This is a genomic window from Bacillus marasmi, assembly GCF_902168435.1.
GTDB lineage: Bacteria > Bacillota > Bacilli > Bacillales > Cytobacillaceae > Bacillus_BU > Bacillus_BU marasmi.
In genome coordinates this window covers 57,672-115,342 of record NZ_LR656176.1, presented here as the reverse complement: position 1 = coordinate 115,342, position 57,671 = coordinate 57,672, and the positions used below count along the sequence as shown (strand labels likewise).

The following is a 57,671-nucleotide window of genomic DNA, read 5'->3' as shown; positions in this document are numbered from 1 at the left end:
AATTGCCGGTGTATTATTGTATAAATACGTTGGGGCTTGTTCAGAATCATTAATGTGATTATCATTCATAGCTGTATTAAGTTTAATATTTGTCATGGCTTCTGTGGATAGCCCCTCTTCGGCCAAAGGTGGTGTTTGACTATCTTCTAATATTTGGTTTATTTTATCATTTGCTTCGTTTGTAGATTGAACGTTTTTATTCATGTCCTCCATAGCAATCCCTCCTATTGATATCTTCACCAAATGAGCCTGAAAAATCCACTTTGTGATATTGAAAAAAATGAATAGCTTAGAGTTTGTCTAGGAAAAGCTAAGGCTGAGAGGAAGTGATAAATGATGGATAAGGACCAGCAATTTGTCGCAGCTGACCTATCACCAAATTTGGTGAGTGAGTTAAAATCAGTTGAAGAAAAATTAAGTAGACAAGCTGATAAGGAAGTTGTTGTCATTGCTTATGAAAAAGAAAAGTGAGGAAGAAAAAAAGGTGCGATGAAACTAAATCGCACCTTTTTTGTATGTAGGTAATTAAATTTTTACATCGAAAGGCTGACATGAGTAACCCTTTGTCAGCCTTTTATTTGTTTTTTTAGAAAAAATGAAAATAAGTTCTTATATTAATCATATATTTCTCCATCTGGATATAAAAATCATAGTACAAGTAGTATTACCTGTGTGGATATTGAAAGCAAATAATTGGAGGATGCAAGCATCCTAATTTAAGGAGGAATTGTATTGAAAAAGAAAAGGTCCATCTGGGCTATTGTAATGAGCATTTTATTGGTAACATTGGCAGCTTGTGGAACGGACAAGGTAGATGACAGTGATGAAAAAGATAAGAAAAATGGTAATGAAAAGAAACCTGAGTTTATTAGTATTGTTACGGGAGGAACTGGCGGTACTTACTATCCATTGGGGGGTTCTTTTGCCAAAATTATAACGGATGAAACAGGTATAAAAACGAATGCAGAGGTATCAGGAGCATCGGCTGAAAATATGAATCTATTAGCAAACGAGGAAGCCGAGCTTGCCTTTTCACAAACTGATATTGCTTCTTATGCCGTAGAAGGAAAGCTGATGTTTGAAACTGGAAAAATCAATAACGTCAAAGCAATCGGCACACTCTATCCTGAAACAATCCAAATTGTTACAACCTCAAAATCAGGTATCAAATCAATTGAGGATTTAAAGGATAAACGGGTTTCTGTCGGTGCACCTGGATCTGGAACTGTGGCAAACGCCGAACAAATTCTTGAAGTTCATGGATTGACCTTTGCAGACATTAAAAAGCAAGATTTATCCTTTGATGAATCAACAGCTGGTCTTCAGGATGGAACGATTGATGCAGCTTTCGTTACTGCAGGCACACCAACTGGAGCAGTTGAAAGTCTTGCTGCAACTGAAGATGTCGTCATCGTACCGATTAATAAGGATAAAGTAGAAGCATTGATTAAAAAATACCCATATTATACAACGGATGAGGTGCCTTCAGGTGTTTATGGGCTAGAAGAAAAAGTTCCGACTGTTGCTGTTCAAGCGATGCTAGTTGTTCGTGATGATTTATCTGAATCTCTAGTTTACGATATTACGAAAGCGATTTTTGAAAATACAGACAAGATAACACATGCTAAAGGGAAACTGATTAAGGCAGAAAAAGCATTAAATGGTGTTGGAATAGATGTTCACCCAGGAGCCCAGAAGTACTTTGATGAGAAAGGGATTAAAGCAAATTAAATAATAAGTGTATGTACGAAACAAATCAATGAAAGATAGACCAGATGCATCCGGTCTATCTTTTCCTGTTCTTTTTCTGGGTGGTGTGAGTTATGAAAGCTAAAATATTGCTTGGGCTACTAACGATGCTTGGAATATTGTTGGCAGTTCTCTTTATTCCTTATCAACAAGCACTTGTTTTTGAATTCGAAAATTCAGATAAACAATTGGCATTTGTCCCAATTAAACAAGATGTGAAGTTTAAAATCAAATATACTCATTCCATTCATTTAAGTGATGTTCAGGAAAGTTTTAGGTTAACTAATGAAGGAGTCATTCAGTTATACGAATTAGAGTACGAAGATTTTGCAGTCGGAATGCCATCAAATGCAGAAGATGGTGAAATGTTTATTGAGAGTGATGGAAAATATTTCATAAAAAATATGAATCGTCTTTTCCATTACATCGATTTGCGGATTGGGCAAGTTAGAGCCAATCACACAGTCATTTACAGAGAAAATCAATATCCTTTAACTAAGTTTATAAAACCCGGAACATGGGTCAGGTTGAAATCGAAGCATTTGAACCTAATTCAACAAATGAAGGGAGTGAACATCCTTGAATAATGATTACGAGACTTTAACTCGTGAACAGCAACAGGCACTGATGGAAAAGTATGATCCCGAGGCAGGAACGAGAAAGCTCGCTGGAATTATGGGTTGGATTGTCTTTATAGGTTTGCTTGGATTTTCGTTGTTTCAGCTTTATACTTCCATTTTTGGTGTACTAACAGCACAGCTCCAGCGGTCGATTCATTTAGGCTTTGCACTTGCCCTTATCTTTTTGCTTTTTCCGCTACGCAGAAAAAATCTATCAAGAAATCGAGTGAGCTGGTTAGATATAGTCTTAGCGATTCTAGCTGTTGCCGTGGGTGCTTATTGGCCTATTAAGATTGATGAATTAGTACTGCAGGCAGGCCAAATGACTTCGCTAGATTTTTATATTGGACTCGTCGCTCTTTTGTTAGTATTGGAAGCCACCAGGAGGACTGTGGGTCTCCCTATAACCATTATTGCGGGATTATTTTTAATCTACGCCTTGTATGGGCCTTACATGCCTGGCTTCATTGCTCATCGTGGTATATCTTTAGAAAGACTTGTTCAAACGATGTTTTTCACAACGGAAGGAATATTAGGAACGCCACTTGGTGTATCCTCCACCTTTATTTTCCTGTTTCTTTTGTTTGGTTCATTTTTGATTAAAACAGGGGTAGGAGAGTATTTTAATGATTTGGCTCTCATAGTTGCTGGTCGTCGGATTGGTGGACCAGCTAAGGTTGCAGTTTTTTCGAGTGCGCTTCAAGGAACTATTAGTGGTAGCTCAGTGGCCAATGTTGTTACTTCTGGCGCCTTTACGATACCGATGATGAAAAGATTAGGCTATAGCAAAGAGTTTGCTGGAGCGGTGGAGGCAAGTGCATCAACAGGTGGACAACTCATGCCACCGATTATGGGAGCAGCAGCTTTTTTGATGGTGGAGTTTATCGGAAATGGTATCTCATATTGGGATATAGCTAAAGCGGCAGCGATTCCAGCGGTTCTTTATTTTACAGGAATTTGGATAATGACCCACTTGGAAGCTAAACGAATCGGACTTAGAGGATTAACGAAGGATGAATTGCCAAATAAAAAAGAAGTGTTTAGTAAGCTGTATTTGTTAATTCCTATTGTAATAGTGGTTGTTTTGTTAATGTCTGGTATGAGTGTCATGCGTTCGGCAATTTGGTCAATTGTGGTCACAGTTGTCGTTAGTGCCATTCGTAAAGAAACGAGAATTAGCTGGAAGGGATTCATCGAAGCACTTGTAGATGGGGCACGAACTGCTTTAGGTGTGGCAGCTGCCACAGCTTGTGCAGGCATTATTGTCGGAGTAGTAACCAAAACAGGATTGGGATTAAAATTTGCTAATGGACTTCTGGATTTCGCAGGAGGTGCATTAATCCCAACATTAATCCTAACCATGATTGCCTCAATTATTTTAGGGATGGGATCGCCAACTACTGCTAATTATGTCATCACATCAACTATTGCTGCTCCCGCAATTATTTTATTAGGTGTTCCAGATTTATCTGCTCATCTATTTGTCTTCTATTTTGGAATTATTGCAGATATTACACCACCAGTTGCGTTGGCTGCATTTGCTGCGGCCGGTGTTTCAGGAGGGGAGCCAATAAAAACCGGCATTAATTCCTCAAAACTAGCGATTGCCGCTTTTATCATTCCCTATATGTTTGTATTGTCACCAGAGCTATTAATGATTAATACAACGATTCCGTATTTAATTTGGCTTATTTGTTCTGCCTTGTTCGGTATGATGATGATTGGCGCTGGGATTATTGGGTATTGGTATCGAAAGCTTTATTGGTGGGAACGGGTGATAGGGGGCGTTGGTGGACTATGTCTCATTTATCCTGGTACTGTGACAGACGTAATTGGAATCGTTAGCTTTATTGGTCTTTTAATCATTCAATGGTTAGTGAAAGAGAAAAAACAAAAAGCTGAAGTACCGCAATAGAAGACGATAGACATAGACAAAAACAAAAACAAAAAATGAGATAAAGAGGAAGACGTCTGTAATTAAAAAATGACGCCCTTTCTCTTTATCCTTCTCGGTTAGATTTCTTTCGACAAAGAAAAGTCGATCGCCTTGAAGTTTTTGCGTAAGACTGTCATATCTTGCGCTTACCCAGGAAATGATGAATGATTACCCACTTATTTCCGTTATCTTCTGGTCATATTGCCCATAGTAGGTTTTCCATAAATCCATTCTAGAGACTGATTGGATGCCTTCACCATTAAGTAGGTGCTCAATCACATCTAAACAGACATGCCACCCAGCTACATCTTTTGCGGTATGGTTGGTTATTTTGTTTATATTCTCGATAAGTGTAAGCTGATGATCTTTGTCCTTTTTAGTGATTTCAAATCGTACAGTATCCTCACCCCAAGTGAACTCAAGCATAGAAAAAATTTCTAAATCAAGGATAACCATTTCTTCGAATGAACCATCCCCCATATCAAACTTAATCCTTCCACCTTTTTGAAGTGTTTCTATTCTAAGCTCTGGAAACCATTGGGGAAGACGCTCATTCTCGGTTAACCAAGGCCAAATCTCTTCCGCGGAATGATTTAACATTCTTTCGAATCTGACAATGCAACCAGTGTCTTTTTTTATGATGTCTGCAAGCAATAATAGCCCTCCTTTTTTTAGTAATGATAAACTATTTCAGCCATCGCATTTATCTAGTGATGTACTGTAGTAGCATGACTAAAGTTTATCATGTAAGTTACGGTGAATAAAATTCACAATATTAATGATACTAATGTTGTGAATTTGCGATTGGAGTGATGATGATGGAAGAGTTCGTCCCTAGGAATGAGACAGAAGTGGCATTGTATGAGTATAAGCATGGTTTGGGTGTATTTACACAAAAGATGCCTCATTTAGCTGAGAGTTATAACGCATTTACTGAAGCTTGTTTCCAAGAAGGAAAACTATCACAAAAAGAAAAACAATTAATAGCACTCGGAATTAGTATTTTTTCCCAGGATGAGTATTGTATTATTTACCACACGAAAGGTTGTTTAGATCAAGGAGCTACTGAGGATGAAATACTTGAGGTTGTGGGTGTGGCAGCAGCGTTTGGTGGTGGTGCAAGTATGAGTCAAGCAGTCACACTTGTCCAAGATTCCATTACTGACCTTAATGAGATTCAACATTAAAAATTTTTATTTTAAAACAGGAAGATATATAGTTTGAAAATGAGCAGGGTTCAATAATTTGAACCCTGCTTGTTATCCTTTAATAAATAGTTTTTTTGGAAATCAAGTAATTTGCTCACAATTACCACTTTTAGTCTTTTTAAAATAGTCAAAAAAATCTTTATAAATAGGGTTGTCATTCTTGGATAAGCATAGTAATATTATCGTAATATATCAAATCTTGTCGAATATCATTTATTGGGACATCATGGAGGAGACAATAGCTATGGAAAATAGATTACCATTTTCAAAGTATTTTGTTGTTGGCGTTATGTTATTTGCATTATTTTTTGGAGCAGGAAACTTAATCTTCCCTGCCTCACTCGGTCAAAATGCTGGATCTAACGTGTGGATGGCGGTATTAGGATTTTTGATTACCGGGATTGGACTACCGTTTTTAGGGATTCTAGCAATGGGAATCTCGGGTAGTAAAAATTTACAAGAACTTGCAAGTCGCGTTCATCCAATATATGGGATAGGGTTTACGGCTTTACTTTACTTAACAATCGGACCATTTTTTGCAGCACCAAGAACAGGCGCTGTTGCATATGACATCGGAATTGCACCGTTTGTGGGTGAAGGCATGGGGCAAGTAGGATTATTGGTTTTTACTGTGTTATTCTTTGGGGTTACGCTTTGGTTCTCGTTGAATCCTGCGAAAATCGTTGATAATGTAGGGAAATTTCTTTCACCAGGCATCTTAATTCTTTTAACAGTTTTGTTAATTATGGTATTTGTGAAACCAATGGGTTCTATTCAAGCACCCCAAGATACTTATACTAGCGGCGCATTCGTAAAAGGATTTATGGAAGGCTATAATACGATGGATGCACTAGCATCTCTAGTATTTGGAATTATTGTTATTAATGCAATTCGTGGAATGGGTGTCACTTCCACTCGTGGCGTCTTAATGGCTTCTGCAAAATCAGGTGTGGTAGCAACAGGATTTCTTGGTCTAATTTACGTAGGAGTAGCGTATTTAGGTGCAACAAGCACTGAAGAATTCGGTATATTAGCGAGTGGTGGACAAGTTTTAGGGAAGACAGCAACTTATTATTTTGGTACTGCTGGTACCGTAATGTTATCAATCATTATTATACTTGCTTGTTTAACGACGAGCATTGGCTTAATTACTGCTTGTGGTGAGTATTTCAATACATTGTTCCCCAAAGTAAGCTATAAAGCATGGGTATATTTCTTTTCAATCTTATCATTTGTGATTGCTAACTTTGGTTTAGCCAACATTATTAATTATTCAATTCCGGTATTAATGTTCTTATATCCATTAGCAGTAGCGCTAATGCTATTAACCTTCGTTTCTAAGTTTTTTAATCATTCTCAAATCGTATATGTAACAGCAATTGGAGTTACTTTCTTAATCAGCATTATTGATGGATTTAAAACATTCTGTGCACTGTTCGGAATGGATAATTTCGGATGGATGGTTCCAATCATTTCGTTCTATGAAAAAGTATTACCGTTATACAGCCAAGGCTTAGGTTGGTTATTACCAGTTGTAATTGCGATTGTCATTAGCGGTGTGTTTGTTCGAATTCAAAAGCTTTTTGCACTTAATGTAAAAGATAAATCAGAAAACGTAGCATAACGTATAAAATGAGAAGCCTTTCCACAATGTGGAGAGGTTTTCTTTTTGTTAGGAAATAATGAAAACAAAAGGGTGCAAATCCAAATGAACATGCACCCTTCAATATGATTATTGTTGTTCTTTTAACTTCTCAATTTTTGGTTCTACACCAAACCATTCTTTATAAATTTTTGTGTAGGTTCCGTTGTCGATCACAGCTTTTAATGCCTCATCCAGATCAGTTTTTAACTTGCTGCCTTTTGGAAGTAAGAAACCGAAAAACTCTGGTGCAAATTCTTCCTCATCATTAATGACAATGAGCTTGTCCTTAGGATTGTTTGCTACATATTCTTCCACTACTGTATTATCTGCAACAACCGCATCTACGCCACCATTTTTCAATTCCATAATCGCAAGAGGAATGTTTTCAAACTTCTTCACGTTTTCGTTGTTTTTTCCTAAAATACCTTCAACGGCATCTTGACCAGTAGTACCATTTTGAACAGCCACTTTTTTATCTTTTAAATCTCCAGCAGTTTTAATAGAACTTCCTTCTTTTACCATAATCATATTTGTTGATAAAAAGTAAGGGGCCGAGAAATCGTAGGTTTGTTTACGGTCATCATTAATGGTAATTGCCGAAGCAGAAAGATCTGCGCGTTCTTCGCCTATTTCAACAAAAAGTGGATCCCAACCTACATTATCAACGCTGATGGTATACCCAGCTTCTTTAGCTACGGCATTGATTAAATCAATATCGAAACCTACGATTTCACCTTTATCCATATATTCAAATGGTGCATACTCAGCTGCTGTAACGACACGTAAGCTCTTACTACCATTATCCTCTTTATCAGTACCCTCTGATTTCTCTTTACCAGTTCCGCAAGCAGAAAGAATTGTGGCAAAGGATACTAACATAATAAAAAACAGACTCCATTTTTTTCTCATCATCAAAAAACCTCCTGAAATTATGATTTTTACTTAGTTGATAGATTTTGCATTATTTAATAATATTTTTCCAACAAAATTTATTATAATGCCAAATGGTTATTTATGCAACGAAATGAATAAATAATCTTATGGTATAATAACAAAAATAATAGTGAAGGAGGGGGGCTAATGAATGAAAACAAGGATGAACCACAAGGATTTGAAGAGCCATCGATTGACGAATTTTTAATTGAAGAGGAAGATCCAGACAAAGAGGGAAGAAAGAAAAGAAGAAGAAACATTATTCGTATTGGAGCTTCCTCGATAGCACTTGTGTTCTTCATTAGTAGCTTATCAGTATTCTCTGCTTTTATTAACCTCCCTGCACTGGAGTTTGTGAAGATATCCTTTCAACTATCACAGCGCGATGACATTCAGGAATATAAAAAAGCCGTTGTTGCTGTAGAGGGAAATAATATTAAAGGTACCGGATTTAATATTTCTGATGAGGGATACATCATAACGAATTATCATGTAATTGAGGAAATGCAGCAAATCCTTGTTCATTTTGCTGATGGAAAAGTGTTCAAGGCAAGAATTGATAGGGAATATCCTCAACTCGATTTAGCATTTTTAGAAATTCAAGGTGAAAATCTTCCTTCTTTGAAACTTGCCGAGGAGTTGAATGGGAATGAAGGTGATAAACTGTTTGTGATTGGTAACCCGTTAGCTTTTTATCAAATTGCTAATAAAGGTGAAATGATTGGGTTAAGAGCAGTTAACGGTGTGGAGGTCCCAGTACTTGCAATCACTGCTCCTGTATATCGAGGAAATAGTGGAAGCCCAGTAATCAACGAAGCTGGGGAGGTAGTTGGAGTGGTGTTTGCTTCAACAATTCCAAAAGTGAATAATGATGAAGAGATGGAAGGGCTTGCGATTCCAATTGAAGAAGTGAGTCAGCGTTTACCGAAGGGATTAAAAGAATGAAGGCAAATGTGACCCCCTGTGGCCAATAATTATATTGAGTTGATGGCCACACGGAGCGATCTATCGAAATAGCTTTAAATGCCTCTCGCTATTCATTTTCCAGATTTCTCATCATTATCCGTTATGGCCTGCTCTTCTTTTATTTTCGACCAAGTTTTAACATCATCATTACAAATATTTTGGAGACGATCCTTAAAGCGCGCTAGTGTCCTAACAGACATTTGCTCCTCAGGTTCACCCGCTATAAAAAACTCCAAATCACGCTTCAGTTCTCTCAAGCTTGTTAGTGTTTTTACATCTTTTACCCATAGGCTTCGATGATTGTAAAAACCCTCGATACCGTTAAATATCGTAATAAAAGCGGATAGCATTAACGCAATATCTGAAATTAGGTTGTTTTGTAGACTTTTTAAACCTAATAATACCGTGACAAGTGCTGAGCCAATAATTGAGGATAGTTTAAGGATTATTGCTTTATTTTTATGGCGGTCACGTCTTTTTTCAAACAGTTGAATCGTTTCATCGATGTCCTTCATTAAAACATCCAACTTCATTTGGGTTTGCATAGTATTTGTCCCCTTCAAGCTTGGGTTTATGGAATTTTTCTTTTGATAAATACTATGCAAAAAGTTAATGGTACTCTACAGCTTTTGAGGGCAGATTTATTTACTAATAAAATGTAAAATAGCATTAAGGAAATCACTTCAATGGTCCTGCAGATTCATTTCCTAATCTAAATGAAAGAAGTGTAGATAGGAATATGAAGAAACAAAAAATGATATCTTATTTTACAGGTGCGTTTCTGGCATTTATTGGATTGGGTGGAGTCGTATGTGGTTTGATGCTAATGCTTCAGCCTAATGGAGAATTGATAAAATTATCACTTGATCTCATTACAAATTCACCTTTCGATACTTATTTTTTTCCAGGCTTAGCTTTGTTTACAATTAATGGAGTAGCCAGTTTAATCGGTGCATGGTTAGTCATTAAAACTCATTGTTTTGCAGGATGGATGACGATGGGGCTTGGTGTAGCGATGATTATTTGGATTCTTGCTGAAATTTATTGGGTAAGTGAGTATAGTTTCTTGCAGCCGACAATGTTCGCTGTAGGTGTTGTAGAAATTATTTTAGGGTCAATAATCAAATCACAACATAAAAGACGTTATCTATTCTAAAGTGTGTTTATGATTAAATCGGATTGGCACGTAATGAATAGGAGTCCATCAATCATATCATATAGAAGATAAAAAAGGACACGAGGGCTACTTCCCTTATGTCCTTTAGTGCTGCTTAATGAGTTTCGAAAAACCCCAATGCATATTTAATTGCTTCTTCAACACTTTCGGTTTCATAGCCAACCAAGTCTTCATCAGAAATTTCCAACGTTGTTCGGGTCAATGAATATCCACTGTCTAAATTGATATCAAGCAAAGCCTCATAGCCTGAAGCTGTTTTGGTAATTTCTATGATATCGTAGTCTCGGATAGGCGTTCCTGTTTCGTATTCCAATGGCTCTAATTCCGACATTTCAACACCTCCATAAAATAATCCTGTTTTAGGTTGTTCCAAACAACGCATTAATAAACGTTGTAAAGGAAATAGATTATTTTATTTCGGTTTCACCAATTAACATAACCCGTAATTGCTCTTTTGGAAGGTTAAGTCTTGTCCACTCCCTACATAAGCGCTCTAATGCCTCTGGTCCCGTATCATCTGCTAATCGATACGCACCGTAATGCATCGGGACAAATTCAGTTGCTCCGAGTTCAAGAAATGCTCGAATACTGTCCTCAGGATTAATATGTGATTCTGCCATAAACCATTCTGGTTCATATGCACCAATCGGCATCAATACGGTATCAATGCTGAATTTTTCGCCAATCAGCTTAAATCCTTCAAAATAGCCTGTGTCACCGACAAAATAAAAGGTCTTTTCCTGTGATTGAATCATCCAGCCACCCCAATGGGATGAATTCATATCAGTGAGAGTTCTTCTTGTCCAATGCTGCGCTGGTACAAAATGAAGCGTGAGGTTCCCATGAATGACTTTGTCCCACCAGCATAGCTCTGTAACTTTATCATATCCTTTTCTGTTAAAAAGGGCTTTCATTCCGACGGGAACAAAATAATGAGGATCGCCAGATAATTTTTTTAGCGTTGAGAAATCCAAATGGTCATAATGGCCGTGAGAAATGACGACAATATCAATTTCAGGCATATCAGAAAGAGGAATGCCTGGTTGTGTTAACCGTTTCTGCATACCCATTCGTTTTGCCCAAACTGGATCAGTTAAAATATTTAATCCTTCTATTTGGAGTAAAAAGGTTGAATGACCAATCCATGTATAAGTGATCTTACTGCGATTATTTTGTAGCGCTTCAATCATTTTGTTAGGAAACTGTTCAATTTGAATCGATAAATCCTTCACCTTAGACTTTCTTTCCTTTTGCCACCGTCGTAGATCTTTATAGGTTTTTTGATTATTTTTTCCATTTAGATTTGAGTAATTCTTCCTCATATTTCACCTATTTTATTTGTCTTTTTCACCAAATTATAACATATATAATTTATCTCATTACAACTTATCTACTTCGTTAATAGATTAAGATTTTCGGAATAAAATAGGAAGTAAAAACCACTGGAGGTGATGGGGTGGCTATATTTCCATATAAATATTTTGATGGAGTCGGCTTGGCACAATTAATAAGCGGTCGTGAAATAACAGTTGAAGAAGTTCTTGAGGCAGCAATAAAAGAAATTGAAATGAAAAATCCTGAACTAAATGCTGTCATCAATAAAACATACGAAGGCGCAAGAGCCGCCATAAAGGAAAAAACTCAGCGTGGTGACTTTACTGGTATCCCTATTTTACTTAAAGATATTGCTCAAGACATCAGGGGAGAACCCATCACTCGAGGTTCTAAAGCATTTAGAGATGTACGAGCTATTAAGGATTCAACATTTGTAGAAAGAATTAAACAAACCGGTATGATGATTGTGGGTCAAACCAACGTACCCGAACTTGGCTTAATGGGAATTACTGAGCCTATATACTATGGACCTACAAGAAATCCGTGGAATCTGAATCATTCACCTGGAGGTTCAAGTGGTGGATCAGCAGCTGCTGTAGCATCAGGGATGGTTCCGATTGCAGGGGCAAGTGATGGGGGTGGCTCAATTAGAATTCCTGCAGCATTTTGCGGACTTTTTGGAATAAAACCAACAAGGGGTAGAACACCAGTCGGTAAAGGAGAAGGTAGACATTGGCATGGAGCGGCAGTTAATCACGTATTAACTAGAACCGTACGAGACAGCGCACTCATGTTAGATTATGTGAAAGGCTATGAAAAAGGGGCTGCTTTCCATTGTAGTCCATATGATACAAGCTATTCTAAAATATTGAAGGTAGAGTTTCAGAGATCATTAAGAATTGCTTTTTCGACTAAATCACCAATAGGAAAAGAAGTAGATCCAGAATGTAAACAAGCCGTATTAAAAACTGCGAAACTATTAGAATCAATGGGGCATATCGTCGAAGAAGTCGAGGCACCGGTTGATGGTAAGAAAATAGCAAACAGCTATATGACATTGTATTTTGGGGAAGTAGCAGCACAATTTCATGATATTGAAAAGGAGCTTGGGAGAAAGGTAACTTACAAAGATGTTGAACCTGCTACTTATATTTTGGGGCTTATCGGAAAGGTCATCACTGCTGATGAATTCGTTCTTAGTATTAGAGAATGGGATAAAGCAGCGTTTGCTATGGAACAATTTCATGAAACATACGACTTTTTTATGACTCCAACGACGGCATTCCCACCAACTAAGATAGGGGAGCTCGATCCAACAAATACGGAGAAACGATTGATTAACTTAATAGGTAAACTGAAACTCCAAGGAGTTGTGAGAAAGATGGGATTAATAGATGAGATGATAGAAAACAGTTTAAAGCGCACTCCATTTACACAGCTGGCTAATTTGACAGGTCAGCCTGCAATGAGTGTTCCACTTCATATAAATGAACAGGGATTACCAGTTGGAGTCCAATTCATGACGGCAAATGGAAGAGAGGATTTACTTTTTCAAATGGCAAACTTGCTTGAGCAAACCGACGAATGGATAGATATAACAAAAAATAGTAATTATTAAATGTTACTTAAAAAACTTTTTGGGTAGTAACGAAGTGGTTCGTTATCCCGAGAAATTAGTGCGGGTACAAATAATAAAAAATCGATTAAATAAAAGGAACAGGCTGCCACGTAATTGTGGTAGCCTGTTTAGCTATTATGTTGAAATTGATTATACGAGGGACACCTAACTATTACCATTAAAATGGAAATTAATATACATTTATCCAATTAACAAAGGGAATGCTCTTATTGTAATGAACTACTATAGGAGATGTATTTTGATGAAAATAGCTATTATGGGAGCAGGTCTTTCGGGCTTAGCGTGTGCAATAACCCTCGAGAAGTACGGGATTACTCCAGAGATTTATGAAAAAAGAAGCAAAGTAGGGGACAGGTTTGTAAATGGCGAAACACTGATGTCGATATTCACACGACCAACCCATGATTGCATTGCAACTCTTTCCGAAAAATATGGAATTTATTTAAAACCGACATCACATATTCAAAAAATAAAACTTTTTTCTAAACATGAAATGGCAGAGATTGAAACGCCAATGGGTTTTACCAATCTCCGTGGTAGAGTGGAAGCATCATTTGAAGCTCAATTAGTTCAGCAGCTTCAAACAACTGTAAATTACAACTCACAAAAAACGTATGAACAATTGCTCCAGGAATATACGCACGTTGTGATGGCCACAGGAGATGGAGAATATGCGAAGCAAATGCATAACTTCCGGGAGGATTTAAGCGTATCGATTCATGGTGCAACAATAGAAGGGGATTTTGATCGGTATACAGTGATGGCATGGATAGATTATGATTTAGCTCCATATGGATATGGCTTTTGTATTCCATTTTCTGAAAAAGAGGCGTCCATTAGTATTGCAATTCCAGATTTACCAAAAAATCAATCTGTAAATATAAATGCTCTATATGAGCAGTTCATTCAAAAGCTTAGATTCGATTGGAAACAGCAATTAAAAATTACCGATCAGTTCCAGATTACTGGCTATCCCATCGGAATATGCCAAACCGCAAGAATCGGAAACACATTCTTTATCGGGAATTGTTTTGGAACGATGATGCCATTCATGGGCTTTGGGCAATATTGCTCTCTATTAAGCGGAGTTTTTGCAGCCTATGATTTATGTGGAAAGGGGAAATACGAAGAACTAATGGAACCTATCAGAGAGAGCTATGAAAACTCACTTGTCTTGCGAAGGGGGATCGAACAATTGTCGAATGATGGAATTGATCGAATTGTAGGCGGCATGAAGGGATATTGGGGTAAAAAGCTATTTCAAACAAAAGTTTACGATCCGCTAAAAGTGGCAAGTTTCTTACTACGTCCTTATGTGAAGGTAATGAAAGGAGTAAACCTACCATGAAAAATCAAAATAATATTGCATTAACATCGTCTGAACTTGGCTATCTTTGGACGGGTTATTCAATAAATGAGATGTCTGTTTGGTATTTAACAATATTTAGTGAACATGCAAATGACAATGACATTAAAGAGCTCTTTAACTTTGCGATAGGAATTGCGAGGAAATTGTTGGCTAAAAGAGGAGAGATACTTTCCCAAGAGGGGTACCCATTACCGAAGGGTTTTTCTGAAACTGATATCAATCCGACTGCGCCCCTTATATTCACAGATCGCTTTCTTCTTTCATACTTACTGATAGGAGCGCGTCTAGGTTTGGAATTTCATGTACGCTCACTTGCATATGCAACAAGGGAGGATGTACGTAAATATCATTCTGGTTGCGTCGATGATGCGATTCAATTAAATGATCGAGTAGTGGAACTAATGCTAAATAAAGGGGTTTATTGGCGGCAACCAACATTGCCAGCCCCAACAGCTCATGAAAAAATTCAAAAGACTAGCTATCTTGATGGATGGATAGGAGATACACGACCATTAAACAGTTTGGAAATTGCCAACCTCTACAGTATTCTTGAGTTGTTGTTGATGATAGAAACGATATGCACAGGTTTTGCACAAACTACCTCAACAACTGACATTGAGGAGGTTTTTTTAAAAGGTGGTAATCTGGCAAAAAATCAGTACCATGCCTTATACGACCTTTTATCAAACGACAATTTACCAATCCCTCCAAGCCATACAGCTGAATTAACAGACAGTAAAGTGAGGATATTCTCTGACAGGATTATGGTTTGTCATTTGGCAGGATTATTTGGTTCGTTGCTTTCTCAGTATGGATTTGCACTCGGCTCTGTAATGAAGCATGATTTGCTCACTACATATACTGCATTGATTAGTAAGGCAGGTTCCTTTGCGGAAAAAATAACAAGATTGCTCATCAATAAAGAATGGCTTGAAAAAGTACCTGGTGCCATTTCTAGAGAATAAACTGAAGATTCAGTATTGACAAAATGATTATTTCAATTTAATATTACTTTTAATTAAATAATAACAAGCAAAGATTGGAAATAGTAGAAGGTGAAGTAAACTTTTCAGAGAACCGATGGTTGGTGTGAATCGGTAGTTATTCCCTTTGAACTCGTCCAAGAGCTACTCTCTGAACTTATCAGTAGGGGATGTCGGTTTTCTACCGTTACATGGATAGGTGGTGATAGCCACTGAAAAATGAGTGGATTAATCATAAAAGGATTAATCAATTAGAGTGGTACCGCGAGCAATGCCTCGTCTCTATAAATTTTTATAGAGGCGAGGCTTTTTTATTTTTCTATAAAAAAAAATAAAGGAGTGTTTCTGATTTGACGAGGAAAATTTGGGTATTTGATACGACTTTAAGAGATGGAGAGCAGGTTCCAGGTGCAAAGCTAAATCTTTATGAAAAACTCGAAGTAGCACAGCAATTAAAAAAATTGCAAGTGGATATTATTGAAGCTGGTTTTCCTGCGTCATCAACCGGAGATTTCAACGCGGTGAAAGAAATAGCCAAGAAAGTTGGAAACACTGATGACATCATCATAACTGCGTTAGCGAGGGCAGTGAAGTCCGATATTGATTCTGTTTTTAATAGTATAAAATATGCTGAAAAGCCGTTAATTCATATGGTTCTAGGTACATCAGATATACATGTTGAAAAGAAATTTGGAAAATCAAAAAGTCAAATTTTAGATATTGGTGTTGAAGCAGTGAAATATGCTAAAACATTATTGCCGGATGTACAATATTCCACAGAAGATGCGTCCCGTTCAGACTTTGAATATCTATGGTCAACGATAGAAGCGGTTGTAAAAGCAGGGGCCACCATCATTAATGTCCCTGATACAGTCGGATATGCCGAACCTGAAGAGTTTGGCCACCTCATTTATAAATTGAATGATCGTTTGAAAAATCTTAATGATAAAGTGTTACTAAGTGTGCATTGTCATAATGACCTTGGTATGGCAACAGCCAATACATTAGCTGCAATCAAAAATGGCGCGGATAAAGTGGAGTGTACAATAAATGGAATTGGAGAACGGGCTGGTAATGCAGCCTTAGAAGAAGTAGTAATGTCGATGAATACCCGCTCGGCAATCTATCAAGCGTACACCAATGTTAATACGAAGGAAATAATGAATACCTCAAGGCTTGTTAGTAGTTTAATGGGTCTAGATGTTCAAGTAAATAAGGCAATTACAGGAGATAACGCATTTGCACATTCCTCTGGTATTCACCAGGATGGCTTATTGAAATCAAGAGATGCCTATGAAATTATTAGCCCAACAGAAGTCGGTCTAGAGGATATGGAACTAGTATTAACAGCTAGGTCTGGTCGACACGCAGTAAGAAATGCGCTTGAAAAGTTAGGGTTCAACCATTTAACTGAAACACAATTTGAAGGGATATTTACAGCGTTTCTTGAATTAGCGGATGCAAAAAAAGAAGTCTATAATCATGATTTGTATGTGATTGTAGAAAATTATTTCTCAAAACACGATAGTACTAACCAAGACTTAACCAACTATAGTGAACATTTTTATGAATTGATTGATTTGCAAGTGATTAGTAATCCAATCTTTCCATCAGCAAGTGTGAAAATGAAAAAAGGTAATATCATATTAAAAAGTAGTTCGGTCGGCTCTGGACCAATTGACGCTTTATACTCCGCTATTTCAGAAATTTGTGACTTAGACATTAAACTGATTGAATACAACATTAACAGTGTATCAAGAGGAAAAGAAGCATTAGGTAAAGTGAAAATCCAAGTGGAGTATAAAGGAGAGAAATATACAGCAAAAGCAACAGACACGGATATTATGAAAGCAAGTGCATTAGCTTATATCAATGCAATTAATAGTATAGTAGTTGAACATTTGCTTCCGGTAAAATAGTTTTTAATTTAACAAATAGGCTGCCATCCCAAAGGGGATTAGCAGCCTAATCATTTATGAATTCAAGACTTCATTATTTTTGATTTGTAATACTTGTTCTAGGTTTTTCGTTTCGTCACTAGTTAAAGGAATTAACGGTAAGCGTACCCCACCAACAGACACGCCTGTGAGGTTTAAAGCTGCTTTAACCGGTGTGGGATTAGGAGCAGTAAACATCGCTTTCATAATTGGCAGGAGTTTGCGATGTGTTGCAGCTGCCACGCGTAAGTGACCATTTTTAAAGTTATTAATCATATCCTGCATTTCATTACCAATAATGTGAGCTGAAACAGATACAATACCTACTCCACCAATTGATAATACTGGTAATGTTAAACTGTCATCACCGCTATATAACACAAAATCATCTGCTGTTCTATCAATGATTTCTGCCATAGCATCAAGATTCCCACTCGCTTCTTTAATAGCAACAATATTACTAATCTTAGATAAACGAACTACTGTATCCACAGATAAATTGACAACACTTCGTCCAGGAATATTATAGAGCATTACAGGTAAAGAAGTTGCTTCGGCAATCGCTTTAAAATGCTGATACATTCCCTCTTGTGATGGCTTATTGTAGTAAGGAGTAACGAGCATAATGCCATCTACGCCAGCTTCCGTAGCTAATCTTGTTAAAATAATAGACGCTCTTGTATTATTGGAGCCAGTACCAGCAATAACCGGAACCCGACCATCAACAATCTCAACAACAAATTGAAATAGTGCTACCTTCTCATCCGAAGTCAATGTTGGTGATTCACCAGTAGTCCCCGCCACTACAATTGCATCTGTACCATTGGCAATTAAATGATTAACGAGATTTCTCGTTGCATTAAAATCAATATCACCATTTTCATCAAATGGGGTAACCATAGCTGTTAATACTTGTCCGAAATTCATTATTCCTCATCCTTTACATAATTTTATTGAAAAATTAGAGGGATAAGGCTACTCAAAAAACAACGCAAAAAAGCAACAACGAGGGTTCGCTGTTGCAAAAGAACATAATCTAAAGACGTTCCGATGCGTGAGATAGCCCTCCATATAGGGATTCCTATATGACAGTTCTGTACTTATTCAATACAGACCCAGCGTTAAGAACAATGAGGTTCTTATAGCTTCGGCAAATTCCCCTTTCAGTAAAAATCACCGGATCTCATCATCCTCAAATTACTTACTAATGGTTTCTGCGCCTCTATACCCACTTCAAAATGTTTGAAGTAAGAAATATTTAGTTGACTGTAATATAACAAAATATTTGATGAATTTCAAGAGTATTTTGTTTAGTAGAAAGAAAATTTAGTAACTTTACAATTGTGGTTTTAAGTGACAAATCAAATGGTGGCAAGGGTTAGGTAAGGATATAATGAGCATAAGAAGAATGATAAAAGGTGCGGTGATCGAGATGAGGATTGGCAAGTTTGCAAAGGTGAATGAAGTCAGCGTGGATACCATCCGCCACTATATGGACCTAGGCATAATCGTACCTGAAAAAAAGGGTGGGCAGTATGAATTCGATGACGGTTGCCAAAATGATTTCAAGATGATAACTGAATTTAAAGCAATGGGATTTCAATTAAATGAAATCAAACTGTTTTTTCTTTACAAGAATATTGGCAAATTGACGAACTATGATGAAGATTCATATTATCAATCATTATTTACAATGAAGCGTAAAAAAATTGAAAAAGAAATAAATGATTTGCAGCAAATTAAAGCAAAACTCGACCGGAAAATAGACCAATTTAATAAACAAAATAGCAGCATTGTGTTTACTAAAGGTGTACACATTAATACTTTGAAACTCCTTAGTTGTTCTGAGTGCGACCAACCGCTGATTCTCGAAAACGGTTCAATCAGCCAAAACCAAGTTATGGAAGGATCACTTACCTGTACCTGTGGACACAAGTACACCATTCAATCCGGTATCATTTCCGTCAATCGGCCCGTACTACAAACTGATGAACCCATTTATGATGGCCAAATCAATGAATATATTATGATAACTGAACCTAACTATTTGCAAAATATCAATAGAAGCCTGCATTGGGCAATACGGAAATTGGATAGTTTAAATCTTCAGCAAAAAATCATTCTTGAATTAGGTTCAGGGATGGGCATCTTCCTCCGTAATCTTTATCAGGATTTACCAGATGATTGTCTTTACATTGCCGTTGATCATAATCTTGAAAAACTCCGCTTTTTAAAAGGTTTGCTTGAGAGAACGGGTATACAGCGAAATGTATTGTTTATTTGTGCTGACTTTTTAGAAATTCCAATTGTAAGCCATTCCGTCGATGTATTGATTGATCATACTGGGACAAGCAATTATTCCTTCGAGAATGAAAGCTTTTTACTTAAGGGAGTTGATCAACTTGTGAAAGCTGAGGGACATCTATTGGGCTCGTTCTTTATTTTTAATAATTTCGGTAGTAAAAGCAAAATCGCACCGGAGTTCAGGTCGAATTTTTCAATCCGTTATATTAAGGAACAGTTAGTTGATTTAAGGTATGAGTTAATTGATGATAAAAACTCAGAGATTTTACAATACGGTGGAAAATACGAGGATTTTTTTGTGAAGGGTGAAGAGGTGTACACATATTCATTCTTCGGGAAAAAGGTGGGGTTAACCCAACGTTTGTAATTTTCACTTAAAAGAATAACTATATACGCCTACTTGATGTGGTGTCAACCCAATCACTTAAACTAAAAACAGTAAATGTTTAAGTGAGGTGGATCTGAAATGGACGCTATACAATATACGTATCGCAAAAGGCAGGAACAGACAGAAGGGAAGAATCTGTTTCTCTATTGCTCTAGTAAAACAATTTCGGTTTTCGGGACCTCCCTGTTTAATTTTGCATTGGGATTATATGTGTTAAAGCTGACAGGATCACCGTTAAGCTTTGCAATTACACTGATGCTCGGGGTCATTCCGATGATTTTAATCTTTCCATTTGCGGGTGTCATTGCCGATAAAGTTAATAAAAAGACATTGGTTGTAGCCATGGATTTTCTTAGTGGAATCATGTTACTCACTGTCTTTAGTGCATCCTATTTGTACCAGCTCAATTTGCTGCTCATTTATATAACAACATTTTTGTTAACGTTGTTTACGACCTTTTTTGCGGTAGGGTTGGAAGCTGCAAAGCCAAACGTCGTTTCAAAACAAAGATTAATGAGCATTAACTCAATAAGTAAAAGTATTGATTCGCTTGGCACTGTTCTTGGACCAATCATTGGTGGCGTCGTTTACGGTTTAGTAGATATAAAGCTTTTCATTATCGCTAATGCCATTTCATTTATATTGTCTGGCTGTATGATTTTATTTATGGATTTTAACTTGAATGTGACGGAACAACAGCAAAATGTGAAAATTCATATCTTTGAAGATATGAGGGAAGGGTTTCGATATTTAGTTCAGAGAAAAATCATCATGAAATTATTCGTTATTTTAATTGCGATTAACTTTTTCTCCGGTTATGCCATTACGGTACCATTACCATTTATTGTAACGTCAGTTTTAGGGCTTTCCTCACGTGATTTAGGGATTATTCAAGCTTCAATGCCAATTGGGATGCTGGTGGGAGCGTTGATAGTAAAATATATCATTGCCAGAATCCCTTATCATAAATTACTGAAAGCTATAGGCTATGGTTTAGCATTATTTATGATGCTGCTTGGGTTGCCAATTTGGCTTGAAGTGCTCCTTTTTAATAATCAAATCTACATGATTTTCTACTGCTGTATTATGTTTCTCATCGGAACCACCATAGCGTTAATTGATATTCCAATGGCTTACTTGATGCAAACTGAAATTCCAGATGAGTATCGGGGCAGGGTAATGAGCATTGGCATAAGTATTGCGAAAATAATGCTCCCAGCTGCTATGCTACTGTCAGGTTTCCTTCTCGTGTTCATTCCGGCATATATTTTACCGATTACTGGTGGCTTACTATATTTGTTCATTAACACCAAAATGAATTCTCATAAGTAGGATTAAACGATTACTGCTACAGACTGATTTACTCCAAAGCGGTAGGCAGGGTATTTCTAGCATGTTCTTATAGTCCACCAGATAAAACAAATGGAGGTCTTGTGATGAACGCTTCCTTCTTCATACGATTGAAAGCATTTTTATATGATTACCTTTTAATCTTAGGATATATAGTTTTACTGATTATTCTTAGTGTTTTTCTGATACCAGCGATACAGGAATTATTCACCGGTTCATTATTGGTTGCCCAATTGGCAGGATTTGCTTTGTTAACATTACCAGTTTTACTGTATTTTGCGATTTGCGATTCATCCCTAGTTGGTCAGAGCTTTGGAAAAAGAAAAATGGGAATTTCCGTCATTGATGATACTGGCAGTAATCCAACTCTGGTTCGTTCGATTTTTAGAAATGCGCTTAAATTCTTACCGTGGGAGCTTTCACATTATCTTGTTTACCGACTTGTACACCTAGGTGACCAATTTATTCCTCTTACCTACACACTTTTAGGTGTGATAATTTATGGATTAATGTTCACCTATATTTTGACAGCGATATTTACAAAAAGAAAACAATCAATATACGATATGATTGTGAAAACTGAAGTTGTGAAATCTATGTACCAAAACACAATATAATAATAAGGCTTATGTAAATTGGAGGTATTTATATTGGAAAAAATTTTAATTGTTGAGGATGATTCAAAAATCGCTGAATTGCTTCATTCTTATTTTGGAAGATATGGATACGAAGGAAGAATTGTAGAAAAATTTGACCAAGTGCTAACGGAATTTAAGGAATTTGAGCCGCATTTGGTTTTATTAGATATTAATTTACCAACATTTGATGGCTATTATTGGTGCAGGCAAATTCGTACAGTTTCCACCTGTCCTATCATTTTTATTTCTGCCCGAAGCGGTGATATGGACCAAGTAATGGCGTTGGAAAATGGTGGAGATGATTATATTACTAAGCCGTTTCATTATGAAGTGGTAATGGCCAAAATCCGGAGTCATTTGAGGCGAGTATATGGTGAATACGCTCCAAAAATAGAGGAGCGGGTCGTTGAATTGGAAGGATTGACCCTATATCCAGAACGATTAGAAGTTACACTGAATGATAAGACGACAGTTTTAACAAAAAAGGAAGCCGAGCTACTAGAAATGTTCTTATCTAGTTATCCGAAGGTTATGAGCCGTAATAAAATTTTAGAGAAGCTGTGGGACGATATGATATTTGTTGATGATAATACAGTTAGTGTCAACATGACAAGATTAAGAAAAAAATTAACAGAACTAGGCATTGAAGGAGCGATTGAAACCGTGCGAGGCGCTGGCTATCGCTTAAATATGACCTGGAATCAGGCAAAATCATGAAGCTATTTATCCGTCAACATATTCCTTTAATAATGTTTTCATTGCTGCAAATATCGATAATGCTACTCGTTATCTGGTTTTCTGGATTTCAAAATTTGCTTATTTTAAGCTATTCTGCCTTTCTAGGTGTTTTTATATTGATTGTATATTTAACTTATAGGTATTTCAGTGAAGCTCAGCTGTATGCAAAGCTTTCTAAGCCTCCGCAAACACTTGAGGAAACAATAACTGAAACTAACCATACTCCTCTCGCAAGCGCAGTCGATGACTTTGTTGACATTCAATTTCGTCAATATCAAGCGAAGTTAGAAACATGGGAAGAAAAGCAGCAAGAACGATTTACATTTATGAATCAATGGGTTCATCAAATGAAAACGCCGCTGTCTGTAATTGAATTGATTATTCAAAGTGAGGATGACCCCCGATTTGATAGCATAGCTGAAGAAACCCTGAGACTAAGAAAGGGCCTTGAAATGGCTTTATATACCTCCCGTTTAGATACCTTTACAGAAGATTTTTTAGTACAGGACATTTCATTGTATGAAACTATAAATAAAGTGGTCGTTGAAAATAAGCAATATTTTATTCGAAATTATGTTTATCCTGAATTAAAAGTGGACCAGCATCTCAAAATAAGAACAGATGGGAAATGGCTCCGTTTTGTTCTTGACCAGTTACTGACCAATGCGATTAAGTATTCAGCTGGGACTCGTGAAAAAATTACAATTGCTGCATATAAGGAAGATCATGCGGTGATTCTCGAAATCATTGATCGTGGTGTGGGTATTCCTACATCAGATTTATCAAGGGTTTTTCAGCCTTTTTTTACTGGAGAAAATGGTCGAATGTTTAAGGAATCAACAGGAATGGGATTGTATTTAGTCAAAGTAGTTCTCGAAAAACTCAATCATTCAATTGAATTAGAATCAAAAGTTGGTGAGGGTACAACGGCTAGGATTATTTTCTCATCATAGTAAGTAATCTTTATCACTGTATTTTGGTAACTCTTTCCTTATATTTATTAGTGGGAGGTGTCGAATAATGAAAGTTAAATATCCGGCAAAAGGTGAATTTGATATTAAAGAAATTAAAGCGGAGCTCAAACCATTCGGAGGTAAGTGTGCTAAAGTCGTTGATGAAAAATTAGAATACTTAATCGACGCAGAAAACAAGGATGCGGCTTACCAACACATGAAGGAAAAAGGATACATAGAGTAACTGATATACTAATATCAAGAAAAGGCATGTGTCAAAAGCACATGCTTTTTTTGTGCTTTGTTATTTCTTACAATTATTACAAAAAACCTTACAAGCTTGTCACCTCTGTGAAAGGAACTTCGATATGACTTTAGGGATAGTCGCGATATAGTCTCCTTAGAACATACGTAAGGAGAGAGTTACAAATGAATTTGTCTGAAGTAAATGTTACGTGGTTTCGCACCATTAACAATCTTGGAAAGGATTATCCTGCATTTAACCCTGTGTTTGAATTTTTCGCTGAATACACTGTCTATATTCTAGTATTAGGTTTATTGGGATTTTGGTTTACTACAATCAAGAAAAATCGCATCATGACTATCAATGCGGCAATAGCCTTCATCTTAGCAGAAATAATCGGAAAGATCGCAGCGCTTTTATATTCGAACAACCAGCCCTTTGCCGAACTATCAAATGTCAATCAGCTCGTTGAAAGAGCAGTCGATAATTCATTTCCTAGTGATCATACAATTTTAATGTTTTCAGTATGTTTTTCAATATGGCTTGTCAAGAAGAAACAAGGTGTAGTATGGCTAGTTATCGCTTTTGCAACAGGGATTTCCAGAATCGGTGTTGGCGTACATTACCCATTTGATGTCATCGTCGGAGCAACGATTGCAATTATTGCTGCGATATTAATAAATTGGGGCAATTCTAAGCTTTATTTTTCAAATTGGGTTCTGTCAATTTATGAAAAAATCGAAAACAGCATTCTACCAACTAGAAATCGCTCAAAGGATGTGTAATTAGAAATCTTACAGAGCTGTAAGAAAGATGAAAGCTTAATCAATAGGTGCAGCTAGGGGTTTTGGGTAGACTGAAAATAAGGAAAAGGAATATGAGGGGAGTTACCAATATGGAAATCCTAAAGGTTCAAAAATTAACGAAAATATACAATGGAAAAGTGTCTTATAAAGCATTGTCTGGAATCGATTTAAGTATAAAAGAGGGTGAGTTTGTTGGGATAATGGGTCCATCCGGAAGCGGGAAAACAACTCTCTTAAATGTAGTTTCAACGATTGATTCACCCACTTCAGGTGAGGTCCTTATTAAGGGAGAAAACCCACATCAATTAAAACGAGAACAACTTGCCAAGTTTCGCAGGCAGCAACTAGGCTTCGTGTTTCAGTCGTTTAATTTACTGCCAACCTTAACTGTGAAAGAAAATATTTTGTTGCCATTGACCTTAGATGGAACAGGTTTAAAGGCGATGAATCTTAAATTAGCTGATATTGCGGATAAGCTTGGCATAAAAGAGATTCTTGATAAGCGAACATACGAAATTTCAGGCGGTCAAGCCCAACGGACTGCAATCGCGAGAGCAATCATTCATCAGCCCCAGCTAATATTAGCAGATGAGCCAACTGGTAATCTTGATTCAAAATCAGCTCGAGATGTCATGGAGCTTTTGTCTGGTCTTAATAAAGCAGGGGCAACAATGATGCTTGTTACACATGATCCAATCGCCGCAAGCTATTGCAGTCGCGTCATATTTATTAAAGATGGAGAACTATATAATGAGATTTACAATGGTGAAAGTCGCCAAGTTTTCTATCAAAAAATCATGAATGTTTTATCGCTGTTGGGGGGAGATACTCATGACTTTTCGACAGTTCGCATTTAATAATGTGTTACGAAACAAAAGGGTATATATTGGGCATTTTCTCAGTAGTACTTTTGCGGTAATTATCTTCTTCACGTTTGGCTTAATTGCTTTTCATCCGGCATTAAAGGGCAATATTACTGAGGTCAGTTCGATGATGAATACGTTAGGAAAGGGTAGCTTTCAGGTTTCGCAATATATCATTTATATTTTCTCGGTTATCTTTATTTTGTATTCTGTCAGTTCCTTTTTGAAAAAACGGAAAAAAGAATTTGGGATTATGATGATTCTTGGTTTATCACCTCGACAATTCAATCGTCTTGTGTTTTATGAAAATATTATTATTGGTACTGCAGCAACGATTATTGGAATTGGGATTGGCTTAATATTTTCAAAATTAATCTTACTGATTAGCGCATCAGTACTAACATTGGAAAAAGGCTTGCCATTTTATTTTCCGACAAAAGCGATATCGATAACTGGCATTGGGTTTATGGTGCTGTTTGTGCTTATATCACTGTTTACTTCTAAAACCATCCGCGTGACAAAGCTAGTTGATTTGATTAAATCAGAGGAAAAGCCGAAACCAGCACCAAAAGCATCAATCTTGTTGTCCCTAATTGCAATGCTCCTAATTGGATGTGGGTATGCGGTTGTGTTTTACTTTGCGATGTATGTAAACGAAATGTCTCAGGAGGAAATGTTTGCCTATATGGGAGGCACAGTAGCGCTTGTTGTCGCAGGGACCTACTACTTCTTCACCCAGTTAAGCGTATATGCTCTTAAAGCAATCAAACAAAGTGAAAAGTTATTTTTCAAAAAAACCAATATCCTGTCTGTGTCAGAATTGGTATATCGAATAAAGGATAATTCGGTAACCTTTTTCTTAGTTGCCGTTATCTCAGCAGTTGCGTTTACAGCGATTGGTACATCTTCAGCTGTTGGCGAAGTTCTGTTCAACGAGCTTGATACAACTTATGCGATAGAATATGAATCTGATATAGAAAATAAAGAAGAACAAGAGCACATTGCAAAAATAAAGGACGAGTTGGAAAAGGAGAAAATACCTTTTACACTTGTAGAAATGTCCTTTCAAACAACTAAAACTTATTATCAAACGATGAAAGTTTCGGAGTATAACAAAAACGCAAAAATGCTAGGATTCAAACCAATTACGCTTAATAATGAAGATGCTGTTGTTGTAGTTAAGAGTTCTTTATCTCAGCAAAATCCGGTTAAAGATTCATTCGTTACCTTACATGATAATGAGTTTAAGGTTGCTATCCAAGAAGTGATTACTAATCAATATTTTGAATCCTACCGGCCAGTGTACGTTGTGAATGATTCACTGTATTTGAAACTTGTGGAGAAAAATTCGACAGACAATAATGATAGCGTTTCTGAACAACATCGATATGGATTTTTAATTGAGGATTGGAAAGAAACATTAACTGTTTCTGAAAAAATAAAAGAGCAACTTTATTACGATATAAAAAATCCAGTCTATTATGTTTCTTTTTTAAGTATACAATGGCAGACAATTAATCAATTGAATGGAATTTTTTCAATACTGACGGTGCTTGTTGGAATTGTATTCTTTGTGTTTGCTTCTAGTTTTCTTTATTTTAGATTATTTACTGATTTGGAAAAGGATCAGGAGAAATTCCGGATGCTTTCGAAAATTGGTTTAGGGAAAAAGGAATTAATAAAAGTCGTAACAAGAGAAATGGGAGTTCTTTTCTTCCTACCCTTTATGATTGCAGTCATCCACAGCAGTATCGCGTATGTGGCCTTGCAACAATTAGTAGATAGAGTAGTGGGACCAGTTTCGTTAACTGATAATTTCCTTTATGTTTTAGCTAGTTTCCTGGTTTTTCATCTAATCTATTTCTTCGTGATGAGGAAAACGTATTTAAGGCAGATATATTCGAAGGTTATATAAAGTCTGTTTCCGATAATAAAATTATGTTAACTTAAAGAGCGATTTTCCAATCAAATTCAAAAAAATTGGCTTCATGATTCAACAGTCGAATCATGAGGCCAATTTTTTCTACAATGAATTATTTTAATTAGCTTCAGATTGTAAAGCTACATCAGAAGGGCGTTCACCACGTTGTAAATCATCAATGGCCAATCCGAAATCCATTTCCAGATGGGGGTAATCCTTAAAATTAATCCAATCCCCGCCCCATTCGAAGCCAAGTTCTTTGGCAATTGTCACTACTTCAGTCCAATCCGCAACGCCATTAACATTCCCGTCATACTGACGATCCCATAAAATATCTCCTGTCGGTATTTTGATGGCGAAGTCAATTGCCAGACCGTAGTTGTGATAGGACTCTCCGCCTCTTGCGTGCGTTACAATGTTTCCCTCCGAGGACCGACCTTTTTCATACAAGCGGTCCTGTTCTTCTGCGCTACGAAATCCGTCTGTAATCACAACGGATATACCCTTACCTGCAGCCTGTTCAATTAGTTGATTCATTTTTTCTTCCACAACCGGGTGAAGAGAGGTGGGCATTTCAGCCGTTTGTGTTACTTGGGGCTTTGAAACATATTGAAAGTAAATGAAAATCGCAATAATAACAAGTAATGTCGTGGTGATAGTGCTTTTCATCCATTTTAATCTCAAGAGAGCCGATCCTTTCCAATTAATCTTTTATTCTACTAAATATGACGTCCAAAATAGGAAAATAGTTTCACACCAAAATTATCATGATTCGTATTTTCGATTTTAATCTTTTATGGGAAAATGGAATAATGATCAACCGATAAAATAAAGGGTGAAATAGAATGGACTTTATCGCAATCGATTTTGAAATTGCCAATAACAATTTAAATAGCGCTTGTTCCCTAGGTATGATTTTTGTAGACCAAAACCAAATTGTAGATAAAAAATATTACCTCATTAAACCACCAAGTCTCATATTTGACGAAAAAATGGCAAAAATCCATGGCTTAACAAAAGAGGATGTTCTAAATGCACCAAAATTCGATGAGGTATGGCAGGAAATTAAACATTTCTTTAAACCTGGTACACTTGTAGTTGCACACAATGCTCAATTTGATATGAGTGTGCTGAAGAGTTGTTTGTTAGAATATTCACTTGATGTTCCAGATATTCAGTATGCTTGTAGTATTTCCATTAGTTCACTTGCCTGCAATGGAGTTAGAGGTTCATTAAAAGCCCGCACCCAACATTTTGGAATTGCGCTTGAACATCACCATAATGCACTTGCAGATGCAGAAGCCTGCGCTGAATTGGTGATAAAAAGTGTTGAGTTGTGCAATCATCAATCAATAGATTCTTATTTAAGTATCAATAGTGCTGCAATACCAGTCAAATCTTTAGCACGCTTTAAGCATCAAAACAGCTTTTACCGAAAAAAACCTCAGAAATACAAAAAAATTGATATCCAGGACATCACTCCTTCATGCGAGGAAATGGATTGCAATCATCCATTTTTTGAAAAACAAATGGTTTTTACAGGTGAATTGAGCATGATGGAAAGAGCTACAGCTATGCAAAAAGCAGTTGATGCTGGGGGAATCATTAAAAGCGGTGTGAGCCGAAAAACTGATTTTCTTGTGGTGGGACGCCAAGATAAAACTTTAGTCGGAGCAAAAGGAATCAGCACAAAGGAAGAAAAAGCCTATTCTTTAATTGAAAAAGGTTTTGAAATAAAAATCATTAATGAAATGGAATTCTTCCAATTACTTGAATCAAATGATAATGCGAGTTAATAACTAAACTTAATTGACAATAAACCGTAGTTCAGAAAGGACCGCTCAAGCCTATATCGATTTTTGACTGCGGTTTTATTTTATTTAGGTTGAAACATCATTAAGATTAGAATGTTCCAGCAATAAAGGGTAGGAAGTATGTATCCGGAGGTTTCTACATGATGACCGATAGCACTTTACTTGATGTAATGAGGATGCGTAAATCAATCCGTTCTTTTCAAAAACAGCCATTAAGCAGCAAACATATTGATTTGATTTCTCAATACATAAATAACGAAGAAAATCTTATAGGTCCGTTTGGTGAAAAAGGTAAGATCGAATTGGTTTCAGTTACAAACAACGTTTCGGATAAAGGGATTAAATTGGGAACATACGGTATGATAAAAAATCCACAGGCCTATTTAGTTGGTATCACAGAAAATAATAAACAATCTTTGTTGGATTTTGGATATGTATTTCAAAAACTTATTCTTTTGTTAACACAACATGGAATCGGAACATGTTGGATGGGAGGGACTTTTAATCGGAATTCTTTTGAAAAAGAAATACCATTAATTGACAAGAAATTTATTCCATGCATTACTCCTATAGGTTACCCGCATGAAAAGCAAAGGGTACTTGATAAAGCACTCCGCTTTGCAGTAAAAGCTGATAATAAAAAGCCTTGGGATCAACTTTTTTTCGATGAGAATTTTGAAACTTCTTTAACAGATGCCAAAGCAGAAATAATTAAAATACCTATTGAAATGGTAAGGCTTGGTCCATCTGCTTCAAATAAACAACCGTGGCGCCTAGTAATAAATGCAAATAAAACAATATGTCACTTTTTCATTGAACAAACACCAAACTATAGCACAAAATTGGGGTATGACATGCAATTACTAGATATGGGAATTGCAATGTGCCAATTTGATTCGGCATGTAGAGAATTAGGTATAGACGGACAATGGAAAGTGGTGGATCCTGAAATCGACACCCCAAATGAGTTAACAAAATATATTGTTAGCTGGAAAAGCACTTCCTTATTTAGTTAAAATGAGCTTCAACAAAACGCCTTAGGATCATGAAAAAATCCTAAGGCGTTTAATATTATCACAACAGTGAACTGTAAAGCGTGAACGTGCTATTTTATCCAATTGATTCATATTTATGGTAGAAATTATGCTTAATATCAGGCAAGTCTTGATTTTTGAGGATATTGATAAATAACTCAGCAATCTCTGGGTCAAATTGAGTACCTTTGTTTTTGGTGATCTCACTAATCGCAAATTCGATACTACGAGCATCATTGTATACACGCTTAGACGTCATAGCATCAAAAGAATCGGCTATTGCCATAATTCTTGCTGCAAGGGGAATGTCCTTTCCTTTCAACCCATATGGATAACCTTTTCCATCATATCGTTCATGGTGAAATCTGACCATATCAAGTATTCCGGTTGTTTTTAAAGATGATACATGCTTCAATGATTCGTAACCAATTATTGGATGATTTTTAATGATTTCAAATTCCTTGTTCGTAAGTTGTGAAGGTTTGGTTAAAATCGATTCAGGTACTCCAATTTTTCCAGTATCATGTAATAATCCACCTAAATAAATAGCTTTACATTGAGATTTTGACAGTTTCATTTCTTTTGCAATCATCAATGAATATTTCGCCACGTTTTCAGAATGATTAGCTGTATAAGCATCCCGTGAATCAAGTAATTTCGAAATCGACATAATGATTTCAGTTTTATTATTTTTTTGAATATTAAACTGTTTAATTACTTCAACAGAAATGAAAGTTACTGCTAAATACACCAATAGGCGAATGAAAAAGGTTGCAAGACTATCAATATCTTGTATAACGATGGATCTTTGAACAACAACCAGAAATGTAAATAAAATAAGGAACCAACGTGGCTTTGAGTAAAAGCCGATGCCTAAAAAAATAACAGACAGTACGTATAATGAGTTCAGTGCATATATCCAATAATTAATGATAGGAAGAGCAATAAAAAATAATATAAAGAGCTTTCGATATAGACTAGTATTATCCACAAAGAAATTAATTTTATAATCCAAGTCCAACACCCTCGTTGCTTATTTAAATACCAAGTGGATTAATAAAAGTACAATTTTACCCATTAAAATAATTTTAAAGGATACTTTTAAGAAAATACTACCATTATTTCAAACACATTGTGACACTTTCACATTGTTAATTGAGATAGTAGAATTTAAGAAGGAATTTACTATATTTTAAGCGAATTGCCAATTATGAAAACAGTAAACAATCACGATTTTTTGAAATTATGATGGAGGATGACACAGGATGACAATTACGATTGAGTACATGGAGCCATCAGATTGGAAACAAGTAAGTAGCATTTATCTCGAAGGAATTTCTACTGGCAATGCGACATTTCAGACTAGCGCACCTAGCTATGAAGATTGGGATAACGGGCATGTTAAGTCTTGCCGTTTAGTAGCAAAAACAGGTGATAAAATCGTTGGTTGGGCAGTGCTAAGCCCGACCTCAAGTAGATGTGTATATGCTGGGGTAGCAGAGGTAAGTATTTATGTAGGGCTTGAATACTCCGGCAAGGGGATTGGCAGTTTACTATTAAAAAGATTAATTGAAGAAAGTGAACAGCATGGCTTTTGGACATTACAATCTGGTATTTTTCCAGAAAATATTTCAAGTCTAAAAATCCACAAAAAAAATGGCTTCCGAGAGATCGGAAGACGAGAAAAACTCGGAAAGATGAACGGAGTATGGCGTGATGTGGTTCTGCTAGAAAGAAGAAGCACAAAGATTGGTATTGATTAACGATATCAAACTGAAAAATTAGATATTTACGTAGTTCCAAGGGGAAAACTAAAATGAGCACAAGTCATAAAACTATCTATAAATTTCTGGGAATTCAAGGGCTTTCGCTAATTGGAAGCCGATTAACAGCAGTCGCTATCGGGATTTGGTTTGTTAAAGAAACAGGTACTGTTACACCATTATTGTTGATTTCTTTATGTAATGAGTTGCCCATATTATTTTTTGGTTCACTAATTGGTATAGCAGTGGATCAATTGAATAGAAAAACCGCCATTCTGATTGGAGATGCGGGTCAAGTGTTATGCACGATTTTTCTTGTCTTCAGTCTAATAAGTGGTACGGGTATGGCTTTAATATACATGATAGTGGCAATTCAAGGATTGTTTATGGCTTTGCAAAGTGTCGCTTCCTCTGCATTAATCCCACAAATGGTTCACAATCACCAATTAGATCGGGTTAATTCATTTAAGGAAGTTCTTTTTCCACTAGCTGGAATTATCGCTCCATTTTTAGCAGGGATGCTTTTTGAACCAATTGGTTTGGTTGGTATAGTCATCATTGATATAGTAACGTTCATTATTTGTATCATTGCTGTTGCCAGTCTATCATTACCTGGAAAAATGTATAAGGACATACAGGTAAAGAAGGGAAGTCTATGGAATGAGGCAATGGAAGGATATCGTTTCCTATGGAAGCATAAATCATTACTATACCTTTTTCTTTATTTTGCCTGGTGGAATTTCATATTAAATGGTCCTTTAGAGTTAGCCATTCCGTACTTTTTGTTCAAAACCGGAAATGATATGGTGATGTCCTGGTTACTCCTCGCAATGAATGCAGGTGCGATGGTGGGGGCATTGCTGTCAGTGTGGTGGGGATATTTCCATCATAAAATTAGATTTATTGTTTCTGGATCAATTCTTACAGCAGGAATGTTTATTTTTTTAGGATTAAACGAAAATGTTTGGCTAATGGCTGGAACTATTTTCTTGTTGATGTTGCCACTGGCAATGACTGGTGCCCTATTTACTTCACTTATACAACGAAAGACGCCTTTACATATGCATGGAAGGATTTTTGTAGTATTCGGGCAATTATCCGCACTGTCCGCACCGTTGTCCTTTCTTGTTACAGGTCCAATCGTCGATGGCTGGCTTGAACCATCAATGGTAGAGGGTCGCTGGACATGGTTAATTAGCGTTTTCGGACAAGGACCCGGTTCTGGAATTGCATTGCTTTTTGTAGTGTGTGGAATTCTGCTACTAGGTGGAATTTTTATAACTTGTTGCTCTACTGGAGTACGTAACTTAGAAACGGCAATGCCGGATTATATGGAGGAAAATCCATAACTTGTTTATATTTTAGGTTGAAAGGTGGATCCTCGTGTTAGATAAAATAATGGGTGGTCTATTCGGTGTGGCTATTGGAGATGCACTGGGTGGGACAACAGAATTTATGACTGAATCAGAAATCAGCGCAAAATATGGTCGGCTCACAGAAATCAGTGGTGGCGGGTGTTGGAGCCTTGAGCCCGGTGAAATCACCGATGATACAGCAATGACGATTGCCGTTGCGAGAGGCATCTTGGAGAAACCGCTGGAACCAATAACGAAGATTGGCGAGGAATTCTTAGCCTGGTACGGAACTAATCCAAAGGACGTTGGCATAACGATTAGGAGTGTTCTAAGTCAATATCAAGGAGATTGGGAAGAAGCTGCAAAACTAGTTTGTGAGCAGATGGATGGAAAATGTGCTGGAAATGGTTCGCTAATGCGCACTTTACCAATTGCACTCGCTTATGCGGACAATGAGAAAATGCTCGACATCACCTTCCGTCAGTCTATGATGACACATTATGATGAGCAAACAGCACAAATATGCCAAATTTACAATAAAATTGCATCAAGACTTCTTAATCATGAGCAACTTTATCAGGCGATAGAAAAGGAAATACAAGGGACTCAGTTTAGTTCCGTCTTTCATAATAAACCTATTGTCCCGGCAGATGGATATGTGGTGAATACTTTTTATTGGGTGCTCTATTATTTAGTACACTTTAAGGAGTTTTCGGATGTTGCGATTGAAGCTGCTAATAAAGGTGGAGACAGTGACACCATTGCTGCAATCGCATGTGGCCTAAAAGGAATTGAAGTCGGGTACAACGCCCTGCCTGAACATTTTAAAACCAAAATTCTTGTAAAAGAGGAATTGATGGAGCTTGGTAATAGATTATATAAACTGAGGGTATCGATGAGTTCGTAAATATTAGAGCAAATCTAAAAAATGAACTCATAAAGGACTCATGAGTTCAAAACCCGGAGAAAAAATCTAAATAATGAACTCATAAAGGGCTCATGAGTTCAAAACCCGGAGAAAAAATCTAAGCAATGAACTCATAAAGGGCTCATGAGTTCTAAACCCGGAGAAAAAATCTAAGTAATGAACTCATAAAGGGCTCATGAGTTCAAAATCTGGAGAAAAAATCTAAATAATGAACTCTTAAAGGGCTCATGAGTTCAAAACCCGGAGAAAAAATCTAAGCAATGAACTCATAAAGGGCTCATGAGTTCAAAACCCGGAGAAAAAATCTAAGTAATGAACTCATAAAGGGCTCATGAGTTCAAAACCCGGAGAAAAAATCTAAGTAATGAACTCATAAAGGGCTCATGAGTTCAAAACCCGGAGAAAAAATCTAAGCAATGAACTCATGAAGGACTCATGAGTTCTAAACGCTTTAGTACAACAACAGGAATGAATCCATAACAATAAAGGGGAGATAAGTTTGGAGGCTGTTACCTTTGAAAAAATAAACCATTACGGTATAAAAGTTTTTGAAAATGACCTGTATATCCACATTCATAATCCAGGAATGTTATTAATGTATGATTGTAATTTTCTCCAATTCAAGAAAAATCCAACTTTGACGGAATTTACCAAAGTCGAGGATTATTTGCGCGAATTCCATTTAAAACATGATCAGCATCATCTCAAATTTTATTTTCCTGAAAATGAAACAATATTACCAGAAGTCCGTGAATACTTTAACCAATTGAATTATCATGCGAGTCGTTTAGAGTTGTATAGTATTCAGCCGAAGGATTTCCCACAAATAAAGGAAAATCCCGAGATATCTGTCCAATCAATAACAGAAGATAGCTTAGATACTTTCTTGAAATTTCAGTATGAACTAGATTTCAAATATGGACTTGGATATGCGGAGCAGCGGCAAGCACAGCATCGACGGAATTTCTATTCTGACAGGTTTCAGCAAGTAATTGCGTATTATCAGGACTTGCCTGCGGCTAGTGTTGATTTAATCATCACTGATGATACGGTTGAAATTGATGGATTAATCGTCCTCGATGCTTACCAGAAACGGGGTATTGGTAGCATGGTACAAAGGTATGTAATGGATCAATTTATGGACAAGACAGTGATTCTAGTGGCAAGTGGGGAAGATACACCAAGAGAAATGTACAGAAAGCAAAATTATCAATATCTAGGTTTCAAATACGAGGTCATGAAGGTGAATGAATAATCGAGACTTTACAACAATAATTACCGTGCATCTCCTTTGTTTGATTTTAATTAAGATGATAAAATAAACAATTATAACTAAAGGGGATCAACAAGAAATGAACAAAATTGAAATTATTGCGAGAAGGATATTAGGTTGGAAGTTAAATAGATGGGACCGCTGGCATGATCCTGAAAAGGGTATCTTCATTTACGATCACGAATTTCAACCAGAACAAAAACTGGAACATGCAATGCTCATCGTTGATAAATTGAAACAATACGGATTTTCCTATCAACAAAAAGGAGATTCAGAGGTTTGCTTTAATGGAATTTGCGCAACAGGTGAAACGCTACCTGAAGCCATTACGAATGCTGCGTTCGAAATCGCCGACAATAGCGGAATTCCGGAGGGGTGGCTGTAACCAATCACAGGGAAAATCAACATTATGTTATAACAGAGCTTAAATATAAAGAGCCAGAATTTCTGAAAGAGAAATCCTGGCTCTTTTCATATTGTCCATTGCATATGGTCTCACTAAGTATATGGATTAATTTCTTGTGGCAAAAGTTTTACAGCCGATTTCCTCGTGCGTCATCACTGATTTCTCATTATTGTAGCTTCCGACGAAGATTTCCTTCGCCCCGCATTTTTTGCCTTCGCTATTGTAGATGCAGTTAGTAACCTCACACAAAATTTGAGCCATAATAAAGGCACCTCCTTTTCTACAAATATATGTAACAAACAGGCTTTTAGACGTGTTTGTCCATAATATTCTTTCAATAAGCTCTTTTTTTCTTGTTTTAGGGAGTCGTAGTAGTTACCAATCTATCAAACTTTGTATATTAACGATTTCATTTCCGATATGGTAATAACTTTGCACAATAAAGCCTTCAGTGTTTGCATCATACTTTAGATTCGTGATTTCTATTGGTGCCAATCCAAGTTGAGGATCGTAACAGAGATTAAATGGACCATAAACCTTAGTAATGTCCTTATTTCTACTCAAGACGATATAAAGCTTATCGTTACGGATAATCATCGTACTTTTTTCGCGACTGGCAGTAGCACTAGCAATTAGATTAGCATCTTCATTATTAACGAAGATAATATAGCGATAGGGCTCCTGCATTCCTTGCCCCTTAATGGTAGTTTCCTTATGGTAAAATTTATACCTTTGGGAACGCCCCGTTTCATCTAACCAATATCTACTTCCCTTAGCTGTTTTAAATGTTAGTATTGGATTAATTTCTAATTCTGGTTCCACTTTCTAACACCCCCAACTCACTATTTTGTATTTGACTGACTTTCTTCTCAACCTCATTACATGAGGAGGAATGCAAATTTCCTTAACCTATTATACTCAAGACAAGCTTACTTGCTTGTACGATTACAATTAGTCTAATGCGGATTTTTGATATGCCTCATTTATATAAAAAGACCTTAAGAGTATCCTTCCTATCGACGGTAGCAAGAAGTACATTCTGAACCTCTGTTTGAAAAGATGTCTTTAGTTGAGCAACAAGCCAGACTTCATCTTTATGCGCCTCAATTAATTCGGTTTTATTAATTTTTCCTTCCTTAATAATCATGCGCGGAAAATCAAAAGGCTCAGTTTTTAAGACTAAGTCATTAGGAGTTACAGGTTCATATTTTGGATCCAAAAAGACTGATAGCCTTCCCTCCGCTTCCCATATTGCAAAAGCTACTTCGTTCATATTCACGACTTTTTCCCTTCGTAGTTCTTCCATCAAAACATCCAAAGAAATTCTTGCTTTATTTAAGCCTTTGATTAGAATTTGACCATCACGAATAATAGTAATTGGTTTTGCATTAAGTAAGCCTCTAAACCAGGGGAATTTTAACATCAAAAATAACGCACCTAGATATAACAAAACCAATACAGCTGTTGTGATCATAGAACCTTTTAAGCCAAGCTCTTCATCCGATAGTGGATGGGCAATGATGTTACCGATAACCAATGCCATGACAAAATCCAAAAGCCTGAGCTGTGAAATAGCCCGTTGACCAAGGATTCTAGCAACTATTACTAAAAAGAAGAAGGCAATGACTGCCCGCAAAATCCATTCATAACTTGAAAGTGATTCTTGACCTTGAAAGAAATCCATAAGTGAACACATCCTTAATCCAAACAAACTCAATGTTAGTTTTATCTTGAAATGGTGGTTCATACTTCAAAAAAACGGAAATATTGAAAGTATGAATAATTGTTCAAATTTCAAACCATTCCAATAATTAGGAAGGGTTCTGTCGGAAAAAGGCGTAATATATAAATTAAGAAGTTATTGGAAATGTATATTTAAACCACGAGAGGTGATTATGAATGGGTGAGTTGTGCTTCACATCATTTTCCTACAATGATTTTGTCAAACGTTTGGAGCAATGGTTTCAATACCAGACGAATGAGGACAGACCTATTTATTATTTATTCCCTTCAAATAAATGGCTGCAAGTCGCAAGAAAAAACCAACCTGGAATAGCATTTCAAACCTTTGATGATTTAGCGGTACTTTTATTAAATGAGACAAAAGTTAAATTTACTAAAATAACAGAAGAAGAACGCATCCTATTCTTCTATGAAATATTAAATCGTGAGCAGCATTTTGTTTTTGATATAGAGCTTTCAAAAAAGGCAAAAGCATACAGTGACAGCTATGGTCAGTTAAAAAGACTAGGGCTTAAGGTTGCTGACACACCACCTCAACTTCAAGCTCTTATTGATACATTTTATACATATGAACAAGAATATCGTGATGAAAAGGGTATGTATGATCCGGAAAATAGGATAATGAAGGCAATTGAAGCTGCAGAAAATCTTAATCAATTTCCGCTTAGCGGAGTGGTGATAGATGGTTTTATGGATTTCAGCCCAGTGCAATACCTTTTCATAGAATACTTGCAAAAGAAAAATGTGCCTTTCACAATAAACTTGCCAATTTTGGATAATGAAATGATTAAGGTTACCAAAACAACACTTCAGAGGTTGGGAGTGGAGGTTATAGGAGAAAAAGCTCCTACCCCCAACTTATTGTGCAAAAAAACGACTACTTACAAGGCGACAACAATTGAGGAAGAAATCTTTGGAGTCCTGACGACCATAGAGAGACATAAAGGTCAGGGGCAGTATCGTGAATTTGGAATTGTCCTGGCAACAGAAGCAAATTATCTATCAACATTACAACAACTTAGCAAAGTAATGAAAATTCCTATTTTAAAACCGCGGAAACTACCGGTAACCGAGACGAGCTTTGCTTCGTTCATAAAGCTATTATTCGATAATGAACATTTATCAACAAAATGGGAGCAACTTGCCCTCGTTGAAGCCATCACGGCACTTTGCATTCAAACATCTACTGAATTCATAAAAGTGAAAGAAATGTTTATTTCAACTGGGGAAATTTCGGACCCAGAAATATCTGCAATATTAAAACAGACCTTAAAATTCCAATCGCAATTGCCTGTAACCTCAACAATGAAGGATTTTTCTCAGCAGTTCTACCAATTTATTCAGCAACTTCCATTAATGTCAATTTGGAAGAAGTTCATTAAGGAGAAAAATTCACCCTATATCCAACAGCTTGCTTTAGAAATGCGTGCATTACAACGAATTATGGAGCTTCTGAAACAATCGCTCGACTCGATGTCTGATACTATTAGCAATTTAAACGTACATATTGATTGTTTTCGAGATGTATTTTTAGCAGAACTTAATAGGGTATTTCTTTATTTGGAAAGAACCCCTGCGGATGGAATAGACATCTACTCGTTCCGTGATGTTCCTTTGTTTAGGGGGAAACATCTTTTTGTAATGGGGCTAAATGAAGGAGTTTTTCCTAAACAAACTAGCTTAATTGGTTATTTTCAAGAACGGTATTTAGAAAATTACACAAGTCCTTTTCCATTACCACTTTCAAATGTTTTTCGAAAAAAGGATGACGCAGCCTTTGACCAGCTTAAATACATAGCGGAAACGCTCTCTTTTTCCTATGTAGGGGGAATGAATCCACACCAACCTTTACTGGCTTCGAAATATATAATGGATGAGCCAATCACAGAAAGCTTTTCGACGGCATCACGATATAAGTCAATAACCTATCAATCTAACGAAGAATTTACTGAAAAGCTTGCCTATCATTATGGCATTGGGAAAAAAATAGCAACGGTTCAAGGGCTTATCCGGCAATATATCATTAATCTCAAATATCTAGAGTCTGGCCAAGAAATCCTATCTGATAAATGGGCTGAAAAGCTTGCGAAAAATAAGCTATCGATTACTGGTTTGGAACGATATGCTGCCTGTTCATTTAGATTTGGGTTAGAGCGGATTTTTAAAGTTCGTGAGCCGCTGAATAAGCAAGGCAGAATGGACCCTATTGAGACAGGAAACATGATTCATCGTATTATTGAAACACTTTATCGTGAAGTAAAAGGTGTCCCATTCGCAAAACTGGCAGAATTTTTTCAAGGCAGTGCCGAAGCAAAATTGGAATCAATTTTTGAGGTGGAATGGGAGAAGTTGAAACGAATTCATCCCGAAATTAGCCAGATAAAGCTTGATAAAGCAAAGCAGGATTGGTGGAAAAAATTTAGAAGATGGCTAGCTGCGGAACAAGAGCGTTTTTGGCATAACGGGGAATTGGCCGAAATGCGGATTTTTCGCATTGAGGAACCTGTTGAATTGAGTTTTACGTTGGAAAACAATGAGGAATTAACGCTTTCTGGAAAAATAGACCGTGTTGATATAGATGAACATGGGTTTGTAATTTATGACTATAAAACAAGTGATAAGAATTTAGATTTTAACAATCATATTCCAGCGGGTGTTGTTTTACAGATTCCCCTGTACTTAATGGCTTTAGCGCATGAATTCAATCAAGGAAAGTATCAAAATCATAAAATCAACCATGGAGAAGCCATTGGTGGCGGCTATATTTCGATGAAAGACCCTCATCGTAGAAAACAAAATATGGTCTGGAAGGATCAAGATCACCGGGTCCGCTTTGAGCCAAATAAGAAATATAAAACGAATATTGTAAATTTAGAAAGTGAGTCTTTACGCCAAGAATTAAAATTGGACGAACTAATAACAAGGCTTTGGCGGGGAACATTCACAGATTTTTCTGTTAGACCTTTTAATGCAGATGAGTGCAAATATTGCATTTACAAACCGGTTTGTCGGGTAACAACTGAGCAACAGAACATATGAGGGAGGGAGTGAGAAAAATGAAATATAATCCAGAGCAAGAGAGAGCAATATTTGGAAAAGAGCCTCTGATTGTGGTCGCTGCAGGTGCTGGTTCCGGCAAGACAAAAGTGTTGTCAGAGCGCTATGTACACTTGTGTGAGTTAAAGCTAAACGTCGAGTTAGGCATAAAAGAGAAAGAAAACGCAGCTGCAGACGTTAGTAGCATCGTTACGCTTACCTTTACCGAGGATGCTGCATTAGAAATGAAGGATCGGATTCGAAAGCGATTAATTGAAAAACGACGCCATGCTAGTAGAGAATATCCAAATCATACAAATGTGGCAATTGAATATTGGAAAAACCAAATCGAAGCACTCGACAATGCTGTAATCTCCACGTTTCATAGCTTTTGTCAGCGGATTGTGTTGGAAAATTCATTCGAAGCTAATATCTATCCTGATGCAACAGTAATGGATGATACACAAAGTAAGCTTTTGAAAGCAGAGATTTTTTCTGAACTGGTGGAAGAAGGCGAAATCAGCGGACAATGGAACCTGTTATTAAGCGCAATCACTAGCTATTCCCTTCAGGAAAGCCTTTTTGCGGTTTATGGGAAGGTGAAAGAGTATGAAATTAATACGAGCCTGCAGGAAAAATTAAATATAGATGCACTCCTTACAGAGTGGAAGCTCTCGAAGTCAGAAAAGTTAAACAAATTGGATGTGGATTTTTACTCGTTCTTCCAAACAGATCCGGATACAAGTAAACTTACGCCTGCTAACAAGAAAATTTATGATAATATGCATGATATTTACCTTCGAAATCTTCACGATGAACAGTTATTGATGGCACTTAAAGGAAAAATAGATATTAAAAAAAATGTTCCAAAAAACCTGCAAACACAAAATTTATCGATGTTTAATGTATTGAATGCTCTGATAGCCGTCCGCGATATGTTCGATGAACCAGAAGAAAACGAAGAGAGACTAGAACAAATTTTGGTGGAGTTCGAATCGTTTTTTATTACCTTTGACCAGAAGTATGAAGAAAAAAAGCGCGAGTTGGCACTGCTTGATTTTTCCGACTTACAGCAAAAGGCGCTCAGTCTTCTTAATGATTCTGATATTAAAGGTTACTATTCAAGCTTGTATAAGCATTTCTTAGTCGATGAGTTTCAGGATACAAATCAGCTTCAATTAAGGATGGTTGAAAAAATTAATCCACCTTATCGCTTTATCGTTGGCGATGGCAAGCAGTCTATTTACCGGTTTCGCGGAGCAGATGTTCAGCTTCTAAACAGCGAGGTGAAAAAGGCGAAAGAGGACAGCACGTACGCATTTATTGATATGAATATTAATTATCGAACCTGTCATAGCATCATCGAATTTATAAATTTGCTGTTTGAACAGGAGCATTTAATGGGTACAAGTTTAGAGACAGGTGCACCACTGTACAAAACAGAGTATTCACGCTTGAATGCTTTTCGTAATGATGAAAGGTGTAGCCAGAGTCGTGTCGAATACATAAAGGTTAGTGAAGCCCAGGAAGTGAGCGTAGATGAAAATCAATATAATATGATTGCTAGACGCATGGTACAATTAAAGAAAAATAAAACAGAAATTTTCGATAAAGAAGAAGGTTACTGGCGACCAGTAGAGTGGCGTGATATGAGCGTTCTGATGGCCTCACGAACAAATTTAACGAGACTAGAGCTTGCCTTAAAGGAGTTAGATATTCCATATAACGTGTATGGTGGATTAGGATTTTATGATCGCCAAGAGGTAATTGATTTTCTCAGCTTATTGCGCTGGTTGAATCGACCATATGAACAGCTTTATATCATGGCTGTGTTAAGAAGTCCAATGTTCGGCTTAACGATGGATGAATTTTTGGAAATTCATCACCAACATGGTGTCGAATGGTCATTGCATGAGTTCCTGTACGAAAAAAGATATCTTGGACGACTATCTAATGAATTAAACGAAAAGCTTGAACGGTTTTGTGCATTATATGAAAGATGGACACCATTCCGCTGGTCAGCCTCTATTCAAATGGATCTATTAAATCTGCTGGAAGACAGCGGACTAAAAAATGTGCTGCTTCTCCAAAAGAACAATTTAATGAAAGTCAAAAATATTGAAAAATTAATCGAGACCATAGTGGATCTACGTGCGAAATCAATGGAAGAGATGCTAGCTAAAATTGCGATTTTGGCAGACTTATCTGAAAAGGAAGGCGATGCAGAGGTTGAATTGACTGGTGGGAATTATGTTCACATTATGACGATTCACGGCTCTAAAGGGTTAGAGTATCCAGTTGTTTTTGTTCCGAATTTATCTCGAGCACTTCCGGCTGATCGAGGGACTTTTAGATTTGATATTGAGCGTGGCATTTCAGTGAAATTCGAATTGGAAGACGAGGAGAATTTGCTTGGTGAAAAAATAAAAATTGCTGCGCCAAACTTTAGTGATTTAATGACGGAGGCTAGGAATCAGGCAATCGAAGAATCGAAGCGGCTCTTTTATGTAGCTCTTACACGGGCTCGCGACTTGTTAATTTTAACATCAAAGGATAAGGAGCAAAAAGAAAGCTGGTTTAGTTGGCTTGAGCTTGCACTAATAAATAATGAGATGATTAATGACTATATTACTGTAATTGACGAGCTACCAAAAGAAATGGCGATAGTTGAGGGAGCAGATGAGTATGCTGGTCCTAGTGTGAAAATAGACAGGGAGATTCCGATTACTTTTTCCGTTTCCGAGGTAATGAGTTATTTGAATGCTCCAGAGCAGTTTTTAGAGAAACATATTTTAAGGCTCGACGAAGCATGGCTTGAAGATACAGGAGAAGAAGAAGAAGAGGTTCCAATCGAAAACATAGATGAGATGCTGAATGAAGAAAGTACTGCAACAGTAGTTATGAATGAGGTTAAGCCAACGGTCTTAGGGACAATCGTCCACCGAATTTGTGAACTGTTGGACCGTGGTTATGAGGAAAAGGATGCATATCGAGAGGCGTTGACAAATCATATCCCACTAGAGGAGGAATCACTCTACTTAAAGCAGGTGACTCCGTTAATTAAAGCTTTTCAGAGATTAGCGTTAGGCGAGCCAGTAGAAAATGAATGGGATTTTGTTTTAGAGCTAAACGGGGTTCAAATCATCGGTGAAATTGATAAAGTAATAATAAATAATGGAGTATTTGAGGTAGTTGATCTAAAGACAAATCGCATCCATGACAATGTTGAAGAGCTAGTCCAATACTATAAACCGCAGCTTTACTTGTATAAAATGGCATATGAAAAGGCAAACGGTGTAGAAATTGATTCGATGAAGCTTGTTTTCCTTCGCGACCCGGGGAAAGCAGTCTATGAGGTTAATTATGAAATTGATTACGAAATACGATTGCTTTCTGCCATTAACGAAGTTGCTGAATTAAAACGGAAATTCATGAAATAGTAAAAAAAGAAGGCGTTGATCACGAAGATCAATGCCTTTTCTAACGTATGAATGAAGTTAGGGTATAAACATTTTTAGTACCGTAATTATTTTTCTACGGTTGGTCCAACCAATGATTCTGGATCAGTTCCAAGCAGTAAATGACTGATATTAGTAAAACCAGTTTGCGCAAATTTGTGAATGATCTGCTCCAACTCGTTAAAATCAGGATCATCTTTTAATGCTTGCAATTCTCTATCATATAATCGAAGGACAGAGTCATGAACCGAATTTGGTGTGAATTCAGCTGGGTCCTTATCCATTAATAAAGCTCCCATATATTGAAATTTAAAGTTAAGTGCCCGGGTGAGGTACACTAATTCTACTAGTTTTTTGTGAATATTAGGATAATTTTTTTCTAAATTCTCCAATGCTTGACACACTTGTTCTAAATCATTAATACAATTAAAAGTGATCAATCAAATTTCCCCCTATATTTTGTTGATGAAGTGAAACGACTCAGTTCTGATAATTCATACAACTTGATTATTACTAAGTCTACGACTGGTTTAATGTCATGTAAAATGGTTATATGTTATTGCTAGCATAGCTTTTGTCTATGAAAGCGTTTATTGTGAAGGCTTTTTATATAGAGGAAATTTTTAGAAAAATCAGTTAAACAATCAGTTAGAATTATTTTTCTGCTATACTATAAGCGTTTAGTTATATTTTTGAGTTGTTCAATTGTAAAATCTAACCATTCCTTTGCTGCGTAGGAAATGTATTGGTTTTTTCCCCAAATGATGGCCAAGCTCCAGTTAATTGATGGATTTTCGACCCGAATCGATCTAACGTTGTTTCCAAGTCTATTGCAAATACTTTCAGGTAATAGCGAAACACCAAGTTTATTGGCCACCATTTCTTCAATGAAAAACAAATGTGCACTTTCGGAGATAATATGTGGTTTGAAGCCAGTCTTTAAGCAGGCTTGTATAATTCGGTCATTTAGAACAAAATCTTTGTTAAACAGTATAAAAGATTCTTCCTCGAGATCAGCTAATTGAACAACGTCTTTTTCCGCAAGTCGATGGGAGGGGTGGAGAATAAGCTTCAAATCCTCCTCCATGAAGGCAAAATGGTTGAAGATCTGATTCTGTGTCGGAAGAACAATGACACCCACATCTAGTAGATTATTCTCTATGTCCTCTTCAATTTTCTTTGAACCGGATTCTTCAATTAGAAACGTAATCTCGGGATATTTTTCATGAAATAATCCGACGATTTGTAAGAATTGATGAGCGTTAAAAATGGGCGGAAGACCAATACGGATTTGTCCTGTTTTCAATCCTCTTAGGTCACCGATTTTTATTTCTAAATTTTTAAATGCCTTATCTATAAAAAGAGCCTGTTCCAGAATAATTTTTCCAGCATCAGTTAGTACAAGCTGCTTGCGAGAGCGGTCAAACAACGAAACACCTAACTCTGTTTCCAGATTCTTGATCATTTTACTAATCGTTGGCTGTGTAATGAACAAACTATCAGCTGCTTTAGAAAAGCTATTGAATTTTGAGATTTCAATAAAATATTGTAAATGCTTTATATCCATGGTCGTGCACCTAGTTTCTAGTATTTTGTAAAAAGTATCTATATAGTATTTTAACAATTTATATTAAAAACCAACATTGCTTGCAAGTAAATGCTTAAATAATTTGAAAAAATTCAATAAATGTGATGGATGTGGGGGAAAGTTCACAGATTATTCATTAAAATAAGAATGAGAAAGTTTATATCTAGTATCATTCAACAATTAAAGGGAGGACTCTATTATGACTACCACTTTAATTGCTCCACCTTTAGGGAATAATGAAAAATACTTACTGGATGAATATTTAGGTACTCGAGAGCCTCGGGAGGGTCTATATCAATTAATTCAAAATCGACGGGAACGGATACCTCGTTTATATAGAGGGATCATGTATTTATTAGAAGATGTAACAGTTGGACACATATATAGCCATTGGGATCTGGCGTCATCTTGGTCAATTGATGAACAGGTAGCAACGCAATTTGCTTTGGCTGAATATGTTCCAGAGGATATCATTGATAAAATGGTAAGAAATAAGAAGTTATCCATAAAAGATTACCATGATCAATTTGTACCAATAGTCCTTTATTGTGATAACGTAAAAGGTTTTGTTGTTAATCATCATTACAAAGACCATCTTTATGCTAAGGAAAATGAAGTAATAGTTTATAATACTAAATGTAAAATAACCTTAATTGAGGATGCTTTTTATGAGAGCAAAAGGTACTATAAAGTGTACTGTCACTCATTAGATTAATTAAATAGGGATTTAGACTGTATAGTTGACACAAAAATGCTATAAAGTATGTGACTTTTGATATTTGGAGTCCGTTAAATTCTATGATACTTTTAAACTATATAAAGAGAATTCAACAGAGAGAAATTACTTGGAGGTTATGAAAATGAGCTGTGGATGTGGACCTTTTATTGATGGAAAAGCAATTGTCGATCATGTAAAAAAACAAGGAAAAGCACACTTTGAACCAAATGTACTACATAATATCGCGTGCGGATGCGGTGAGACGTTTATCCTAGAAAAGGTAATTATGAATTGCCCAAAATGTGAAATGACCTATGCTGTTACACCATGCACCTCATCTGATATCAATAACATTAGACAAGCTGGCGTGAAATATGCTTAATTAATATTACTAGTTACACTCGCACACAAGTTGCGGGTGTTTTTTTATTATAAAAAAGAAAGCTCTGAAGAAATTAAAGCATCATAAATTTTCACATTGCATAATACATATACATGAGGAATTACAACATAATTTGGGGTGAAGGTAGTGCCGGTAGTTAACAAGCAAACATTTATTTGTACGGTACAACAAGGAGATACACTGTACTCAATTGCCCGCAGATTTCAAAGTTCGGTGGAAACTATAATGAAAATTAATCATATATTTCCACCTGTAACGGATCCAGGCTTGATATATCCAGGAAACGTGTTGCTTGTCCCAACCCAAAATACGGCAAAGGTTAATTATATTGTTCAATTTGGTGATAACATCAATCGAATTGCAACAAGATTTAGCACTTTTTCAGATTTGCTTGCAGGAATTAATCGGATAACAAATCCGAATCTGATTTATCAAGGCCATTCACTAGTAGTACCTGCTTTTATTTATGAAATACAAATCAACGATTCCATTACAACAATTGCTCAAAGATTTGGGATTCCACTATTAAACATTGTTAAAGTAAACCAAGGTCGATTAGGATTTCAATCAGACCTGATTTGGGCAGGGTATCATGTAATCATTCCATTACCAACTTCAAGAAATATTGTCCTGTGGTCACCACTTCCAGTGACCCAAATCAAATCAGGTCAAATGATAGATGGTCAAGCTAGGGCGTTCGAAGCCAATGTTTTACACCAGTTGAGAGACTATAACGGAGTAATTGTTTCTAATGAGCGATATACAACAGCAAGTGAAGGTGCACCTGCCTATGGTTACTTTACTAGCTCAATTCCATTTGATCGGAATCCAACAACTATTGGTGGGGAACTTTGGGTATACACAAGAAGTGCAAAGGATGGAAGTATACAGGATTTAGTTAGGACTCCCGTTTACTTATAAAAACGCTACATTGATCAAATTATAGAAATCAAGTCAAATTTGGGTTGATGAAACGACTTGAACCTTAATATAAAGTGACGCTTCTGCTCAGAAGCGTCACTTTGGTTTATTAATATCAAGTTTGATCATCTGTTAAATAAGTATTAGCGGTAACTGGTTGGAAATTTTCCATTTGATCAATAAGTCTTCCGGGTTCAGTATCTACAATTGCCATCGAACGAAACTTTTCATCCATAAACTGCGCATCGGTCATGTGATGGAACAGTGCTACAAGGGGATTATAATAATAATTCGTATTTAAAATCCCTAGTGGTTTATGGTGAAGTCCCAGTTGTCCCCAGGTGAAAATCTCGAAAAATTCCTCAAGAGTGCCAGGACCGCCCGGTAAAGCAATAAAACCATCAGAAAGCTCTGCCATTTTAGCCTTTCGTTCATGCATGGACTCTACAATATGTAATTCCGTTAAACCTTTATGAGTTCTTTCTTTTGTATCTAAAAAGTTTGGCATGACCCCAATAACTTTGCCGCCGGATTCTAAGACGGAATCCGCAACCGCACCCATAATTCCAAGACTAGCCCCACCATAAACTAAAGTAATGCCCCGTTGTGCAAGCTCTTTACCTAGTAGCTTTGCCTCCTCTAAATAAACATCTGATGCTCCACACTTCGAACCGCAAAAAACTGCTAGTGATTTCATATGAATTTCCTCCTGAATAAAGCACATACTAAGCTAATGATTAAACTAACTCTATATTACCAATATTTGTTTGACTTTGGATACAAATTTGGAAAGCGAAGAAAATTTAATAACAACAATCAACAAATACCGTAAAACATCCTGTGAAACAAGAAAATTCGGGGGGTGCCTGGCACTTAAATGAATATGAAAAAGTTATTGGTTATTTTGCTGGCTTTCATGTTTGTATTTGTTACGGCCTGTGGAACTGATGAGAAATCAAACGCGGACGAAACGGCAAAAGATGCAAAAAAGGAAGAAGATAGTAGTGAGTCCATAGACGTAGATAAAAATTTATTAAGTGTAGAAATAACTCTTCCGGCATCAATGTTTGAAGGGGAAGATGCTGAAAGCTCAATAGCGGAGGCGGAAGCAGAAGGAATACAAGTCACGAAGAACGCTGATGGATCAGTAACGTACAAAATGTCAAAAGCTAAGCACAAAGAAATGATGAGAGAAATGGAAACAGAACTGCAAAAATCTATTGAAGAAATGAAAAATGGAAAGGATTCTCCTTCAATTAAAGAGGTCACTGCCAACAAATCATATTCTGAATTTACATTAGAAGTTGACCGCGCTGGATATGAAAACTCATTTGATGGCTTTGCTGTGTTTGGATTAGGACTTTCAGGGATGTACTACCAGCTTTTTCAAGGAAAGGACTCAGAAAATATAAAGGTTAAAATAATTGTAAAAGATGTTGCAACTGGTGAGGTAATCGGTGAGACAGTTTACCCAGATGCGCTGGAAGATTTGGAATCTGAAGAAGCACAAGAATAGGCCCGGACTATCCCTGTGCCGCTGAAAAGGGAGATGATGCATCCTAATGAGAAAATTCGTTTCAATAATCATATTACTAACAATGGTATTGATTGTTGGGTGTTCTAATGAGTATGCAGGTACTTCAGATGAGAAAAATACTAAAGATACATCCGAAGAAACAAAGCAAACGGATAATCAAAAAGACGAGCAAGAGGCAAAGCTTGAGATAGTTGACCAAGCAAGTGGTGCATGGACAGATTCAATAGGTTCAGTTTGGGTTCACACCGGTGCCATATATAAAAACACTGGTGATGTTCCGGTAGAAATTGGTGAAACCCAAATGAACTATAAAGCGCAAGATGGTAGTGTGCTCGGAACAAGTACAATGGTATATTCTGTCCCATCTGTGGTGGGTCCAAATGAAACAGCCTTCATTGGTGAAACCACAATTCTTGATGGAGAAACTGATTCTGCAAATTTTAAAGAAACAACCTTTAATTTTGGTTTTGACAAAACAAAAGAGGACCCCACGCTACTTGAAACTTCTGTGGTTAAAGGAATAAAAGGAGATGATTATTCATCTTATCGTGTTACCGGTATGGTGAAAAATACAACCGATGCAAAACAAGATGATATTCGTTTAGCTGCTGCACTATTAGATGAGTCTGGAAAGCTTGTTGGTGTACTTGTAGGGTTGGTTGATATTGGAGTTAATCCAGGCTCTGAAGCAGGTTTTGAACTCGCATACCCTGAAATTCCCAAAGAAGCAGAAGCAAGAGTTGCTAAAATTGAGGTAAAGGCATATGGGTTTAATTTTTAATATTAGTGAAACAATAATTTCTAAGAAATATTTATTAATCTGGAGGTGTCCTTATGACGGTTATCAATGATGTGAAATCTGCGTTAGCTGGATTAAAAAGCGCTCAAGCTAGCTTTGAAACTTTTGCTCTGAGCACAGATAATCAACGAGCAAAGCAACTTTACCAAGACGCTGCTAAGCAAACACAAACTGTTATTGATAGTATTGAGCCCCGTGTTCAAGAGATTGAGGCTGAAGAACCTCAATATAAACAGCATTAGAATTGCATGATAAAAAGGTTGGTGAAAAAACCAACCTTTTTTAGAACTTAAAAACAATATTCAGAAAAGGTGATAAAAAATGACGGTTGCATCAAACGTAAAGCATACTCTTGCCAACCTCAAGGGAGTTGAAGCGGACTTATCACGTTTAGCACTGCAAACCGAAGATCATGAATCGAAGCGTTCGTTACATGAAACAATGATGCTCATTCATGAAATTGTGATGGACTTGAAAAAGCGAGTTAACGAAATAGAAAGAGAGGAAGTTCAATACAGAGGCTTTTAGCACAAATTTGGTTGTAGGAGGTTTGAGTAGTGCCAGATAGTCTTGATATAGTAGTCCGATCAATCTTTTTTGTTGTCATTTTATTATTAATTACAAAGATATTAGGGAAAAAGCAGATCTCGGAATTATCCTTTTTTGAATACGTTACAGGTATTTCCATAGGAAGTATTGGTGCAGAAGTTGCTGTGGGGCTTGAACGGAGTTTTTTACACGGCATTATTGCCATTTTAGTTTTTGCTGCAATTCCATTTTTCTCTGGTTTGCTTTCATTAAAGAGTAAAGCTTTTCGCAATTTTGTCGAGGGCAAAGCGACAGTTTTCATTAAAGACGGCAAAATCATGGAAGATAATTTAAAAAAAGAAAGATATACTACTGATGAGTTATTAGAGTTGCTTCGAAAAAAAGATGTCTTTCAGTTAGCAGATGTGGAATTTGCGATTTTAGAAGCTACGGGAGATTTATCCGTAATGTTAAAGAAGGAGAAACAACCACTTACAGCAAAGGATATAGATCTCAAGGTTGCTTCAATCAAAGAGCCTCAAACAGTCATTATGGATGGAGAAATATGTGATGAACCTTTAAATACAATAGGTTACAGTCGGTCATGGCTACATACAGAACTAGAAAAATTAGATGTTACCCTTGAAAATGTGTTTCTCGGGCAGGTAAATTCTTATGGAGAATTAACAATAGACCTCTATGACGATAAATTGCAAGTTGTAGCTCCTCAAGGTCGACCTTTAATCCTTTCTATCATGAAAAAATGTCAAGCGGACTTAGAGTCGTTTGCGCTAGCAACAGAAAATACAGATTCAAAGCGACTATACGAAGACAATAGTAAAAAGCTTCAACAAGCAATAGATAAAGTATCCATCATTCTAAAAAAATAAACGTACAAACGGCATTCTAACCAAGGGGATGTCGTTTTTTTGCATCATTTTGTATAAAGATACGGGAAAACGTATTAATTATAAAAAATCAAGTATAAATATTCAGAAAAAAGTTTAAAAAAATAGTTGTCAAACTATGTAGAATTAACTATAATCTAATTATTGAATAACTGATGTAATAAAATATAACATAAAAATGTGAGGTAATATAACATGGCTGTTTCGAATTTATCTGCATCAACAACTGCTTTAGATCAAATCAAGCAAACTATTAACGAAAAAAGCGTTGAATTACTACATTTGCAATTTGTTGATATCGAAGGAATCTTAAAGCATGTAACTGTAACTGTTGAACAATTAGAAGACGTTGTTGAAGGTAAAATGATGTTCGATGGTTCATCCATTACAGGTTTTTCGCCAATTAACAAATCAGATTTATATCTTCAGCCTGACTTAAGCACTTTTGCTGTTCTTCCTTGGACTGTTGAAGCTGGATATTCAGAGGCTCGTTTCCTTTGCTCTGTCGCTAATCCAGATGGGACACCTTATGAGGGAGATACTAGAAATGTTCTTAAGAAGACTGTGGAACGTGCGGCAGATAAAGGCTATACCATTTCTGTTGGACCTGAGCTAGAATTCTTCCTTTTTAAAAATGATGACAATGGATACACAACACAAGAACTTGCTGATAAAGCAGGCTATTTCGAGCCATCGCCACATGATCTTGGTGAACGTGTTCGTTTAGAAATCTACCGTGCTTTAAAAGCAATGGGCTTCACAATCGAAGCATCTCATCATGAAGTTGCTGAAGGACAGCATGAAATTAACTTCAAATACGGTGATGCATTAACAGCTGCTGATCGTTCAACTACTTACAAATGGGTAGTTAAGACTATTGCGAAAAAATTTGGTCTGCATGCAACCTTTATGCCGAAGCCTGTATTTGGAATAAATGGTTCTGGTATGCACGTAAATATGTCATTTTTCAAAGGAAACGAAAATGCATTTTTTGACCCTAGTGATGAATTACAATTATCTAAAGAAGCTTACCAATTTATCGCAGGAGTACTAGAAAATGTAAAGAGTTTTACAGCTGTAACAAATCCACTAGTAAACTCTTATAAGCGTTTAGTACCTGGCTATGAAGCTCCAGTATACTTAGCTTGGTCTGCTTCTAACCGTTCAGCTCTTATCCGCATTCCAGCGAAAAAAGGTCTTGCAACTCGTGTAGAGTTACGTTGTCCAGACCCAGCAGCTAATCCATACCTAACTTTTGCAGTAATTGCAGCTGCTGGTTTAGATGGAATCGAAAAGGAACTTGAAGCTCCAGCTCCAGTAAATGAAGATATCTTCCATATGGATGATGAAGAAAGAGCATTCAAAGGAATTACGAACCTACCTGGTAGCCTAGAAGAAGCAATTAAGGAATTAGAAGCAGGAGAAATCGGTGCAAAAACTCTTGGTGAGCACGTTTACACAGAATTTGTAGCTTTGAAAAAATCCGAATGGGATCGCTACCGTATCGCAATTTCTTCATGGGAAATCGAAAACTATCATTCTAAGTTTTAGTATTATATAAAGCAGCATTAAAGGACGCAGTCGACGGTATCGATAGCGTCCTTTTTTTCGCTCGAATAGCTCAAATAGCCTCGAAACTTACGTGCAAATGAACTCAACAAAGTATATGTAAGCGCATACATTGATAGTAAGACAATGGAGGTGGTTGAAGTGTTTTTTCAATTAACTACTGAATATATCCGTTACCTAAACGCCCCTGACAGGGGTGGGCTGAATTTTGAGCAATGGAAAGATAAGAAAAATCGTCAGGAAGCAGAAAAAAATAATAATTACAAAAACAACAAATAGTTTTGCTCGATTAAATCAAACCACATTCTCCGGATTCTCTTTGTCTACTACTTCAATAAATTAGACATTCTTAAGGGAATGTCTTTTTATTATGGGTACAACTATACATGAATCTTAACCGATTTTGGCTAGAATATTAAACCCTAATTTAGGTGAAAATATATCAACGAATAGGGGGTATTTTATGACAGAGAAGAGAAATCAGATTGATACTCAATATACTATTGTTGGTACAAATATTGATGAAGTAAAAAGATTAAATGCAGAGTCTGGACTTTCGTATAATGAAGTAAAAGAATTGTTGGCTAGGACTACTGGAGGAACAGGAATGGCAAAAGGAAAACCAAACAGAAATTAATAGGTTTAGAACTAAACCAAAGCAACGACTTAATTGATAGATATCTCAAAATGCCAGGAATCAATCCTTATATTGTTTCCTGGTATTTTATATTGAATATGAGTCAATTGATTGCACTTTTGAATGAATTGATTTATATCAATTTTCCAAACTAATGATAAATATAAAATAATACTAGGGGGGATAGTATGGGGGAAAAAACAATGGACTTATTCAATCTAAGTCATTATCAAAATCGTCAGGTTGTTCTCAACTATTATGATGAAGAAGACTTTTTATGGAAGCGAGATGGATTTGAATTTGATTCATTGGAGGTATCGATAGAAAATCTTTCTTTTATAAAAAGAAGTAACAATGTGTTAATTATTACATTTAAGGATTATCCCTATCTCTTAAGGGATAATGATTATCAAGATTACTTTATTTTACAAAGCAATAATTTTAGAAAAAGGATTGAATTATATTTTCCACATTAGATTATGTCAAATTTTACTTTTATAAACAGGACAGGATAATACATAGCCTGTCCTGTTTTTGTTGTTCCTTATTATTTTTTCCTATATGACAAAATTGTCACATTAGATGTTTCTACATCGATGGTTGAGCGGAAAATTAATCGGTATAGTAAGGTGGTGAAGGAGGTCGAAACTAAAATGATTATGATTCAAACAAAAAACCTATCTAAATCCTACGGAAAAATGCAAGTGTTAAAAAATATTGATATGTCCATTGAAGAAGGTGAATTCACTACGATTATGGGGCCGTCTGGATCAGGGAAGACGACTTTAATGAACACTTTATCAACCATAGATAGCTTTGATGGTGGAGAAGTTTGGATTGAGGGGAAATCCCTGTTAGATATGAAAAAGAAAGCTTTGCGGGAGTTCCGCCAAAAACGAATGGGCTTTATCTTTCAAGATTATAATCTTCTCGATACTTTAACGGTGAAGGAAAATATTCTATTACCACTTTCGTTGCAAAAAACACCAATTTCTGAAATGGAGCAACGATTAACGAAAGTAATTGAAGCGTTAAATATTGAATCAATTCTACACCAATATCCATCAGAAATATCTGGTGGTCAGAAACAACGTACGGCAGCAGCTCGGGCAATGATTACGAATCCAGCGATAGTATTTGCCGATGAACCGACAGGGGCACTTGATTCCCGCTCAGCTACTCAATTGTTGGAACAAATGCAATTACTCAATCAAACATTTAATACAACGGTTTTAATGATTACTCATGATCCCTATGCAGCTAGTTATAGTAAGCGTGTCATTTTTCTCCGTGATGGAAAAATCGTCAATGAATTGTACAAAGGAGAACAATCGGAAAAGGAATTCTTTGATAAAATCCTGACGATTCAAAGTGCCATAGGGGGCAACCGACGATGAACCTAATTGATTTATCATGGAGGAATATGAAACGGAATTTCCGTTTGTATACCATTTACTTTATTTCGATGCTTGTTGGGGTTGTCATTTACTTTACCTTTTCTGGATTAATGTTTAATGAAGATGTAGTAGCAGCTATTCAAAATAAAGAAAACTACAAAACGGTAATTTTCATTGCCTCGATAATCGTCTTCTTGTTTATAGTGTTTTTTATCCTGTATGCTAACTCATTTTTCATGAAGCAACGGAAAAAAGAATTTGGTATGTATTTACTTTACGGAATGAAAGAAGTGCAAGTCGCAACAATGGTCTTTTTTGAAACGCTATTTTTAAGTGCCATTGCTGTATCCAGCGGAATATTAATCGGTGGATTATTATCGAAGTTTTTCGGTAGGGTGTTAATGAATTTAATGCATTACAAAGAAGACATTTCTTTTGCATTTCCATTAGAAGCAATTGTCTCAACTATTCTGTTATTTGCTTTATTAATCATCATTATCACTTTTCAAAGCTATATTAGCGTCCGTCGTGTCCAGCTAGTTGAATTGTTTCATGCAAAAGCAAAAATGGACAAACCACTCAAATTTTCTTTTGGATTGGCATTTTTGTCTCTTGTTCTAATCGGAGCATCCTACTACATGATTACTTTAGGTGGAGATACCGCTATTTGGAAGGAACATTTTAAAGAAACTTTTGCCGCAACAACACTGACATTGATAGTTGGAACATATTTATTTTTTCGCCAGTTTTCCGGTTGGATTTTACAAAGAATGTGTAAAAGCAAGAACTACTTTATGGGTGATAAGTTGTTATGGATTTCCTCGCTGCGGTTTTCGATTCGAGGAAATACTGTAAACTTTACGTTTAATTCCCTTATAAGTGCAATTGTCATCTTTGCAGTAGGTTTTATTGCTGTTGATTATGCGGTGAAAGCGGATGTTGTCAAAAAAGAATTTCCAAACCATTTAGCATTTTCAACACAGGATGTTGAAGCTCAAAAACAAATTGAACAAATAATCAATGACTCACACCCAATTATTGCTCATGAAACGATTACGGGGATCCAAACTAAAAATATTGAAAGTAGAAATATGGTTTATAGTCACCCCGAATACTACACCGAGGAGTTTTACCTCTTTCCAGAATCGCAATTAAATGCAGTTGTTGATTTACGTGGAGTAGGTAAAAAGGTAGATGTTGAGGCTGACGAAGCAATTGTTTTATCAAGGGGAATAGATGAACCATATCGATATAAAAGTCCTCAGCCGGAAATGACCGTATTAGAAAACAGTACATTCCGTATAGTAGAAAAAATACGATATCCGTTGTTGAGTATTCCGACAAGTCCTGGTGGTAATACAAAACCCCAGCCTTCTGTACTGATTATTTCCGATGAAGCTTTTGCAAACTTAAAGGAAACACAAGAAGTATCATCGTATGAAATCTATCAAATTGAAGATCCGAAAACATCCAATGATGTGTCTCGAAAAGTATATGACATTGTGATGGAAAATGAGGGAGCATATTATTCAGCTTTTATCGATATGTATTCTTTAGATACTGAGTCATCATCCTTGTTATTGTTCTCGGTTGCGTTTTACGCAGTCATTGCTTTGTTTGCTTTAGGAAGTGTCATATACTTCAAACAGTTGCGCGAAGCAACTGAAGAGAGAGAAAACTATGCGATTCTACGAAAAATGGGTGTTGAAGATAAAGAAATGAAGAAGATAATCCGAAAACAATTACTATTCGTATTCTTACCACCATTAATCTTAGGATTGTTACATAGCTGGTTTCTTTTATACTATACTGTTATTTCATTAATAAAAGACTTGCCTTCCTTAACGACGATTATTTTTTCAGTCATGGGAATGTATGTGTTAACTTATATCATTTTTTACGTATCATCCACATCTATTTATTTCAAAATTATCAATGAAAAAAATGCACGATGAGTTCTCTTACTCATCGTGTTTTTGCAGTTTTAAATACGGATCACTGTCTTTAGGAAAATGAATAATAAACTGAGTGAACTCCTCAATAACCGATGTACAACTAATGTAGTGACCTAATTTGTTACTTAACTGTTGAGCCAAATATAAACCCATTCCAGTCGACTTCGTAAAGGTGCGTCCTGTTTCCCCTGTGAAACCA

60 protein-coding genes, 1 riboswitch and 1 other annotated feature (2 of these 62 cut by a window edge) are annotated in these 57,671 nt (G+C 36.4%); of the genes, 44 read left to right on the top strand and 16 right to left on the bottom strand.

Annotated features, from left to right (window positions below):
* Positions 1-213, bottom strand: the 5' portion of a protein-coding gene (locus tag FXW34_RS17090) for a hypothetical protein (RefSeq protein WP_147535261.1). Its footprint begins 24 nt before the window's first position; only the first 213 of its 237 coding nucleotides appear in the window; the start codon lies at positions 211-213; its stop codon lies beyond the left edge, outside the window.
* Positions 214-333: 120 nt separating this feature from the next.
* Here FXW34_RS17090 and FXW34_RS23035 point away from each other — a divergent pair, with 120 nt between their 5' ends.
* The 4 genes from FXW34_RS23035 (at position 334) to FXW34_RS17075 (ending at position 4,284) form a co-directional block, all read left to right on the top strand.
* Positions 334-471 (top strand): hypothetical protein, encoded by a 138-nt coding sequence (locus tag FXW34_RS23035; RefSeq protein WP_187119004.1) that lies wholly within the window; start codon positions 334-336, stop codon positions 469-471.
* Positions 472-732: 261 nt separating this feature from the next.
* Positions 733-1,731 carry a TAXI family TRAP transporter solute-binding subunit gene (locus tag FXW34_RS17085; protein WP_281292942.1) on the top strand — a complete coding sequence of 333 codons (999 nt, stop codon included), beginning with the start codon at positions 733-735 and terminating at the stop codon, positions 1,729-1,731.
* A gap of 92 nt (positions 1,732-1,823) precedes the next feature.
* Positions 1,824-2,336: a DUF1850 domain-containing protein gene (locus FXW34_RS17080; protein WP_147535260.1), complete on the top strand. Its 513-nt coding sequence runs from the start codon at positions 1,824-1,826 to the stop codon at positions 2,334-2,336.
* A 40-nt stretch (positions 2,337-2,376) separates the two neighbouring features.
* Complete coding sequence (locus FXW34_RS17075; RefSeq protein ID WP_425457446.1) at positions 2,377-4,284, top strand: TRAP transporter permease; 1,908 nt, start codon at positions 2,377-2,379, stop codon at positions 4,282-4,284.
* Between the two features lie 189 nt (positions 4,285-4,473).
* On the opposite strand, the gene FXW34_RS17070 is transcribed toward FXW34_RS17075, so the two are convergent.
* Entirely contained in the window at positions 4,474-4,959 is a 486-nt protein-coding gene (locus FXW34_RS17070) for an SRPBCC family protein (RefSeq protein WP_187119003.1), read from the bottom strand.
* 164 nt (positions 4,960-5,123) lie between these two features.
* Between FXW34_RS17070 and FXW34_RS17065 the strand changes: the two genes are divergently transcribed.
* Both FXW34_RS17065 and brnQ read left to right on the top strand, forming a co-directional pair.
* A complete protein-coding gene (locus FXW34_RS17065) occupies positions 5,124-5,492 on the top strand; it encodes a carboxymuconolactone decarboxylase family protein (protein ID WP_147535258.1) in 369 nt (122 codons plus the stop codon).
* 265 nt (positions 5,493-5,757) lie between these two features.
* Positions 5,758-7,137: a branched-chain amino acid transport system II carrier protein gene (gene brnQ / locus FXW34_RS17060; protein WP_147535257.1), complete on the top strand. Its 1,380-nt coding sequence runs from the start codon at positions 5,758-5,760 to the stop codon at positions 7,135-7,137.
* A gap of 108 nt (positions 7,138-7,245) precedes the next feature.
* Here brnQ and FXW34_RS17055 read toward each other — a convergent pair whose 3' ends face one another.
* A complete protein-coding gene (locus tag FXW34_RS17055; RefSeq protein WP_147535297.1) occupies positions 7,246-8,067 on the bottom strand; it encodes a basic amino acid ABC transporter substrate-binding protein in 822 nt (273 codons plus the stop codon).
* Between the two features lie 171 nt (positions 8,068-8,238).
* Here FXW34_RS17055 and FXW34_RS17050 point away from each other — a divergent pair, with 171 nt between their 5' ends.
* Positions 8,239-9,036 carry a S1C family serine protease gene (locus FXW34_RS17050; protein WP_147535256.1) on the top strand — a complete coding sequence of 266 codons (798 nt, stop codon included), beginning with the start codon at positions 8,239-8,241 and terminating at the stop codon, positions 9,034-9,036.
* Between the two features lie 92 nt (positions 9,037-9,128).
* Here FXW34_RS17050 and FXW34_RS17045 read toward each other — a convergent pair whose 3' ends face one another.
* Positions 9,129-9,602 (bottom strand): DUF4231 domain-containing protein, encoded by a 474-nt coding sequence (locus FXW34_RS17045; RefSeq protein ID WP_147535255.1) that lies wholly within the window; start codon positions 9,600-9,602, stop codon positions 9,129-9,131.
* A gap of 194 nt (positions 9,603-9,796) precedes the next feature.
* Between FXW34_RS17045 and FXW34_RS17040 the strand changes: the two genes are divergently transcribed.
* Positions 9,797-10,213 carry a hypothetical protein gene (locus FXW34_RS17040; protein ID WP_147535254.1) on the top strand — a complete coding sequence of 139 codons (417 nt, stop codon included), beginning with the start codon at positions 9,797-9,799 and terminating at the stop codon, positions 10,211-10,213.
* Between the two features lie 115 nt (positions 10,214-10,328).
* Here the strand turns inward: FXW34_RS17040 and FXW34_RS17035 are convergent, their stop codons facing one another.
* Together FXW34_RS17035 and FXW34_RS17030 are read right to left on the bottom strand one after the other, a co-directional pair.
* Positions 10,329-10,565, bottom strand: a complete 237-nt coding sequence (locus FXW34_RS17035; RefSeq protein WP_147535253.1) for a hypothetical protein — start codon at positions 10,563-10,565, stop codon at positions 10,329-10,331.
* 76 nt (positions 10,566-10,641) lie between these two features.
* The gene (locus FXW34_RS17030; protein ID WP_147535252.1) at positions 10,642-11,556 is read right to left on the bottom strand and encodes an MBL fold metallo-hydrolase; all 915 of its coding nucleotides are present in this window, start codon (positions 11,554-11,556) and stop codon (positions 10,642-10,644) included.
* Positions 11,557-11,690: 134 nt separating this feature from the next.
* Here FXW34_RS17030 and FXW34_RS17025 point away from each other — a divergent pair, with 134 nt between their 5' ends.
* The 4 genes from FXW34_RS17025 to FXW34_RS17010 all read left to right on the top strand — a co-directional run bounded on the left by FXW34_RS17025 (position 11,691) and on the right by FXW34_RS17010 (position 17,479).
* A complete protein-coding gene (locus tag FXW34_RS17025) occupies positions 11,691-13,187 on the top strand; it encodes an amidase family protein (protein ID WP_147535251.1) in 1,497 nt (498 codons plus the stop codon).
* Between the two features lie 262 nt (positions 13,188-13,449).
* Entirely contained in the window at positions 13,450-14,556 is a 1,107-nt protein-coding gene (locus FXW34_RS17020; protein ID WP_147535250.1) for an NAD(P)/FAD-dependent oxidoreductase, read from the top strand.
* Positions 14,553-15,542 (top strand): DUF3231 family protein, encoded by a 990-nt coding sequence (locus FXW34_RS17015; RefSeq protein ID WP_147535249.1) that lies wholly within the window; start codon positions 14,553-14,555, stop codon positions 15,540-15,542. The genes FXW34_RS17020 and FXW34_RS17015 overlap by 4 nt, the downstream gene beginning before the upstream one ends.
* Positions 15,543-15,603: 61 nt before the next feature.
* Positions 15,604-15,847: a binding site (T-box leader), on the top strand.
* 63 nt (positions 15,848-15,910) lie between these two features.
* Entirely contained in the window at positions 15,911-17,479 is a 1,569-nt protein-coding gene (locus FXW34_RS17010) for a 2-isopropylmalate synthase (RefSeq protein ID WP_147535248.1), read from the top strand.
* Positions 17,480-17,533: 54 nt separating this feature from the next.
* Here the strand turns inward: FXW34_RS17010 and dapA are convergent, their stop codons facing one another.
* Positions 17,534-18,424, bottom strand: coding sequence for a 4-hydroxy-tetrahydrodipicolinate synthase (gene dapA / locus FXW34_RS17005; protein ID WP_147535247.1), 891 nt, complete (start codon positions 18,422-18,424; stop codon positions 17,534-17,536).
* A gap of 125 nt (positions 18,425-18,549) precedes the next feature.
* A riboswitch (Lysine riboswitch) is annotated at positions 18,550-18,730 on the bottom strand.
* Between the two features lie 160 nt (positions 18,731-18,890).
* Here dapA and FXW34_RS17000 point away from each other — a divergent pair.
* The 9 genes from FXW34_RS17000 to FXW34_RS16965 all read left to right on the top strand — a co-directional run bounded on the left by FXW34_RS17000 (position 18,891) and on the right by FXW34_RS16965 (position 27,696).
* The gene (locus FXW34_RS17000) at positions 18,891-20,168 is read left to right on the top strand and encodes a MerR family transcriptional regulator (protein WP_246141140.1); all 1,278 of its coding nucleotides are present in this window, start codon (positions 18,891-18,893) and stop codon (positions 20,166-20,168) included.
* Between the two features lie 99 nt (positions 20,169-20,267).
* Positions 20,268-21,521 carry an MFS transporter gene (locus tag FXW34_RS16995; protein WP_147535246.1) on the top strand — a complete coding sequence of 418 codons (1,254 nt, stop codon included), beginning with the start codon at positions 20,268-20,270 and terminating at the stop codon, positions 21,519-21,521.
* 104 nt (positions 21,522-21,625) lie between these two features.
* The gene (locus FXW34_RS16990) at positions 21,626-22,156 is read left to right on the top strand and encodes an RDD family protein (RefSeq protein WP_147535245.1); all 531 of its coding nucleotides are present in this window, start codon (positions 21,626-21,628) and stop codon (positions 22,154-22,156) included.
* Positions 22,157-22,189: 33 nt separating this feature from the next.
* Positions 22,190-22,894: a response regulator transcription factor gene (locus tag FXW34_RS16985; RefSeq protein ID WP_147535244.1), complete on the top strand. Its 705-nt coding sequence runs from the start codon at positions 22,190-22,192 to the stop codon at positions 22,892-22,894.
* Positions 22,891-23,868 (top strand): sensor histidine kinase, encoded by a 978-nt coding sequence (locus tag FXW34_RS16980; RefSeq protein WP_147535243.1) that lies wholly within the window; start codon positions 22,891-22,893, stop codon positions 23,866-23,868. The genes FXW34_RS16985 and FXW34_RS16980 overlap by 4 nt, the downstream gene beginning before the upstream one ends.
* A gap of 67 nt (positions 23,869-23,935) precedes the next feature.
* Positions 23,936-24,112, top strand: a complete 177-nt coding sequence (locus tag FXW34_RS23030; protein ID WP_187119002.1) for a hypothetical protein — start codon at positions 23,936-23,938, stop codon at positions 24,110-24,112.
* Positions 24,113-24,297: 185 nt separating this feature from the next.
* Positions 24,298-24,897 (top strand): undecaprenyl-diphosphatase, encoded by a 600-nt coding sequence (locus FXW34_RS16975; protein ID WP_147535242.1) that lies wholly within the window; start codon positions 24,298-24,300, stop codon positions 24,895-24,897.
* A 110-nt stretch (positions 24,898-25,007) separates the two neighbouring features.
* A complete protein-coding gene (locus FXW34_RS16970) occupies positions 25,008-25,775 on the top strand; it encodes an ABC transporter ATP-binding protein (protein ID WP_147535241.1) in 768 nt (255 codons plus the stop codon).
* The gene (locus FXW34_RS16965) at positions 25,750-27,696 is read left to right on the top strand and encodes an ABC transporter permease (protein ID WP_187119001.1); all 1,947 of its coding nucleotides are present in this window, start codon (positions 25,750-25,752) and stop codon (positions 27,694-27,696) included. The genes FXW34_RS16970 and FXW34_RS16965 overlap by 26 nt, the downstream gene beginning before the upstream one ends.
* Positions 27,697-27,819: 123 nt before the next feature.
* Here FXW34_RS16965 and FXW34_RS16960 read toward each other — a convergent pair whose 3' ends face one another.
* Complete coding sequence (locus FXW34_RS16960) at positions 27,820-28,371, bottom strand: M15 family metallopeptidase (RefSeq protein WP_147535295.1); 552 nt, start codon at positions 28,369-28,371, stop codon at positions 27,820-27,822.
* 176 nt (positions 28,372-28,547) lie between these two features.
* Here FXW34_RS16960 and FXW34_RS16955 point away from each other — a divergent pair, with 176 nt between their 5' ends.
* Together FXW34_RS16955 and FXW34_RS16950 are read left to right on the top strand one after the other, a co-directional pair.
* Positions 28,548-29,498, top strand: coding sequence for an exonuclease domain-containing protein (locus FXW34_RS16955; RefSeq protein ID WP_147535239.1), 951 nt, complete (start codon positions 28,548-28,550; stop codon positions 29,496-29,498).
* Positions 29,499-29,656: 158 nt separating this feature from the next.
* Positions 29,657-30,532 carry a nitroreductase family protein gene (locus FXW34_RS16950; RefSeq protein WP_147535238.1) on the top strand — a complete coding sequence of 292 codons (876 nt, stop codon included), beginning with the start codon at positions 29,657-29,659 and terminating at the stop codon, positions 30,530-30,532.
* A gap of 94 nt (positions 30,533-30,626) precedes the next feature.
* Here FXW34_RS16950 and FXW34_RS16945 read toward each other — a convergent pair whose 3' ends face one another.
* Positions 30,627-31,565 (bottom strand): HD-GYP domain-containing protein, encoded by a 939-nt coding sequence (locus FXW34_RS16945; RefSeq protein WP_147535237.1) that lies wholly within the window; start codon positions 31,563-31,565, stop codon positions 30,627-30,629.
* Between the two features lie 250 nt (positions 31,566-31,815).
* Between FXW34_RS16945 and FXW34_RS16940 the strand changes: the two genes are divergently transcribed.
* The 5 genes from FXW34_RS16940 (at position 31,816) to FXW34_RS16920 (ending at position 36,254) form a co-directional block, all read left to right on the top strand.
* Positions 31,816-32,313 carry a GNAT family N-acetyltransferase gene (locus tag FXW34_RS16940; RefSeq protein ID WP_147535236.1) on the top strand — a complete coding sequence of 166 codons (498 nt, stop codon included), beginning with the start codon at positions 31,816-31,818 and terminating at the stop codon, positions 32,311-32,313.
* Positions 32,314-32,366: 53 nt separating this feature from the next.
* Positions 32,367-33,662, top strand: a complete 1,296-nt coding sequence (locus FXW34_RS16935) for an MFS transporter (protein ID WP_147535235.1) — start codon at positions 32,367-32,369, stop codon at positions 33,660-33,662.
* A 34-nt stretch (positions 33,663-33,696) separates the two neighbouring features.
* Positions 33,697-34,575, top strand: a complete 879-nt coding sequence (locus FXW34_RS16930) for an ADP-ribosylglycohydrolase family protein (RefSeq protein ID WP_246141138.1) — start codon at positions 33,697-33,699, stop codon at positions 34,573-34,575.
* A 520-nt stretch (positions 34,576-35,095) separates the two neighbouring features.
* Entirely contained in the window at positions 35,096-35,851 is a 756-nt protein-coding gene (locus tag FXW34_RS16925; protein ID WP_147535233.1) for a GNAT family N-acetyltransferase, read from the top strand.
* Positions 35,852-35,948: 97 nt separating this feature from the next.
* Complete coding sequence (locus tag FXW34_RS16920; RefSeq protein WP_147535232.1) at positions 35,949-36,254, top strand: BC1872 family protein; 306 nt, start codon at positions 35,949-35,951, stop codon at positions 36,252-36,254.
* Between the two features lie 126 nt (positions 36,255-36,380).
* Here the strand turns inward: FXW34_RS16920 and FXW34_RS16915 are convergent, their stop codons facing one another.
* The 3 genes from FXW34_RS16915 to FXW34_RS16905 form a co-directional block, all read right to left on the bottom strand.
* Complete coding sequence (locus tag FXW34_RS16915) at positions 36,381-36,536, bottom strand: DUF1540 domain-containing protein (protein ID WP_147535231.1); 156 nt, start codon at positions 36,534-36,536, stop codon at positions 36,381-36,383.
* A gap of 114 nt (positions 36,537-36,650) precedes the next feature.
* Positions 36,651-37,097, bottom strand: a complete 447-nt coding sequence (locus FXW34_RS16910; protein ID WP_147535230.1) for a hypothetical protein — start codon at positions 37,095-37,097, stop codon at positions 36,651-36,653.
* Between the two features lie 157 nt (positions 37,098-37,254).
* Positions 37,255-37,959, bottom strand: coding sequence for a DUF421 domain-containing protein (locus FXW34_RS16905; protein WP_147535229.1), 705 nt, complete (start codon positions 37,957-37,959; stop codon positions 37,255-37,257).
* A 215-nt stretch (positions 37,960-38,174) separates the two neighbouring features.
* Between FXW34_RS16905 and FXW34_RS16900 the strand changes: the two genes are divergently transcribed.
* A complete protein-coding gene (locus FXW34_RS16900) occupies positions 38,175-41,057 on the top strand; it encodes a PD-(D/E)XK nuclease family protein (RefSeq protein WP_147535228.1) in 2,883 nt (960 codons plus the stop codon).
* 17 nt (positions 41,058-41,074) lie between these two features.
* A complete protein-coding gene (locus FXW34_RS16895) occupies positions 41,075-44,494 on the top strand; it encodes a UvrD-helicase domain-containing protein (RefSeq protein ID WP_187119000.1) in 3,420 nt (1,139 codons plus the stop codon).
* Positions 44,495-44,580: 86 nt separating this feature from the next.
* Here FXW34_RS16895 and FXW34_RS16890 read toward each other — a convergent pair whose 3' ends face one another.
* Together FXW34_RS16890 and cidR are read right to left on the bottom strand one after the other, a co-directional pair.
* Positions 44,581-44,952, bottom strand: a complete 372-nt coding sequence (locus FXW34_RS16890) for a hypothetical protein (protein WP_147535226.1) — start codon at positions 44,950-44,952, stop codon at positions 44,581-44,583.
* A 230-nt stretch (positions 44,953-45,182) separates the two neighbouring features.
* Positions 45,183-46,079 (bottom strand): cidABC operon transcriptional activator CidR, encoded by an 897-nt coding sequence (gene cidR / locus FXW34_RS16885; RefSeq protein WP_147535225.1) that lies wholly within the window; start codon positions 46,077-46,079, stop codon positions 45,183-45,185.
* Positions 46,080-46,299: 220 nt separating this feature from the next.
* Between cidR and FXW34_RS16880 the strand changes: the two genes are divergently transcribed.
* The 3 genes from FXW34_RS16880 (at position 46,300) to FXW34_RS16870 (ending at position 48,142) form a co-directional block, all read left to right on the top strand.
* Complete coding sequence (locus FXW34_RS16880) at positions 46,300-46,815, top strand: hypothetical protein (protein WP_147535224.1); 516 nt, start codon at positions 46,300-46,302, stop codon at positions 46,813-46,815.
* Positions 46,816-46,960: 145 nt separating this feature from the next.
* Positions 46,961-47,200 (top strand): hypothetical protein, encoded by a 240-nt coding sequence (locus tag FXW34_RS16875; protein ID WP_147535223.1) that lies wholly within the window; start codon positions 46,961-46,963, stop codon positions 47,198-47,200.
* A 246-nt stretch (positions 47,201-47,446) separates the two neighbouring features.
* Positions 47,447-48,142 carry a Gmad2 immunoglobulin-like domain-containing protein gene (locus tag FXW34_RS16870; protein WP_425457445.1) on the top strand — a complete coding sequence of 232 codons (696 nt, stop codon included), beginning with the start codon at positions 47,447-47,449 and terminating at the stop codon, positions 48,140-48,142.
* A gap of 115 nt (positions 48,143-48,257) precedes the next feature.
* Here FXW34_RS16870 and FXW34_RS16865 read toward each other — a convergent pair whose 3' ends face one another.
* A complete protein-coding gene (locus tag FXW34_RS16865) occupies positions 48,258-48,839 on the bottom strand; it encodes an LOG family protein (RefSeq protein WP_147535221.1) in 582 nt (193 codons plus the stop codon).
* 180 nt (positions 48,840-49,019) lie between these two features.
* Here FXW34_RS16865 and FXW34_RS16860 point away from each other — a divergent pair, with 180 nt between their 5' ends.
* The 11 genes from FXW34_RS16860 (at position 49,020) to FXW34_RS16815 (ending at position 57,472) form a co-directional block, all read left to right on the top strand.
* The gene (locus tag FXW34_RS16860; protein WP_147535220.1) at positions 49,020-49,658 is read left to right on the top strand and encodes a hypothetical protein; all 639 of its coding nucleotides are present in this window, start codon (positions 49,020-49,022) and stop codon (positions 49,656-49,658) included.
* Positions 49,659-49,704: 46 nt separating this feature from the next.
* The gene (locus tag FXW34_RS16855; RefSeq protein WP_147535219.1) at positions 49,705-50,460 is read left to right on the top strand and encodes an FxLYD domain-containing protein; all 756 of its coding nucleotides are present in this window, start codon (positions 49,705-49,707) and stop codon (positions 50,458-50,460) included.
* A 53-nt stretch (positions 50,461-50,513) separates the two neighbouring features.
* Positions 50,514-50,720: a DUF1657 domain-containing protein gene (locus tag FXW34_RS16850; protein ID WP_147535218.1), complete on the top strand. Its 207-nt coding sequence runs from the start codon at positions 50,514-50,516 to the stop codon at positions 50,718-50,720.
* A 79-nt stretch (positions 50,721-50,799) separates the two neighbouring features.
* Positions 50,800-51,006 (top strand): DUF1657 domain-containing protein, encoded by a 207-nt coding sequence (locus FXW34_RS16845; protein WP_147535217.1) that lies wholly within the window; start codon positions 50,800-50,802, stop codon positions 51,004-51,006.
* 29 nt (positions 51,007-51,035) lie between these two features.
* The gene (locus FXW34_RS16840) at positions 51,036-51,896 is read left to right on the top strand and encodes a DUF421 domain-containing protein (RefSeq protein ID WP_147535216.1); all 861 of its coding nucleotides are present in this window, start codon (positions 51,036-51,038) and stop codon (positions 51,894-51,896) included.
* 213 nt (positions 51,897-52,109) lie between these two features.
* Positions 52,110-53,465 (top strand): type I glutamate--ammonia ligase, encoded by a 1,356-nt coding sequence (gene glnA, locus FXW34_RS16835; RefSeq protein WP_147535215.1) that lies wholly within the window; start codon positions 52,110-52,112, stop codon positions 53,463-53,465.
* Positions 53,466-53,624: 159 nt separating this feature from the next.
* Positions 53,625-53,762 (top strand): hypothetical protein, encoded by a 138-nt coding sequence (locus tag FXW34_RS23025; protein WP_187118999.1) that lies wholly within the window; start codon positions 53,625-53,627, stop codon positions 53,760-53,762.
* Positions 53,763-53,946: 184 nt separating this feature from the next.
* Positions 53,947-54,120 carry a gamma-type small acid-soluble spore protein gene (locus FXW34_RS16830; protein WP_147535214.1) on the top strand — a complete coding sequence of 58 codons (174 nt, stop codon included), beginning with the start codon at positions 53,947-53,949 and terminating at the stop codon, positions 54,118-54,120.
* A gap of 188 nt (positions 54,121-54,308) precedes the next feature.
* On the top strand, positions 54,309-54,596 hold the full coding sequence (locus FXW34_RS16825) for a hypothetical protein (RefSeq protein WP_147535213.1): 288 nt from the start codon (positions 54,309-54,311) through the stop codon (positions 54,594-54,596).
* Positions 54,597-54,773: 177 nt separating this feature from the next.
* Positions 54,774-55,517 carry an ABC transporter ATP-binding protein gene (locus FXW34_RS16820; RefSeq protein WP_147535212.1) on the top strand — a complete coding sequence of 248 codons (744 nt, stop codon included), beginning with the start codon at positions 54,774-54,776 and terminating at the stop codon, positions 55,515-55,517.
* On the top strand, positions 55,514-57,472 hold the full coding sequence (locus tag FXW34_RS16815) for an ABC transporter permease (RefSeq protein ID WP_147535211.1): 1,959 nt from the start codon (positions 55,514-55,516) through the stop codon (positions 57,470-57,472). Before FXW34_RS16820 ends, FXW34_RS16815 begins: the two co-directional genes overlap by 4 nt.
* 6 nt (positions 57,473-57,478) lie before the next feature.
* Here the strand turns inward: FXW34_RS16815 and FXW34_RS16810 are convergent, their stop codons facing one another.
* Positions 57,479-57,671, bottom strand: partial view of a sensor histidine kinase gene (locus FXW34_RS16810; RefSeq protein ID WP_246141136.1) — the final stretch only. Its footprint extends 695 nt past the window's final position; only the last 193 of its 888 coding nucleotides appear in the window; its start codon lies beyond the right edge, outside the window — the gene reads right to left on this strand; it ends in the stop codon at positions 57,479-57,481.

Coding starts and splice junctions, on each gene's coding strand:
- FXW34_RS16820 (WP_147535212.1), top strand. CDS start 54,774: ATGATTATGATTCAAACAAAAAACCTATCTAAATCCTACGGAAAAATG.
- FXW34_RS16855 (WP_147535219.1), top strand. CDS start 49,705: ATGAGAAAATTCGTTTCAATAATCATATTACTAACAATGGTATTGATT.
- FXW34_RS16860 (WP_147535220.1), top strand. CDS start 49,020: ATGAATATGAAAAAGTTATTGGTTATTTTGCTGGCTTTCATGTTTGTA.
- FXW34_RS17065 (WP_147535258.1), top strand. CDS start 5,124: ATGGAAGAGTTCGTCCCTAGGAATGAGACAGAAGTGGCATTGTATGAG.
- FXW34_RS16960 (WP_147535295.1), bottom strand. CDS start 28,371: ATGAAAAGCACTATCACCACGACATTACTTGTTATTATTGCGATTTTC.
- FXW34_RS16900 (WP_147535228.1), top strand. CDS start 38,175: ATGGGTGAGTTGTGCTTCACATCATTTTCCTACAATGATTTTGTCAAA.
- FXW34_RS23035 (WP_187119004.1), top strand. CDS start 334: ATGATGGATAAGGACCAGCAATTTGTCGCAGCTGACCTATCACCAAAT.
- FXW34_RS17045 (WP_147535255.1), bottom strand. CDS start 9,602: ATGCAAACCCAAATGAAGTTGGATGTTTTAATGAAGGACATCGATGAA.
- FXW34_RS17035 (WP_147535253.1), bottom strand. CDS start 10,565: ATGTCGGAATTAGAGCCATTGGAATACGAAACAGGAACGCCTATCCGA.
- glnA (WP_147535215.1), top strand. CDS start 52,110: ATGGCTGTTTCGAATTTATCTGCATCAACAACTGCTTTAGATCAAATC.
- FXW34_RS16920 (WP_147535232.1), top strand. CDS start 35,949: ATGAACAAAATTGAAATTATTGCGAGAAGGATATTAGGTTGGAAGTTA.
- FXW34_RS16935 (WP_147535235.1), top strand. CDS start 32,367: ATGAGCACAAGTCATAAAACTATCTATAAATTTCTGGGAATTCAAGGG.
- FXW34_RS17000 (WP_246141140.1), top strand. CDS start 18,891: ATGAGCATAAGAAGAATGATAAAAGGTGCGGTGATCGAGATGAGGATT.
- FXW34_RS17075 (WP_425457446.1), top strand. CDS start 2,377: ATGGAAAAGTATGATCCCGAGGCAGGAACGAGAAAGCTCGCTGGAATT.
- FXW34_RS17080 (WP_147535260.1), top strand. CDS start 1,824: ATGAAAGCTAAAATATTGCTTGGGCTACTAACGATGCTTGGAATATTG.
- FXW34_RS16995 (WP_147535246.1), top strand. CDS start 20,268: ATGGACGCTATACAATATACGTATCGCAAAAGGCAGGAACAGACAGAA.
- cidR (WP_147535225.1), bottom strand. CDS start 46,079: ATGGATATAAAGCATTTACAATATTTTATTGAAATCTCAAAATTCAAT.
- FXW34_RS16980 (WP_147535243.1), top strand. CDS start 22,891: ATGAAGCTATTTATCCGTCAACATATTCCTTTAATAATGTTTTCATTG.
- FXW34_RS17050 (WP_147535256.1), top strand. CDS start 8,239: ATGAATGAAAACAAGGATGAACCACAAGGATTTGAAGAGCCATCGATT.
- FXW34_RS16940 (WP_147535236.1), top strand. CDS start 31,816: ATGACAATTACGATTGAGTACATGGAGCCATCAGATTGGAAACAAGTA.
- FXW34_RS17030 (WP_147535252.1), bottom strand. CDS start 11,556: ATGAGGAAGAATTACTCAAATCTAAATGGAAAAAATAATCAAAAAACC.
- FXW34_RS16815 (WP_147535211.1), top strand. CDS start 55,514: ATGAACCTAATTGATTTATCATGGAGGAATATGAAACGGAATTTCCGT.
- FXW34_RS16875 (WP_147535223.1), top strand. CDS start 46,961: ATGAGCTGTGGATGTGGACCTTTTATTGATGGAAAAGCAATTGTCGAT.
- FXW34_RS16905 (WP_147535229.1), bottom strand. CDS start 37,959: ATGGATTTCTTTCAAGGTCAAGAATCACTTTCAAGTTATGAATGGATT.
- FXW34_RS17020 (WP_147535250.1), top strand. CDS start 13,450: ATGAAAATAGCTATTATGGGAGCAGGTCTTTCGGGCTTAGCGTGTGCA.
- FXW34_RS16955 (WP_147535239.1), top strand. CDS start 28,548: ATGGACTTTATCGCAATCGATTTTGAAATTGCCAATAACAATTTAAAT.
- FXW34_RS16845 (WP_147535217.1), top strand. CDS start 50,800: ATGACGGTTGCATCAAACGTAAAGCATACTCTTGCCAACCTCAAGGGA.
- FXW34_RS17015 (WP_147535249.1), top strand. CDS start 14,553: ATGAAAAATCAAAATAATATTGCATTAACATCGTCTGAACTTGGCTAT.
- FXW34_RS16915 (WP_147535231.1), bottom strand. CDS start 36,536: ATGGCTCAAATTTTGTGTGAGGTTACTAACTGCATCTACAATAGCGAA.
- FXW34_RS16880 (WP_147535224.1), top strand. CDS start 46,300: ATGACTACCACTTTAATTGCTCCACCTTTAGGGAATAATGAAAAATAC.
- FXW34_RS16825 (WP_147535213.1), top strand. CDS start 54,309: ATGGGGGAAAAAACAATGGACTTATTCAATCTAAGTCATTATCAAAAT.
- FXW34_RS16990 (WP_147535245.1), top strand. CDS start 21,626: ATGAACGCTTCCTTCTTCATACGATTGAAAGCATTTTTATATGATTAC.
- FXW34_RS23030 (WP_187119002.1), top strand. CDS start 23,936: ATGAAAGTTAAATATCCGGCAAAAGGTGAATTTGATATTAAAGAAATT.
- FXW34_RS16830 (WP_147535214.1), top strand. CDS start 53,947: ATGACAGAGAAGAGAAATCAGATTGATACTCAATATACTATTGTTGGT.
- FXW34_RS17055 (WP_147535297.1), bottom strand. CDS start 8,067: ATGAGAAAAAAATGGAGTCTGTTTTTTATTATGTTAGTATCCTTTGCC.
- FXW34_RS16895 (WP_187119000.1), top strand. CDS start 41,075: ATGAAATATAATCCAGAGCAAGAGAGAGCAATATTTGGAAAAGAGCCT.
- FXW34_RS17040 (WP_147535254.1), top strand. CDS start 9,797: ATGAAGAAACAAAAAATGATATCTTATTTTACAGGTGCGTTTCTGGCA.
- dapA (WP_147535247.1), bottom strand. CDS start 18,424: ATGAATTTCGGACAAGTATTAACAGCTATGGTTACCCCATTTGATGAA.
- FXW34_RS16965 (WP_187119001.1), top strand. CDS start 25,750: ATGACTTTTCGACAGTTCGCATTTAATAATGTGTTACGAAACAAAAGG.
- FXW34_RS16970 (WP_147535241.1), top strand. CDS start 25,008: ATGGAAATCCTAAAGGTTCAAAAATTAACGAAAATATACAATGGAAAA.
- FXW34_RS16975 (WP_147535242.1), top strand. CDS start 24,298: ATGAATTTGTCTGAAGTAAATGTTACGTGGTTTCGCACCATTAACAAT.
- FXW34_RS16950 (WP_147535238.1), top strand. CDS start 29,657: ATGATGACCGATAGCACTTTACTTGATGTAATGAGGATGCGTAAATCA.
- brnQ (WP_147535257.1), top strand. CDS start 5,758: ATGGAAAATAGATTACCATTTTCAAAGTATTTTGTTGTTGGCGTTATG.
- FXW34_RS16850 (WP_147535218.1), top strand. CDS start 50,514: ATGACGGTTATCAATGATGTGAAATCTGCGTTAGCTGGATTAAAAAGC.
- FXW34_RS16870 (WP_425457445.1), top strand. CDS start 47,447: ATGAAAATTAATCATATATTTCCACCTGTAACGGATCCAGGCTTGATA.
- FXW34_RS16865 (WP_147535221.1), bottom strand. CDS start 48,839: ATGAAATCACTAGCAGTTTTTTGCGGTTCGAAGTGTGGAGCATCAGAT.